The organism is Microbacterium sp. USHLN272 (assembly GCF_037149655.1).
Classification (GTDB): domain Bacteria; phylum Actinomycetota; class Actinomycetes; order Actinomycetales; family Microbacteriaceae; genus Microbacterium; species Microbacterium galbinum.
In genome coordinates this window covers 1,412,630-1,468,307 of sequence record NZ_JBBCRA010000001.1, presented here as the reverse complement: position 1 = coordinate 1,468,307, position 55,678 = coordinate 1,412,630, and the positions used below count along the sequence as shown (strand labels likewise).

Annotated in this window: 54 protein-coding genes (2 of these 54 cut by a window edge); 27 read left to right on the top strand and 27 right to left on the bottom strand. The window is 69.3% G+C overall.

Features of this window, described 5'->3' with window-relative positions; translation table 11 throughout:
* The 5 genes from WFJ97_RS07135 to WFJ97_RS07115 all read left to right on the top strand — a co-directional run.
* Positions 1 to 48, top strand: the 3' portion of a protein-coding gene (locus WFJ97_RS07135; protein ID WP_336640961.1) for a DUF4279 domain-containing protein. Its footprint begins 384 nt before the window's first position; only the last 48 of its 432 coding nucleotides appear in the window; its start codon lies beyond the left edge, outside the window; it ends in the stop codon at positions 46 to 48.
* A gap of 2 nt (positions 49 to 50) precedes the next feature.
* Entirely contained in the window at positions 51 to 605 is a 555-nt protein-coding gene (locus WFJ97_RS07130; RefSeq protein WP_336640960.1) for a hypothetical protein, read from the top strand.
* Positions 606 to 772: 167 nt separating this feature from the next.
* Entirely contained in the window at positions 773 to 1,408 is a 636-nt protein-coding gene (locus WFJ97_RS07125; RefSeq protein WP_336640959.1) for a hypothetical protein, read from the top strand.
* Positions 1,401 to 3,044 (top strand): hypothetical protein, encoded by a 1,644-nt coding sequence (locus WFJ97_RS07120; protein WP_336640958.1) that lies wholly within the window; start codon positions 1,401 to 1,403, stop codon positions 3,042 to 3,044. Before WFJ97_RS07125 ends, WFJ97_RS07120 begins: the two co-directional genes overlap by 8 nt.
* Before the next feature lie 48 nt (positions 3,045 to 3,092).
* Positions 3,093 to 3,614 (top strand): DUF2247 family protein, encoded by a 522-nt coding sequence (locus WFJ97_RS07115; protein ID WP_336640957.1) that lies wholly within the window; start codon positions 3,093 to 3,095, stop codon positions 3,612 to 3,614.
* Positions 3,615 to 3,618: 4 nt separating this feature from the next.
* Here WFJ97_RS07115 and WFJ97_RS07110 read toward each other — a convergent pair whose 3' ends face one another.
* Complete coding sequence (locus WFJ97_RS07110) at positions 3,619 to 4,554, bottom strand: LysR family transcriptional regulator (protein WP_336640956.1); 936 nt, start codon at positions 4,552 to 4,554, stop codon at positions 3,619 to 3,621.
* A gap of 77 nt (positions 4,555 to 4,631) precedes the next feature.
* On the opposite strand from WFJ97_RS07110, the gene WFJ97_RS07105 reads away from it, so the two are divergent.
* On the top strand, positions 4,632 to 6,362 hold the full coding sequence (locus WFJ97_RS07105) for an L-aspartate oxidase (RefSeq protein ID WP_336640955.1): 1,731 nt from the start codon (positions 4,632 to 4,634) through the stop codon (positions 6,360 to 6,362).
* 84 nt (positions 6,363 to 6,446) lie between these two features.
* Here WFJ97_RS07105 and WFJ97_RS07100 read toward each other — a convergent pair whose 3' ends face one another.
* Both WFJ97_RS07100 and WFJ97_RS07095 read right to left on the bottom strand, forming a co-directional pair.
* Positions 6,447 to 6,722 carry a hypothetical protein gene (locus tag WFJ97_RS07100; RefSeq protein WP_336640954.1) on the bottom strand — a complete coding sequence of 92 codons (276 nt, stop codon included), beginning with the start codon at positions 6,720 to 6,722 and terminating at the stop codon, positions 6,447 to 6,449.
* Positions 6,723 to 6,796: 74 nt separating this feature from the next.
* Entirely contained in the window at positions 6,797 to 7,423 is a 627-nt protein-coding gene (locus tag WFJ97_RS07095) for a hypothetical protein (RefSeq protein ID WP_336640953.1), read from the bottom strand.
* 71 nt (positions 7,424 to 7,494) lie between these two features.
* Between WFJ97_RS07095 and WFJ97_RS07090 the strand changes: the two genes are divergently transcribed.
* Genes WFJ97_RS07090 through WFJ97_RS07080 form a run of 3 tightly spaced genes read left to right on the top strand, consistent with a single transcriptional unit; the run spans position 7,495 to position 10,577 of the window.
* The gene (locus tag WFJ97_RS07090; RefSeq protein WP_336640952.1) at positions 7,495 to 8,991 is read left to right on the top strand and encodes an L-serine ammonia-lyase, iron-sulfur-dependent, subunit alpha; all 1,497 of its coding nucleotides are present in this window, start codon (positions 7,495 to 7,497) and stop codon (positions 8,989 to 8,991) included.
* 39 nt (positions 8,992 to 9,030) lie between these two features.
* Positions 9,031 to 9,846, top strand: coding sequence for an ABC transporter ATP-binding protein (locus WFJ97_RS07085; protein ID WP_336640951.1), 816 nt, complete (start codon positions 9,031 to 9,033; stop codon positions 9,844 to 9,846).
* Positions 9,847 to 9,857: 11 nt separating this feature from the next.
* On the top strand, positions 9,858 to 10,577 hold the full coding sequence (locus tag WFJ97_RS07080) for an ABC transporter permease (protein WP_442928392.1): 720 nt from the start codon (positions 9,858 to 9,860) through the stop codon (positions 10,575 to 10,577).
* Positions 10,578 to 10,592: 15 nt separating this feature from the next.
* Here WFJ97_RS07080 and hrpB read toward each other — a convergent pair whose 3' ends face one another.
* From hrpB to WFJ97_RS07065, 3 genes are all read right to left on the bottom strand, one after another.
* On the bottom strand, positions 10,593 to 13,145 hold the full coding sequence (gene hrpB, locus WFJ97_RS07075; protein WP_336640949.1) for an ATP-dependent helicase HrpB: 2,553 nt from the start codon (positions 13,143 to 13,145) through the stop codon (positions 10,593 to 10,595).
* Between the two features lie 204 nt (positions 13,146 to 13,349).
* On the bottom strand, positions 13,350 to 14,957 hold the full coding sequence (locus tag WFJ97_RS07070) for an SPFH domain-containing protein (protein WP_336640948.1): 1,608 nt from the start codon (positions 14,955 to 14,957) through the stop codon (positions 13,350 to 13,352).
* A gap of 112 nt (positions 14,958 to 15,069) precedes the next feature.
* A complete protein-coding gene (locus WFJ97_RS07065; RefSeq protein ID WP_247623366.1) occupies positions 15,070 to 15,498 on the bottom strand; it encodes a MarR family winged helix-turn-helix transcriptional regulator in 429 nt (142 codons plus the stop codon).
* 251 nt (positions 15,499 to 15,749) lie between these two features.
* On the opposite strand from WFJ97_RS07065, the gene WFJ97_RS07060 reads away from it, so the two are divergent.
* The 3 genes from WFJ97_RS07060 to WFJ97_RS07050 all read left to right on the top strand — a co-directional run bounded on the left by WFJ97_RS07060 (position 15,750) and on the right by WFJ97_RS07050 (position 19,767).
* The gene (locus tag WFJ97_RS07060) at positions 15,750 to 16,334 is read left to right on the top strand and encodes a VanZ family protein (protein WP_336640947.1); all 585 of its coding nucleotides are present in this window, start codon (positions 15,750 to 15,752) and stop codon (positions 16,332 to 16,334) included.
* 166 nt (positions 16,335 to 16,500) lie between these two features.
* Positions 16,501 to 19,077, top strand: a complete 2,577-nt coding sequence (locus WFJ97_RS07055; RefSeq protein ID WP_336640946.1) for a fibronectin type III domain-containing protein — start codon at positions 16,501 to 16,503, stop codon at positions 19,075 to 19,077.
* Positions 19,078 to 19,137: 60 nt separating this feature from the next.
* On the top strand, positions 19,138 to 19,767 hold the full coding sequence (locus WFJ97_RS07050) for a hypothetical protein (RefSeq protein ID WP_336640945.1): 630 nt from the start codon (positions 19,138 to 19,140) through the stop codon (positions 19,765 to 19,767).
* Positions 19,768 to 19,787: 20 nt separating this feature from the next.
* Here the strand turns inward: WFJ97_RS07050 and WFJ97_RS07045 are convergent, their stop codons facing one another.
* From WFJ97_RS07045 to WFJ97_RS07025, 5 genes are all read right to left on the bottom strand, one after another.
* Positions 19,788 to 21,287, bottom strand: a complete 1,500-nt coding sequence (locus WFJ97_RS07045) for an MFS transporter (protein ID WP_336640944.1) — start codon at positions 21,285 to 21,287, stop codon at positions 19,788 to 19,790.
* 139 nt (positions 21,288 to 21,426) lie between these two features.
* A complete protein-coding gene (locus WFJ97_RS07040) occupies positions 21,427 to 22,242 on the bottom strand; it encodes a suppressor of fused domain protein (protein ID WP_336640943.1) in 816 nt (271 codons plus the stop codon).
* A 50-nt stretch (positions 22,243 to 22,292) separates the two neighbouring features.
* Positions 22,293 to 23,387 (bottom strand): fatty acid desaturase family protein, encoded by a 1,095-nt coding sequence (locus WFJ97_RS07035; protein ID WP_336640942.1) that lies wholly within the window; start codon positions 23,385 to 23,387, stop codon positions 22,293 to 22,295.
* A gap of 26 nt (positions 23,388 to 23,413) precedes the next feature.
* The gene (locus tag WFJ97_RS07030; protein ID WP_336640941.1) at positions 23,414 to 23,935 is read right to left on the bottom strand and encodes a hypothetical protein; all 522 of its coding nucleotides are present in this window, start codon (positions 23,933 to 23,935) and stop codon (positions 23,414 to 23,416) included.
* Positions 23,936 to 24,020: 85 nt separating this feature from the next.
* A complete protein-coding gene (locus tag WFJ97_RS07025; RefSeq protein WP_336640940.1) occupies positions 24,021 to 24,527 on the bottom strand; it encodes a hypothetical protein in 507 nt (168 codons plus the stop codon).
* A gap of 96 nt (positions 24,528 to 24,623) precedes the next feature.
* Here WFJ97_RS07025 and WFJ97_RS07020 point away from each other — a divergent pair, with 96 nt between their 5' ends.
* The 4 genes from WFJ97_RS07020 to WFJ97_RS07005 all read left to right on the top strand — a co-directional run bounded on the left by WFJ97_RS07020 (position 24,624) and on the right by WFJ97_RS07005 (position 28,735).
* Complete coding sequence (locus WFJ97_RS07020; RefSeq protein ID WP_336640939.1) at positions 24,624 to 24,932, top strand: hypothetical protein; 309 nt, start codon at positions 24,624 to 24,626, stop codon at positions 24,930 to 24,932.
* Positions 24,933 to 25,098: 166 nt separating this feature from the next.
* The gene (locus WFJ97_RS07015) at positions 25,099 to 26,073 is read left to right on the top strand and encodes an ABC transporter permease (RefSeq protein WP_336640938.1); all 975 of its coding nucleotides are present in this window, start codon (positions 25,099 to 25,101) and stop codon (positions 26,071 to 26,073) included.
* Positions 26,070 to 27,047, top strand: coding sequence for a carbohydrate ABC transporter permease (locus tag WFJ97_RS07010; protein WP_247632850.1), 978 nt, complete (start codon positions 26,070 to 26,072; stop codon positions 27,045 to 27,047). The genes WFJ97_RS07015 and WFJ97_RS07010 overlap by 4 nt, the downstream gene beginning before the upstream one ends.
* Positions 27,048 to 27,106: 59 nt before the next feature.
* On the top strand, positions 27,107 to 28,735 hold the full coding sequence (locus WFJ97_RS07005) for an extracellular solute-binding protein (RefSeq protein ID WP_336640937.1): 1,629 nt from the start codon (positions 27,107 to 27,109) through the stop codon (positions 28,733 to 28,735).
* 267 nt (positions 28,736 to 29,002) lie between these two features.
* On the opposite strand, the gene WFJ97_RS07000 is transcribed toward WFJ97_RS07005, so the two are convergent.
* Genes WFJ97_RS07000 through WFJ97_RS06990 form a run of 3 tightly spaced genes read right to left on the bottom strand, consistent with a single transcriptional unit; the run spans position 29,003 to position 33,585 of the window.
* Entirely contained in the window at positions 29,003 to 30,169 is a 1,167-nt protein-coding gene (locus WFJ97_RS07000; RefSeq protein ID WP_336640936.1) for an ROK family transcriptional regulator, read from the bottom strand.
* 34 nt (positions 30,170 to 30,203) lie between these two features.
* Positions 30,204 to 31,151 (bottom strand): acetylxylan esterase, encoded by a 948-nt coding sequence (locus WFJ97_RS06995; protein WP_247623308.1) that lies wholly within the window; start codon positions 31,149 to 31,151, stop codon positions 30,204 to 30,206.
* The gene (locus tag WFJ97_RS06990; RefSeq protein WP_336640935.1) at positions 31,141 to 33,585 is read right to left on the bottom strand and encodes a glycosyl hydrolase family 95 catalytic domain-containing protein; all 2,445 of its coding nucleotides are present in this window, start codon (positions 33,583 to 33,585) and stop codon (positions 31,141 to 31,143) included. Before WFJ97_RS06990 ends, WFJ97_RS06995 begins: the two co-directional genes overlap by 11 nt.
* Positions 33,586 to 33,748: 163 nt before the next feature.
* Here WFJ97_RS06990 and WFJ97_RS06985 point away from each other — a divergent pair, with 163 nt between their 5' ends.
* A complete protein-coding gene (locus tag WFJ97_RS06985) occupies positions 33,749 to 36,220 on the top strand; it encodes a X2-like carbohydrate binding domain-containing protein (protein ID WP_336640934.1) in 2,472 nt (823 codons plus the stop codon).
* 68 nt (positions 36,221 to 36,288) lie between these two features.
* Here the strand turns inward: WFJ97_RS06985 and WFJ97_RS06980 are convergent, their stop codons facing one another.
* Complete coding sequence (locus WFJ97_RS06980; protein ID WP_336640933.1) at positions 36,289 to 37,194, bottom strand: VOC family protein; 906 nt, start codon at positions 37,192 to 37,194, stop codon at positions 36,289 to 36,291.
* A gap of 246 nt (positions 37,195 to 37,440) precedes the next feature.
* Between WFJ97_RS06980 and WFJ97_RS06975 the strand changes: the two genes are divergently transcribed.
* From WFJ97_RS06975 to WFJ97_RS06965, 3 genes are all read left to right on the top strand, one after another.
* Complete coding sequence (locus WFJ97_RS06975) at positions 37,441 to 38,442, top strand: TerC family protein (RefSeq protein ID WP_336640932.1); 1,002 nt, start codon at positions 37,441 to 37,443, stop codon at positions 38,440 to 38,442.
* Between the two features lie 105 nt (positions 38,443 to 38,547).
* Positions 38,548 to 39,837, top strand: coding sequence for a hemolysin family protein (locus WFJ97_RS06970; protein WP_336640931.1), 1,290 nt, complete (start codon positions 38,548 to 38,550; stop codon positions 39,835 to 39,837).
* A gap of 211 nt (positions 39,838 to 40,048) precedes the next feature.
* Positions 40,049 to 40,660, top strand: a complete 612-nt coding sequence (locus WFJ97_RS06965; protein ID WP_336640930.1) for a DUF4333 domain-containing protein — start codon at positions 40,049 to 40,051, stop codon at positions 40,658 to 40,660.
* Between the two features lie 21 nt (positions 40,661 to 40,681).
* On the opposite strand, the gene WFJ97_RS06960 is transcribed toward WFJ97_RS06965, so the two are convergent.
* The 7 genes from WFJ97_RS06960 to WFJ97_RS06930 all read right to left on the bottom strand — a co-directional run bounded on the left by WFJ97_RS06960 (position 40,682) and on the right by WFJ97_RS06930 (position 46,897).
* A complete protein-coding gene (locus tag WFJ97_RS06960) occupies positions 40,682 to 41,572 on the bottom strand; it encodes an SDR family NAD(P)-dependent oxidoreductase (protein WP_336640929.1) in 891 nt (296 codons plus the stop codon).
* Positions 41,573 to 41,627: 55 nt separating this feature from the next.
* The gene (locus WFJ97_RS06955) at positions 41,628 to 43,091 is read right to left on the bottom strand and encodes a PepSY-associated TM helix domain-containing protein (RefSeq protein ID WP_442928426.1); all 1,464 of its coding nucleotides are present in this window, start codon (positions 43,089 to 43,091) and stop codon (positions 41,628 to 41,630) included.
* A complete protein-coding gene (locus tag WFJ97_RS06950) occupies positions 43,040 to 44,278 on the bottom strand; it encodes a Dyp-type peroxidase (protein WP_336640928.1) in 1,239 nt (412 codons plus the stop codon). The genes WFJ97_RS06955 and WFJ97_RS06950 overlap by 52 nt, the downstream gene beginning before the upstream one ends.
* Positions 44,278 to 44,814, bottom strand: a complete 537-nt coding sequence (locus tag WFJ97_RS06945) for a copper chaperone PCu(A)C (protein WP_336640927.1) — start codon at positions 44,812 to 44,814, stop codon at positions 44,278 to 44,280. Before WFJ97_RS06945 ends, WFJ97_RS06950 begins: the two co-directional genes overlap by 1 nt.
* Positions 44,815 to 44,825: 11 nt before the next feature.
* Entirely contained in the window at positions 44,826 to 45,449 is a 624-nt protein-coding gene (locus WFJ97_RS06940) for a copper resistance CopC family protein (protein WP_336640926.1), read from the bottom strand.
* Positions 45,450 to 45,569: 120 nt separating this feature from the next.
* Complete coding sequence (locus WFJ97_RS06935) at positions 45,570 to 46,175, bottom strand: hypothetical protein (protein ID WP_336640925.1); 606 nt, start codon at positions 46,173 to 46,175, stop codon at positions 45,570 to 45,572.
* Between the two features lie 194 nt (positions 46,176 to 46,369).
* Positions 46,370 to 46,897 (bottom strand): small multidrug efflux protein, encoded by a 528-nt coding sequence (locus WFJ97_RS06930; RefSeq protein WP_247623295.1) that lies wholly within the window; start codon positions 46,895 to 46,897, stop codon positions 46,370 to 46,372.
* A 153-nt stretch (positions 46,898 to 47,050) separates the two neighbouring features.
* Between WFJ97_RS06930 and WFJ97_RS06925 the strand changes: the two genes are divergently transcribed.
* From WFJ97_RS06925 to thrC, 5 genes are all read left to right on the top strand, one after another.
* The gene (locus WFJ97_RS06925) at positions 47,051 to 48,214 is read left to right on the top strand and encodes a sensor histidine kinase (protein ID WP_336640924.1); all 1,164 of its coding nucleotides are present in this window, start codon (positions 47,051 to 47,053) and stop codon (positions 48,212 to 48,214) included.
* Positions 48,211 to 48,813, top strand: coding sequence for a response regulator transcription factor (locus WFJ97_RS06920; protein WP_336640923.1), 603 nt, complete (start codon positions 48,211 to 48,213; stop codon positions 48,811 to 48,813). Before WFJ97_RS06925 ends, WFJ97_RS06920 begins: the two co-directional genes overlap by 4 nt.
* Before the next feature lie 18 nt (positions 48,814 to 48,831).
* Entirely contained in the window at positions 48,832 to 49,239 is a 408-nt protein-coding gene (locus tag WFJ97_RS06915) for an arsenate reductase ArsC (RefSeq protein WP_336640922.1), read from the top strand.
* Positions 49,240 to 49,275: 36 nt separating this feature from the next.
* Positions 49,276 to 49,770, top strand: a complete 495-nt coding sequence (locus WFJ97_RS06910; RefSeq protein WP_336640921.1) for a methylated-DNA--[protein]-cysteine S-methyltransferase — start codon at positions 49,276 to 49,278, stop codon at positions 49,768 to 49,770.
* A gap of 105 nt (positions 49,771 to 49,875) precedes the next feature.
* Positions 49,876 to 51,279 (top strand): threonine synthase, encoded by a 1,404-nt coding sequence (gene thrC / locus WFJ97_RS06905; protein WP_336640920.1) that lies wholly within the window; start codon positions 49,876 to 49,878, stop codon positions 51,277 to 51,279.
* A gap of 6 nt (positions 51,280 to 51,285) precedes the next feature.
* Here thrC and WFJ97_RS06900 read toward each other — a convergent pair whose 3' ends face one another.
* The 5 genes from WFJ97_RS06900 to WFJ97_RS06880 form a co-directional block, all read right to left on the bottom strand.
* Complete coding sequence (locus tag WFJ97_RS06900) at positions 51,286 to 51,699, bottom strand: VOC family protein (RefSeq protein ID WP_247632828.1); 414 nt, start codon at positions 51,697 to 51,699, stop codon at positions 51,286 to 51,288.
* Positions 51,700 to 51,797: 98 nt separating this feature from the next.
* Positions 51,798 to 52,064, bottom strand: a complete 267-nt coding sequence (locus tag WFJ97_RS06895; RefSeq protein ID WP_336640919.1) for a glutaredoxin family protein — start codon at positions 52,062 to 52,064, stop codon at positions 51,798 to 51,800.
* Positions 52,065 to 52,155: 91 nt separating this feature from the next.
* Positions 52,156 to 52,554 carry a DUF1801 domain-containing protein gene (locus tag WFJ97_RS06890; protein WP_336640918.1) on the bottom strand — a complete coding sequence of 133 codons (399 nt, stop codon included), beginning with the start codon at positions 52,552 to 52,554 and terminating at the stop codon, positions 52,156 to 52,158.
* 5 nt (positions 52,555 to 52,559) lie between these two features.
* Positions 52,560 to 52,835, bottom strand: coding sequence for a hypothetical protein (locus WFJ97_RS06885; protein ID WP_336640917.1), 276 nt, complete (start codon positions 52,833 to 52,835; stop codon positions 52,560 to 52,562).
* Between the two features lie 118 nt (positions 52,836 to 52,953).
* Entirely contained in the window at positions 52,954 to 53,964 is a 1,011-nt protein-coding gene (locus tag WFJ97_RS06880; protein WP_336640916.1) for an FUSC family protein, read from the bottom strand.
* Between the two features lie 48 nt (positions 53,965 to 54,012).
* Here WFJ97_RS06880 and WFJ97_RS06875 point away from each other — a divergent pair, with 48 nt between their 5' ends.
* On the top strand, positions 54,013 to 55,359 hold the full coding sequence (locus WFJ97_RS06875) for a M20/M25/M40 family metallo-hydrolase (protein WP_336640915.1): 1,347 nt from the start codon (positions 54,013 to 54,015) through the stop codon (positions 55,357 to 55,359).
* A 52-nt stretch (positions 55,360 to 55,411) separates the two neighbouring features.
* Positions 55,412 to 55,678: the start of an MFS transporter gene (locus WFJ97_RS06870; protein WP_336640914.1), read on the top strand. 1,197 nt of this gene lie beyond the right edge of the window; only the first 267 of its 1,464 coding nucleotides appear in the window; its start codon is at positions 55,412 to 55,414; the stop codon falls past the right edge of the window.

The following is a 55,678-nucleotide window of genomic DNA, read 5'->3' as shown; positions in this document are numbered from 1 at the left end:
GTGAACCTCGATGACCGAACGGATGCCGAACGCGAGGCTGGCGCATGATCGTGTCTCCTGCGCAGAGCCTTCCGCCGGCAAGTTCGCGCACCGTCTGGAACTGGCTCATCGTCGCCCTGCCGATCTTGACGTCGATTCTGGCGTTCGGCTACCTCGCTGATTGGCAGCGGATCTTCCCGCAAATCGTCCAACTGATGGTCGATGATGTCGCGCGCGTAGACCGGCCGACATACGACTCCGCGGAAAGCATGAGGGAGTTCATGTCACTGTTCTTCGAACCCTTCTTCAGCCCGTGGCTGTGGACGTCGTTCATTCTGGGATGGGGCGCGTACGCGGCATCCGTTCGATTCGCCGTGCTCGATGTGCGCGCGCTGACGGGTCGCGGGTTCTTCCAGCCGTTTCCCTGGGCATGGACGTTCCTGTCGCCCCTGGTCTATGTGATCGGGCGACACGTCGTCGTCCGGCGGCAGGGCAGCGCCGAGCGTGCGCCGCTGATGGTGTCGGTGATCTCGCAGTCGCTGGCCTTCGTGGCGATGACGTACTGGACGGTCGTTCTCACCATGCAGGCGCTGGAGCTGATGCTCCCGATGGTGTTCGCACGCTGAAGCACTCGAGGCTTCTCGTCTCGTTCGCGTAACAGGTGGCGTAGCGCCGTCATGTTAGGTGCCATGGGTCGTCTTATTCATGAGGGGGTGGTTCTGGTGCGACCAGAAGCAGGGACGGATGCTGCTGCGGGGGGCGGCGGCTACGCCGTCGCCGTGGAGATGAAGCCATGACACATTTCGGGTTGTTGGCCCTCTACTGGATGGCGGTCATCATCGTCCTGATGGTCGCTGCGGCGAGTACGAGCGTTCTGTCGGGCGGAACGTTGCCGACTGAGGCCAATTACTTCTTCGGCCCTGCGTTCCTCGTCTCTCCCTTTGTCGCGCGGGTCGCCTACAAGTACAGCGAACCGCGGGCCGCGCGAAAAGCGCTCCACGGGGCGATGGCTGCCACCGGCGCCGATCACGGCGTCATCCTGCGCCCGTCCCTCAGACAGATGCTCGGCGTGGCCAAGCTGTGGGAGCACTCGGCGCATGCGCGAGCGCTTCAGAAGGACTTCGTCAACGCGCCGACGTTGGCCAGTGCCCGGCTGGTAGCGGTCCGTACCGCGAACGGGCTCGAGCTCCGCATGGGCTTCTCCGGCGAGCAACTGCTCCTCGACCTCCCAGACGGGAGGTTCCGGTTGGGCAACCCACCGGGCATCGGACGGTTGGAACTACTCCACCCGAACGGTGACCCGGCCGCCGAGTTCCCCATCATGCGCATCCGAAAAGGGTTGCTCAAGCCGGCGACGATCGCCGAGGCGATGGAGGTTCTCGATCCTCGCGGCGCGGCCCCGCACAGGGAGGAGTCCCTCAATGACTGAAACCCCCGAACTCCGGTTCTTCGACGCGATCGTCCGCGCGGTGCACGCAAGGGGTGAGGATTGGAGCCTCCGCGTCGTCGATGCCGCGGTGGCCGCACTCGTCGACGACCTCGACAGCCCGAGCCTCCGGATTCTCGCCGGGCAGCCGGCCAACGACGAGATCGCCACCGAGCGGCTTCTCCTCGCTACGTGCGAAGAGCTCGGCATCCCCCACCCGCCCAGAGGAGAACGATGGGTGCCGCGCGTGATCGACGGGCGTGGTTGGGAGCGCATCGCGAGTGACAGCATCCGCTTCGCGATCGAGCCGTCGGAGGCGAGCAGCACGGGCGTGGAGCTGTCCATCTACATCAACGACGTCTCTGTCGCCGCCAGCCTCTCCTCCGGCCTCCACCCCGTCGACATCGACCACTTCACGGTAGAGGTCGACGAGCGGCGCGCGCTGATCTCATCGTGCCCGGCATGTGGGGATTCCGAGTGCGACTGGGTCGACGTCGACATCTCGCCCGACGGCGAGGCCGTTCACTGGGATTGGGTGAGCGGCGTGCCGAACGGCGTCGACGCGGGTGTCTCCTTCCCGGTCGGCGCATACGAAAAGGAGGTCGAGCGCGTCCGGGCGGATCGTTCGTGGGAGACCCCGATGGATGCCGCACGGCGTCTGGTGTTCGGTCGGGTGGATCACGAGCTCCTCAGCGAGCGCGGGGTGAAGCTCGACTGGGTCGGTCCCGACCACGACGATCCTGCGCGGATCAGAGTGTGGCTCTCATCTCTCCTCGACCGGGACCCGGAGCATCCGTTCCAGGTCTTCCTGCGATTCCCCGGGGACGGGTCACCTGCCGAAGCCAACGCTGCCGAGATCGTTAGAACACTGGCGCGATGCCCTGAAGAGTGGCGCGCGACCTACCTCATGAACAACTCGCGAGACGAACACCTGGCGCCGTCGATCGCGGGTCCGCTCTGGCGGCGCCGGTCGAACCCGGGTGAGCCGCCCGCTGTGGAGGCGCGCGAACTCGGGCCGATCGCCAGCGAACCCCGCTGGTCGGAATGGCTCGCCACCTACGTCTTCGACCCGCGCACGCGCGACAAGACCCTCCGCGAGATCGAGAACATCGACACTCGTGCGGATAACGCCAAGATCGTCACGCGCGGGATCGCCGCGGGGTTGATCGTGTTGCTCGGCGCGGGCGTACTCGTCGGCACGACCGTTCTGGCGGACGGCATGCACGATCCGCCCTTGTGGATGCGACTTCTGCTCCTCGCGTTCGGCCTCCTCACGGTCCTCGGGCTCGGCCTCTCGATTTGGCGCATCGGCGGCGGGAGCGTTGCGCGCACGGAGGCCGCGCGGACGCGCGCGATCGAGGCGCTGGGGAACGACAGCCGACGGATGCTCCCGCGCACAGTTCTCCGCGACTTCTACGTCTCCGATCGCGTGAGCGACAGCGATGTGTGGGATGCAGCGCAGCAGCTGCACGCGCTCGACGCCGCGTGGGCCGGCTACGCCGAGTTACGCGAGCGCCGCAACCTCACTCTGGGTCAGGAACTGGAGATACTGGAGGCCGAGGCGTCTGCCCGCATCGTGCTGGATGCTGTCGGCGAGCTGCTGAACCCCGGGTCCGCGCCGGCGGAGGAACAGTGGTGAGTGGGCGGTTCGTGCCGATCCCGAAGGACGTGAACGGGTGGTGAGTCGATGAGGCTTGAACTCGACATTCGGTTTCTCAGTCGCTCCGGAGTTGATCTCACGGTTGACGACCTGCGACTCGGGCTATCGCTTGGCATCGTGAAGCCGACGACTGTCGTCGCTCTGGCGAAGCGCGCTGATCTCGAATCGCCTGTCGACCCGATCATCCAGGAGCTCTCGGAGCTCGATGGCAGCGCGATCGCGGATATTCGGGAGATCCTCGGTGTGGGAGAACAGGCGACGCTTCAGCCGGAGCTGTCTGTCCGAAAGTGGCTCTATCTCGAGCTGCTCGCGACGTACGAACTCAGGGAGAATCTGAAGGATCCTTTCGAGTTCGTCGAACTGATCTACGCCGACTTCGGCTACCCGGAGTCGGTGGCACCGTTCGTGAGATACATGCCGCTGGAGGAAGGCGCCCCTTCTGGCTTGGCGGCCATGACGGAGAGCTGGCGACAGTACTTGACGAGTGAAGCGGAGGCTCTCGTGCGCTCGCGTGAAGATCGGCCGGGCGACCCGTTTGAGGAGCGCTAGACCCCTACCCCTCCACCAGGCTCGTGATCGCCGGGTCCCGCCGCGCGACCTCCACCGCGGTCGCGACGATCACTTTCCGCATGGCCGACACCGCGATCGCCGGCCGCACGTCCGAGCGGTGCGCGAGGCTGACCGTTCGGGTCATCATGGGGTGCGACAGGCGCATCGACCGCAAGCCGGGCTGGTCGAGCAGCACCATCGCGGGCACGACGGCGACGCCCAGGCCGCGTTCGACGAAGCGCAGCACGGCGTCCATCTCGGCGCCGGCGAGGACGGGCACGGGTTCGAGGCCCTCGCTGCGGAACGCGGCATCCGTCGTCGCGCGCAGTTCGTACGTCTCGTCGAAGACGATGAGCGGCAAGGTGGCGAGCTCGTCGAGGCCGATGGCGGATGCCGTCGACACCGGCGGCTGAGACGCCGACGACACGACGACGAGCTCTTCGGTGAGCAGGGGCATCCGCGTCAGGCTCACGCCCGCGGGTGGCGGGCCGGCCGATTCGGTGATGAGCGCCATGTCGACCGCGCCGACGGCGACCTGCTCGACCAGCGCGCGCGATCCGGCCTCGGCGAGCTGCAGCTCGACACTGGGGTGCGCGACGTGGAAGGCCGCGAGCGCCTCGGCGACGAGGCTCATGCACAGGGTGGGCGGGGCGCCGAGGCGCACGCGTCCACGACGGATGCCGGCGAGCTCGCCCATCTCCTCCTTGATCGCCTCGGCCTCGGCGAGCATGCGCTGGGCGCGGGGGAGCAGCGTCTCGCCGGCGGAGGTGAGGGCGATGTGGCCGCGCGCGCGATGGAAGAGTTCGGCACCGAGTTCGCGTTCGAGCGTCGAGATCTGCCGACTGAGCGACGGCTGCGCGAGGTGCAGCGATTCGGACGCCCGCGTGAAGTGCCCGAGGCGGGCGACCTCGACGAATCCGCGCAACTGCTCGAGGTTCATGTCCATAGGCTACCAACATGGTTCGAAGAGGAACTATGCATTGGAGTTATTAGGGTGACCTAACTAGCGTCGAGAGCATGAGTACTCGCGAACGTCAGATCTCCACCACGATCCTCGTCATCGGCACCGGCGGATCCGGGCTGCGCGCGGCGATCGAGGTCGCCGAACACGGCATCGACGTCCTCGCCGTCGGCAAACGCCCCCGACAGGATGCCCACACCTCCCTCGCCGCCGGCGGCATCAACGCCGCCCTCGGCACCATGGACGCCGACGACAGCTGGCAGCAGCACGCCGCCGACACCATCAAGGAGAGCTACCTGCTCGCCAACCCCCACACCGTCGAGATCGTCACGCAGGGCGCCGAACGCGGCATCCGCGACCTCGAACGCTGGGGCATGGACTTCGCCCGCGAAGACGACGGACGCATCTCGCAGCGCTTCTTCGGCGCGCACACCTTCCGCCGCACCGCCTTCTCGGGCGACTACACCGGCCTCGAGATCCAGCGCACCCTCGTGCGCAAGGCCGAGCAGCTCGAGGTCCCTATCCTCGACAACGTCTACATCACCCGCCTGCTCGTGCGCGACAACGTCGTCTTCGGCGCCTATGGCTTCGACCAGGCCGACGGCACCCGCTACCTGATCCACGCGGATGCCGTCATCCTCGCCGCCGGTGGACACAACCGCATCTGGCGCCGCACCTCCTCGCGCCGCGACGAGAACACCGGCGACTCCTTCCGCCTCGCGGTCGATGCCGGAGCCCGCCTCCGCGATCCCGAGCTCGTGCAGTTCCACCCGTCCGGCATCATCGAGCCCGAGAACGCCGCCGGCACCCTCATCTCCGAGGCGGCACGCGGCGACGGCGGCATCCTGCGCAACGCCCTCGGCGAGCGCTTCATGTCGAAGTACGATCCCGAGCGCATGGAGCTGTCGACCCGCGACCGCGTCGCGCTCGCTGCGTACACCGAGATCAAAGAGGGGCGCGGCACCGAGAACGGCGGCGTCTGGCTCGACGTCTCGCACCTGCCGCGCGAGACGATCATGACCCGCCTGCCCCGCGTCTACCAGACGATGATGGAGCTGCAGATGCTCGACATCACCACCGACCCGATCGAGATCGCGCCGACCGCGCACTACTCGATGGGCGGCGTGTGGGTGCGGCCCGAAGACCACCAGACCGACGTCGACGGCCTCTACGCCATCGGCGAGGCCTCGAGCGGGCTCCACGGCGCCAACCGCCTCGGCGGCAACTCGCTCATCGAACTGCTCGTCTACGGACGCATCGTCGGCCAGGCCGCGATGGAGCACGCGGCCTCCCTCGAGGCTCAGAAGCGGTCAGCGGATGCCGTCGCCGGCGCACGAGCCGAGATCGACGAGCTCCTCGCCGCCGACGGACGCGAGAACGTGCGCGCCCTGCAGCGCGCGATCCGCAACACCATGACCGAGCACGCCGGCGTCGTGCGCTCGGAGGAGGGGCTGCGTCAGGGCCTCGCCGAACTCGACCTCATCGAGGGGCGCATGGAAGACATCGGCATCCACCCCGACATCGCCGGGTTCCAGGACCTCGCGCACGCCTTCGACCTCAAGGCGTCGGCGCTCGCCGCGCGGGCGACGATGGAGGCGGCGCTCGAGCGTCGTGAGACCCGCGGATGCCACAACCGCAGCGACTTCCCCGACACCGACCCGACGCTGCAGGTGAACCTCGTCTGGTCGCCGCGCGACGGCGTGACGCGCGAGGCGGTCCCCGAGATCCCCGAGGAGATCGCCGAGCTCATGCGCGAGGTCGACACGGCGGGCAAGCTCGTCGAATAGGCCCCCACCCTCCGTGAGGGGTCAAGACACGCCGCGTGACCGGTGAGCGGTGCGGCGAGTCTTGACCCCTCAGCGCGGGAGGATTCAGTCCTCGGTGTCGACGACCCCGATCCCGACCGCCTCGTGGTCGGGTTCGGGCTCGTCGCGCTTCGGGGCCTTGGGCTCTTCGCCCGGGTCCTTCTCGGTGCTCGGCTCCTGCAGGTCTTCGGTGCTCGGCACCTCGCTCGGATCGGCGTCTTCGGGTGACTCGGCCGCATCCGGCGTGGTCACTTCGCCCTCGGTATCCGATGCCGGAGTCGGCGTGGGCGTCTGCGCCTCGGCGGAGAGGTCGTCGGTGGGTTCGGGGGTGCTGTTCGTCATGATCGCTCCCTTCGCGATGTCTGACGTTCAGGATGCCGTCGCAGCTGCCCCGCTTGAAGGGGCTTGACGCGCGCTCAGAAGTGCATCTGCTGGAGCGTGCCGTACTTGATGACGATCTCCTCGACCTCAGGCTGGGCATCCGCCGGCTGCAGGCGCACGGTCTTGCCGGCGCCGTCGAGCAGCACCAGGTCGGGTCCGTTCGAGAACCGCAGCGCCGGCCACGGCGAGGTCCAGACGATCGAACTGTTCGCATCGAGGGCCGTCACGCCCGCGGCATCCATCGTCACCGCCGTGGTGCCGTGGTCGCCGCGCACGGGGAAGCGCGCGGGGAACTCGCTGTTCTCCCACTCGCGGAAGTACGCCGACAGGCCGATCTTCGCCTGCGGGAATCCGGCGCGCAGGCTGCGGCCGATCCGCGAGATGTGCACGGTGCGGTCGTCGGGCTCGTCGTCCGAGGGGATCTGCAGCGAGCCGTCGATCTCGTAGGTGAGGCGGAAGAGCTCCTCCTGGCGCGTGTCGTCGAGGGCGAGGTCGCTGCTCTCGAGGAACGGCTGCGTACCGATGCGGCCGGAGCGCACGCTGAACGTGCGGGTGGTGGCGTTCTTCTTGCGGCGCGAGCTCAGCACGCCGAAGACGACGATGCCGATCACGACGAGAACGCCGACGGCGAGGAAGATCAGGATTCCGGTGTCATCACTCACACGCCCACAGTAGTGAGTCAGCGGGTTAACGAAGGTGAACCGACATCGACGATCCGGCGTAGCCTGGAGGGGTGACAGCGTACGTCTCGGCCTTCGACCTCTTCTCCATCGGAGTGGGGCCCTCGAGCTCCCACACGGTCGGACCGATGCGGGCGGCTCTCGACTTCGCGCAGCGGCTCGCCGCCGCAGGCTCACTCGATCGCGTCTCGCGTGTGGGGTGCACGCTCTTCGGTTCGCTGGGAGCGACCGGCATCGGCCACGGAACCCCGGACGCCGTCGTCGCCGGCCTCCGCGGACTCTCGCCCGAGACCTGCGACCCCGCGGCCGTGCGATCGGCCTGGAGCGACTATCCCGCGGGCGCGTCCCTCGCGATCGCCGGGGCGCATGAGGTCTCCTTCGCGAAGGAAGATATCGTCTTCGCCCCGCGCACGCGCTTGCCCGGGCATCCGAACGCCATGACGCTCACGGCGTGGGCGAGCGACGGCGAGGCGGTGGCGGAGGAGACCTACTACTCCGTCGGCGGTGGGTTCATCCGACGCGAGGGCGAGGAGGCCGCGCTCGCGACCTCCGGGTTCCCCTATTCCTACGCGGATGCCGCATCGCTGCTCGCGCTCTGCGACGAGCACGGCCTCTCGATCGCCGAGGTCGCGCGCCTCAACGAGACCTCCCTGCGCAGCGAAGAAGAGGTCGCCGCGGGGCTCGACGCGATCTGGGACGCGATGGCCGGATGCGTCGACGCCGGCCTGCACTCCGACGGTGTACTGCCCGGGATACTCAAGGTGAAGCGACGTGCCGGTGTCATCCGCGGGCAGCTCGACGCCTCGGAGGCTGACGGCCACCGCGAGCTCCCGGGCGAGTGGCTCGGTGCCTTCGCGCTCGCCGTCAACGAGGAGAACGCCGCGGGCGGACGCGTCGTCACCGCCCCGACGAACGGTGCCGCCGGCATCCTGCCCGCCGTCGCCATGTACTGGTGGCGGTTCCTCGCCGACTCCGGCCTCGGGGCGGGCAACGCCGTCACCCCCTACGGCGAGCTGGTCGGCAGCGCGCTGCTGGGATTCGAATCGGATGCTCGGGCGCTCGCCGCCTCCGACGCGTTGGACGAGGAGCAGACCGCCGAGGCGAACCGCCGCCGCGGCATCCGTCGTTTCCTGCTGACGGCCACGGCTCTCGGGTCGCTCTTCAAGGCCAACGCCTCGATCTCGGGGGCTGAGGGCGGGTGCCAGGCCGAGGTCGGATCGGCCTGCGCGATGGCCGCCGGCGGACTCACCGCCGTGATGGGTGGCACCAACCGACAGATCGAGAACGCCGCCGAGATCGCGATGGAGCACCACCTCGGACTCACATGCGACCCGATCGGGGGCCTCGTGCAGATCCCCTGCATCGAGCGCAACGCGATCGCCGCCTCGACCGCCGTCACCGCCGCCCGCCTCGCCCTGCGCGGCGACGGCAGCCACTACGTCTCGCTCGACGCGGTCGTCGAGACCATGCGCCAGACCGGACTCGACATGTCGACCAAGTACAAGGAGACGAGCGAGGGCGGCCTCGCGGTCAACGTCATCGAGTGCTGAGGGGTGGCTCGGGCATTCCTGCCGGAGCATAATCGCACCATGAGCGGTTCGGTGGGCGGCGAGGGAGCCGCGGTCGAGATCACGGGGCTCCGGGTGCGGAGGGGGCCCGCACAGGTCTTCGATGGCATCGATCTGCGCATTCCTCGTGGACAGATCACCGGGCTGATCGGACCCTCGGGCTGCGGCAAGACCACCCTCATGCGGGCGATCGTCGGCGTGCAGCGCATCGACGCGGGTCGGGTCACGGTGCTCGGGGAACCGGGCGGATCGCCGCAGCTGCGTCACCGCGTCGCCTACGGCACCCAGGGCGCCGCGGTCTACGCCGACCTCACGGTGCGACAGAACCTCGCGTACTTCGCCGGTCTGCTGAAGGCGCCGAAGGGCGATGTCGATCGCGTGCTCGCCGAGGTCGGGCTGCGCGCGCAGGCCGGCCAGCTCGTCGAGTCGCTCAGCGGCGGGCAGCTGAATCGGGTGTCGCTCGCGATCGCCCTCATCGGATCGCCCGAGGTCGTCGTGCTCGATGAGCCGACGGTCGGGCTCGATCCGGTGCTGCGCGCCGAACTGTGGACGCTGTTCCGTGGCCTCGCCGACCGCGGCGTGACCCTCATCGTCTCGAGCCACGTGATGGACGAAGCCTCCCGCTGCGACCGCCTCCTGCTCCTGCACGACGGCCGGATCATCGCCGACACCACCCCGCAGGGGCTCCTCAACGAGACCGGCGCCGCCGACGCCGAGGCCGCGTTCCTCACGCTGATCGAACGCGATCAGGCTGCGGCATCCGTCTCTCCTGCCGGTCCTGGTGCCGGCGAGACGCGCCGATCGCGCCGCGCCCGCGGGACGGAGGCCCCGCGTTGAACGGCGCACGGATGCTCGCGACCGCCGGGCGCGTGCTCGCGCAGCTGCGTCACGACCCCCGGTCGATCGCGCTCATGCTCATCGCCCCGAGCCTGCTCGTCGGGCTCTTCGCCTGGCTGTTCAGCGACCAGGACGGGGTGTTCGATCAGTTCGGCGGGGCGATCCTGGCGCTGTTCCCGTTCATCGTGATGTTCCTGATCACCTCGATCACCACACTGCGCGAGCGCCGATCGGGCACGCTCGAACGGCTCATGACGACGCCGCTCGGCAAAGCCGACTTCATCCTCGGGTACGCACTCGCCTTCGGAGTCATGGCCCTGCTGCAGGCGGTGATCACCGTGGCGTTCGCGGTGGGGGTGTGCGGGCTCGACGTCGAGGGGCCGCTCTGGCAGCTCGGGCTCGTCGCGATCGTCGACGCCCTGCTCGGTACCGCGCTCGGACTGCTCGCGAGTGCGTTCGCGCAGACCGAGTTCCAGGCCGTGCAGTTCATGCCGCTGCTCGTCTTCCCGCAGATCATCCTCGGCGGCCTGTTCATGCCCCGCGACCAGATGCCCGACGTGCTGTTCGCGATCTCGGACTGGCTGCCGCTCAGCCACGCGATCGACACGATCAACGCCGTCGCCGCGGGAGACGAGGGGTGGGACGTGTTCGGGCCGCTGCTCATCGTGGTGGCGTTCGCGATCGGCGCGCTCGTGCTCGCCTCGCTGACTCTGCGCCGGCGTACGCGCTGACCGCGGCGGCCGGCCTCAGCGAGCGGCGCGGTTCTTCGTGTGTCGGGTCGGGGCAGCCGCCCAGGGATCCTCGGGCCACGGATGCTTCGGATAGCGGCCGCGCATCTCGGCGCGCACCTGCGCATAGGGCCCCGACCAGAACGAGGTCAGGTCGTCGGTGACGGCGAGCGGGCGCCCGGCGGGGGAGAGCAGGTGGAAGAGCACCGGCACGCGGCCGTCGACCAACCGGGGAGTCTCGGCCCAGCCGAAGCACTCCTGCAGCTTCACGGCGACGACCGGTCGGGCATCCGGATCGTCGAGGGTCGGATACGCGATGCGGACGCGGGAGCCGCTCGGCACCTCGAGCCGCTCCGGTACGAGCTCGTCGAGGCGCCCGGCCTCGGGCCACGGCAGCAGGCGCCGCAGCGCCGAGGTCAGGTCGAGCCGAGCTGCGGGGGTGCCGCTGGCCAGAGCGTCGAGCTCGGATGCGAGCCAGGAGTCGAGGGCGGAGAGGAGCCCGGCATCCGAGACGTCCGGCCACGGCGCCCCCAGCTCGCGGTGCAGCAGCGCAAGGCGGCTCCGCAGCTCGACGGCGGATGCCGACCAGGCGAACATGCTCAGCCCCTCGCGCTGCAGCGTGCGGCGCACGGCATCCCGCCCCTCGTCGGCAGACGCGCGCACCGGAGCCGAAGAGCGCAAGATGGCGCCCACCCGGCGCTCGCGACGCGCCTGGATGCGACCGCCGACGAACTCCGCCTCGACACGGTCGGTGAGCAGGTGGCTCGCCGCCCGCTCCATCTGCTCCTCGGTGAGCATCGCAGCCGATCGCACGACCGCCCCCGAACCGGCTGCCGCGCGCCCGGACGCCCGCGTGACGTCGGCGATGGCCAGCCACTCGACGGCCGCGAGCGAGCCGCTCACTCCCGCGCGGGTACCGGAGGCCAGCAGGAACGTCGCCCCGTTCACCGTGCGGTCGACGCGGCGGGCGATCCGCTCGGGGAACGCCAGCGCGATCACCAGGCCGACGCCGTCGAGATCGGAGCGCACACCCGGCGCAGATGCGCTCATGCGCTCGAGGCGATCCGCGTCGCTGCGCCACCGGCGGGACTCTGGAGTTCGTCCGCCTCGCAGGGCGACGAGCGCCTGCGCGACGTCGGAGTCCGCCGTGCGCACGTCGCCGCCCAGCAGCGCGACGACCTCGGCGGCGAGGCGAGAGCCCACGACCGGGCTGCCGTCACGCAGAGCGCGGGCGAGCCGCGGATCGGTCGGGATGCGTGCCAGGGCTCGGCCCTCCGGCGTCGCGCGACCGTCGTCGTCGATCGCGCCCAGGCCGTGTAGCACCGTGAGGGCATCGGCGAGGCTCTCGGAGGGGAGCGGGTCGATCAGTCGCAGACCCTTGCCTTCCGGTGCGCCCCAGCAGGCGAGCAGCAGAGCGGCATCGGCGAGATCGGTCGAGGCGATCTCGGGAGTCGGACGCGCGGGCGCCGTGGCATAGGCGCGTTCGTCGACGCAGCGCACGACCGTGCCCGCTCCCTGGCGGGTCGCGCGGCCGGCGCGTTGCACGCTCGACGAACGCGAGGCCACGGTGGTGACGAGGCCCGTCATCCCGCGCCCGGCGTCGCGCTGCGGAGTGCGGGCCAGGCAGGTGTCGACCACCAGTCGCACGCCCGGCACGGTCAGCGAGGACTCCGCGAGTGATGTCGTGACGATGATGCGGGGTTCTTCGGCGGGGCGGCGGCCGCGGATCACGGCATCCTGTTCGGCCGCCGGCATCCGACCGTGCAGCTCCCGCACGTCGAACACATCGGTCGTGTCGCGGATGCGGCGAGCGATCTCCGACACCTCGCGCGCGCCCGGTGCGAAGACCAGCGCGTCGGCAGCGGGATCGTCGCGGTGCAGATCGAGAGCAGCGGATGCCGCGGTGCGCGCGACGTGATCGAGGAACGCCCAGGTTACCCCGCGTTCGTCGAGGCGCGGAGCAGGGCTCGGCGCCCACCGTTCGGTGAGGGGGAAGGCGGGAACCCGGTGGTCGACGATCGGCGCGGGCTCGTCATCGGTGCCGATCACGGCGGCGATGCGCTCGGCATCCAGCGTTGCCGACATGGCGATGAGTACGAGGTCGTCGCGCAGTTCGCGCACCTCCGAGAGCAGGCCGATCAACAGGTCGGTCTCGAGGGCGCGCTCGTGGACCTCGTCGATGATCACGGCATCCACACCCGCGAGGTCCGGATCGTCGAGAAGGCGGCGCAGCAGCACCCCGGCCGTGACGAACTCGACCCGTGTCTCGGGTCCGACCGCGCGCTCGCCGCGGACGGTGAACCCGACGCGCGTGCCGAGCGGCGATCCGTCGAGCTGTGCGAGCCGGCGCGCGGCGGCCCGGGCGGCCACGCGGCGCGGCTGGGTGACGATCACGCGGCCCGGCGATCGCGTTGCGAGCAGCGGCGGCACGAGTGTGGTCTTACCCGTGCCGGGAGGGGCGCTCACGACCACCGACGCACTCGTGTCGAGCGCCGCCTGAAGCTCGTCGATCGCGGAGGCGAACGAGAGCCCTGCGCCGATCGTGGCGAGGTCGAAGGCGGCGGAGGTCATGGGTCCAGTCTGCCTGTGTCGAGAAGGGCGAGTAGACGGGGTGCGGCCCGCGGCGGGTGTACTTAACTCAGGAAAACCGGCCGGGATCGGCCTGGATCGGGGTGGAAACAGACTGTGCGGCCCAGTTCTTCCTGAGTTGGGTACGGCGGAAACGACGGATGCCGCGACCGAATCGGCCGCGGCATCCGCTGGGTCCTGCTGTGACTACTCCGCGTCGTCGGCGGGCGGCGGGGGAGTCGTCGGGTTCGGCTCCCGCTGCGTCGGCGCGGCGGGAGCGGGAGCGGCGGCGGATGCTTCGGCCACACCGGCACCGAAACCGCGGCCGACCGCCTGGCCCTGGATGATGCCGGCGAGGTCGAGACCGGTCGCCGACTGCACGCTGTCGAACACCGAGCGCAGTGCCTTCGCGTTGTCGGCCCCGACGACGTGCGAGGCGCCGTCCTCGCCCGAGCCGCCGATGATCGACACGTTGCCGATGGCGGAGTAGCCCTTCGCGAACTCGGCCATGATCGACGGCAGTACGTCGAGCACGCGCTGCGAGAGGAAGGCGTCCTGGTTGGAAGCGATGGCCTTCGCCTCGGCCTCGACGGCCGCGGCCCGGGCTTCACCCTCGGCGCGGATCGCGTCGGCTTCGGCGATGGCGCGCAGGCGACGGGCCTCGGCCTCGGCCTCCGCCTTCGAGCGCAGCGCCTCGGCCTCACCGTTCGCACTGGCGACCGCGGCTGCGGCCTCACCGTCGGCGCGGGCCTTGTCGGCCTGCGCCTGCTGCTCGGCGATGCGGGTGCGGGCCTCGGCCTGCTTGACCTGCTCGATCGCGGCGGCCTCGGCGGCACGCTCACGCGTGTAGAGCTCGGCCTGGGCACGGGTCTCGGCCTCGTACCGCTGCGCGTCGGCGACGCGCTTGACGTCGGCGTCGAGCTGGGCCTGCTTGTTCTCGGCCTGCTGCTGCAGAACGGCCTGCTGGGCCTGCTCGCGGGCGAGGTTCTCGGCCTGCTCCGCTTCGGCGCGCGCACGGCCGATGCCGGCGTTCGCGTTGGCGGTATTGGTGTCGAGGGCGGTCTGCTCGACCAGGTTGGCTTCCTGGTTGGCGATGAACTTCTGGTTGATCGCACGGTCGGCGTTCGTCTGCGAGATCTCGGCCGACTGGCGCTTCGCCTGGATCTCGGGCGCACCCAGCGACTGGATGTAGCCGACCTTGTCGGTGATGCCCTTGATCTGGAACGAGTCGAGGATCAGGCCCTGCTCGGCGAGCTCCTGCGAGACGTCGGCGGCGATCTGGTCGGAGAACTTCTTGCGCTCGCGCATGAGCTCGACGACAGAGAGCGTCGCGACGATGCCACGCAGCGCACCCTCGAGCTGCTCGGTGGTGAACTGCTCGATGGCCTTGTCCTGCGAGGCGAAACGCTCGGCGGCGCGGCGCACGAGGATGGGGTCGGAGCCGATCTTGACGATCGCGACGCCGTCGACGTTGAGCGTGACGCTGTCGAGCGACTGCGCCTCGGCGTTGAGCGACACCTGGCGCGAGCGCAGAGAGATGATCTCGTGGCGCTGCGTGATCGGGTTGACGAGCGACTTGCCGTTCACGATGACCGTGACCGGCGACTCCGACATCTCGGGGCGGCTGGTGCCGTCGGCGCCGACGACGGCGCGTTGCACCTTCTGCTTGCGTCCCGAGATGACCAGCGCCTCATCGGCGCGGGCGACCTTGATCCAGCTGCGTGCGAACAGCAGCAGGATGAGCAGGACGACGACGACGATGACGACGGCGATGCCGACGATGACGAGGATGCCGACGATTCCGGCGAGCTCCATGGGTGACCTCCCTGATCCCCCGAAGGGGAAGTCTGCGTTCCCGCGGCGTGCGGGACTCAGCTCCCACCCTGCCAGATCACAGGAACGGATGCCGAGGGGAGAACTCCCCGTGTCAGGAGCGGCGCAGCTTGTCGGAGAGCGCGCGGAGGGTGCGCAGCTCGTCATCGTCGAGGGCCGACATGCGTTCGGCGATTGATCGCCCGTGCACGGTGGCGACCGCGCGGAACGCGCGCGCACCGGCATCCGTCGCTGTGATGAGCGATCCGCGACCGTCGTCGGGGTCGGCGCACTTGGTGACCAGGCCGTTCGTGACCATGCGGTCGACGAGGCGCGAGACGCTCGGCTGACTGATCAGCATGTTGGCCGTGATGTCGCGCAGACGGGCGGTCATGTCGGGGGAGCGGGTCACCGTGAGCATGACGTCGTACTCGGCCTGGCTGATGTCGGTGCCATCGAAGTCGGCGAGCATGTCGTGGAAGACCTCGTGCTGCGCGCGGAACAGGCTCTCCCAGGCGGCGAGGGCGAGCTTGCGATCGGTCATCCCTACAGGATACCGGCCTCGGGGGCAGCAGTAAGGGCCGATCGGAGAGGCTCCCGACCGGCCCTTGTCCCTTGCACCAAGAGTGTCCTGCAATCACATTCGGTGAGTGCCACAGCAAACATTCACCGTGTGATCACTGTATAACGGCGAGATAACGAATGCAACGGTTTGATCACGGAATCTCGTTCGGGAATCCCAGTACGATCAATCGGGTGCCACCGCACCGCCCCTGTCACCATCGGAAGCAGTGAATGAAGTTCGTCGAAGTCCCCATGCTCCCGATCGTGATCCCCCTCGGCATCGTGATCTTCCTCGTGCTGATCCAGGTGCTCCGATCCCGCGGGCGGGTGACGCTTGCGCGGGCGAGCGTCGCCGCGGTGCTCGCGATCTACGCGGGCGGAGTGGTCGCCAACACCATCTTCCCGATCTTCCTGCGCATCGGCACCGGGTTCTACGACGGGCCGCGCCCGCTGCCGCTCTACCTCGTGCCCTTCGCCGACTACGGGCTCGAGGACGCTCTCATCAACGTCGCGGTGTTCGTGCCCCTTGGCATCCTCATCCCCCTGCTCGTCTCGCGACCGAGCTGGTGGAAGGTGGTGGCGATCGTGGCCGGAGCGAGTCTGGCTATCGAACTGACGCAGATGGCCGTTGCACGCCTCGCCTCGAGCGGGCATCTCGCAGACATCAATGACTGGATGACGAACGTCCTGGGCGGGGTCATCGGCTACGGCCTGTTCCTCCTCGCGACGCGCTCCCGAACGATCGCGCGATTCGTCGAACACTTCCGGTGGCCGGCGAAGGCCGACCGACGCGCGTCATCGCACTCGGCCCCCTGACTCGGCTTTCTTCTCGGCACGGGCTCCGGGGATTCGGCGCACGCGGGAACCTTCCGTCCGTGCGCTGTTCACCGAACGGATGCCGGCGGTAAAGGAAGACGGACGGTGGCGTCTCTAGCGTGGGCGAATCCCCCCTCTCGAGACTCGTCAAGGAGTGCCCTTCCGCATGTCTGTTTCGTCCCCCACTCGCCGGCGCGTCTGCGCCGCGATCCTCGCCGCGACGATGGCCTCCGGTGCCGTCGTCGCGCTCGGAGGCTCCGCCGCCACCGCGGCAGAGCTGCCCGAGACGTTCCTGAGCACGGCCGCGACCACGTGGTCGTACTCCGACGACAACACCGACCCCGCAGCCGGTGCCGCTGATCGCCTGGTCTGGACACAGGCCGCCTTCGACGACTCCACGTGGAAGACCGCCACGGGCGCGTTCGGCGCGAAGAACGGTCAGCCGACCGGGATCGGCTCGGGCTTCCCCGTCAACACCCTGCTGAACCAGTACATCGCGGGCACGACCGACGACGTCCCCACCTTCCACTTCCGTACCGCGGTCGACATCGACGCCGAGCAGTTGGAGGCGATCGACGGCCTCTCCGCCACGCTCACCTACGATGACGCCGTGCAGGTCTTCGTCAACGGCGAGAAGGTCGCCGGGTTCGTCGACGAGAAGGTCGAAGCGGCCCCCGAGGCGCAGCGCAACCTCATGTATGCGGGCAACAGCGGGGGCGACCCCGTCACCTCGACCTTCACGATCCATGCCGACGACCTCGTCGCCGGTGAGAACACGATCGCGGTCGCGCTCTATCAGGACCGCATCACCAGCTCCGACGTCTACTTCGACTTCCAGAGCCTCGCCCCGATGATCGCGGGCGTCGAGCCCGTGGCATCGTACGACGACGTGGTCCTCACGATCGGCGCCGACGAGTCGGCCCGCAACGTGACCTGGTACACCAACGTCGACACGGCGCAGGAGCTGCAGTACGCCGTCGGCACCGACACCTCGTCGTTCCCGGCATCCGGCGTCACCACCATCGCCGCCTCCGGTGGCCTCACGAGCAGCAACGAGTACAACCGCCGCGCCGCGCTGCAGGGCCTCGCCGAGAACACCACGTACCTGTACCGTGTGGGCTCCGAGGCCGGCGGCTGGTCGGACGTACGGTCGTTCTCGACCGCCGCGTTCTCGGGCGACTACGGCTTCCTCTTCTTCGGCGACCCGCAGATCGGTGCCTCCGGCAACGCGGAGCGCGACGGACAGGGGTGGGCCGACACGCTCGACATCGCCGAGCAGACCTACCCCGACAGTGAGCTGCTGTTCTCGGCCGGCGACCAGGTCAATACCGCCTCCAGCGAGACGGAGTACGGCTACTACCTCGCGCCCGAGCAGCTCTCGAGCATCCCCACCGTGCCGGTCAACGGCAACCACGACGTGGGCTCGAAGGCGTACGCGCAGCACTACACGGTGCCCAACCTCGATGAGACCGCGGGCTCCGCGAGCAGCGGCACCTCGTCGGGCGGCGACTACTGGTTCATCTACAAGGACGTGCTCTACGTCGTCCTCAACACGAACAGCAACGACGACCAGAGCCACATCGACTTCATGGAGAAGGTCGTCGCCGAGCACGGCGCCGACGCGAAGTGGAAGGTCCTCGCCTTCCACCACTCGATCTACTCGGTCGCCTCGCACGTGTACGACACCCAGATCGAGCGTTTGCGCAACGCCCTGCCGACCGCGATCTCGGACCTCGGCTTCGACCTCGTGCTGCAGGGTCACGACCACAGCTACACGCGCACGCACCTCATCAAGGACGGCGAGCTCGCCGATGCGACCGAGGTGCCCGGTCAGTCCGTGGTCTCGGCCGCCGAGGGCGAGGTGCTTTACGTCACCGCGAACTCCGCCAGCGGATCGAAGTACTACGACGTCAAGGCTCCGGATGCCTGGTACGCCTCGGTCATCAACCAGGAGAAGGTGCGCAACTACTCGCACATCGAGGTCACCGACGACTCCATCACCGTCACGACCCTGCGCAGCCAGGCCAACGGCACGGCATCGCCGGTGAACAGCGTCGTCGACGAGGTCACGCTCGTGCGCGACGACGTCACCGCCCCGGAGATCGCCTTCCCGGCGAAGTCCGAGGTCGTGCAGGGCGAGGAGTTCGACGCCCTCGCCGGAGTCACCGCCACCGACGAGCGCGACGGTGACGTCACGGCGTCGCTCGAGGTCGAGGGCGCCGTCGACACCGACGTGCTCGGCTCGTACGACCTCGTCTACACAGCGACGGATGCCGCGGGCAACATCGCCACCGCCGACCGCACGGTGATCGTCGTAGAGGCCCCCGTGGTCGCTCCCGCGAAGCCTCGCGTGACGGTCTCGGGCGAGGCCGTGCAGGGGGGGAAGATCACGATCGAGGGCACCGGGTTCACCCCCGGCGACACCGTGTCGGTCGTCGTGCACTCCGAGCCGGTCGACCTCGGCTCGTTCACGGTCGCGGCCGACGGCACGCTGGCCGCGAGCTGGACGATCCCGGCCGCGTTCGAGACCGGCGCGCACACGATCGTGGTGACGCTCGGGGACGGTTCGACCGTGGAGACCTCGTTCACGATCGCCGCCGCGGCTTCCGGCGCGGCCGGTTCCGACGCCCTCGCCACGACCGGTGCGGAACTGCCCCTCGCGATCGGCGGCCTCGCTCTGCTGCTGCTCGTGGTCGGCGGTGTGCTCGTCGCCCGCCGTCGCCTGGTCGCGAACCGCGACTGACGATCACGGATGCCCCGGGCTCTCTGGCCCGGGGCATCCCCGTACTCTCCGAGGAGACCCATGAAGTGGTCACTGCCCGCCGCCGTGCTCGTGCTGTCGATCGCGCTCGTCGGCTGCACGCTCGCGGTCGAGGCGTCGGATCAGCCGGCGCCGACGTCGGTACCGACCCCGAGCGCCTCGGCTTCGACCCCGGTCGAGCTCGTGCCGGGCTCGACCCTCGACCGATCAGTCGTCACTGCGGCGGTGCCGGACGGCGCCACCCTCTCGGTGGTCGTGCCATCGGATGCCGGCGAGGAGGAGCTCGCGGCGCTCGCCGCCGTGCAGAAGGCAGCCGCCCGCCACGGAGCCACCGTGCAGGTGCACGCGGACGCCGACCCCGTCGCGGCCGTGACAGCCGCTCTCGCCGATCGCCCGGATGCGGTCGTCGGCATCGGCCCCGCGCTCGTGGGTGTACTCGACCGGGCCTCCGCCGCCAACCTGGACGTGTCGTTCCTCTTGCTCGGCACGCAGCTCGCCGAGCCGACCGGCAACGTCATCGCCGTCACCTGGCCCGGGGCCGAGGAGCGCGCCGTGTTCGCCGAGGATCCTGCCTCCTTCTCCGGGGGCGCGGCCTACGCCGGCGCGGCGCTGGAAATCGGGCTCGCCGCCTTCGCGTCGGGGCTCGATGGCCACGTCATCGCGCTCGACTGACCCACCCGTTCTCACTCCGGTCACTCACGTCGGCTCCCGGAGGCCGAGGCATCCGGGGTCACGCCCTTCTCCGCCTGCTCGACGAGCGATAACGGATCGGCGATGTCCTCGAGCGACTTGCCGGCCGCGCTCACGCCGAACACGCCGCAGATCACGCCGCCGAAGATCATGATCGCCGAGCCGAGCACGTACCCCCAGAACAGTGGGCCGCGGTCGCCGGTCTCGGCGCTCTGCCCGATCAGCGAGCCGTAGAGCACCGGGGCGATGGCGCCGACGAGCTGACCGATCGAGAACACGTACGAGATGACCTGGCTGCGCAGCTCGAGCGGGAAGATCTCGCTCACCGTGAGGTAGGCGGCGGATGCCCCGGCCGAGGCGAAGAAGAACGACGCGCACCAGAACGCGGTGTGGGTGCCGGCGTTCAGCACGCCGGCGTTGAAGAGGAATGCGCTCACGAGCAGGATCGTTCCCGCGAGCACGTATGTGGCGAACAGCATCCGCCGCCGACCCCAGGTATCGAAGAAGTGGCCGAGGATCAGCGCTCCGGCGAGGTTTCCGACCGCGAAGATGATGAAGTACTGCGACGCGGAGGCCGGCGGGGTGTCGTAGAAGTTCTCGAGCACGAGCGCGTAGGTGAAGAAGATCGCGTTGTAGAGGAACGACTGCGTCACCATCATCGTGATGCCCACCAGGGTGCGGCGCGGATAGGTGCGGAAGAGCACCTTCGCGATCGTGACGAACGGCACCCGTCCGTACTCCTTGACGGTGATCGCCTTCGACTCGTCGACCTCGGGGATCGTCTTGCCCTCCTTGCGGATACGCTCTTCGATCTCGTCGACGTTGCGCTCGGCCTCCTCTTCGCGCCCGTGCGTCATCTGCCAGCGCGGGCTCTCAGGGATGTGGCGGCGCAACCAGATGATGAGGATGCCGAGCACCGGGCCGACGAAGAAGCTGAGTCGCCAGCCGAGGTCCTCGGGGAGGATGTCGGTGTTGAGGAAGAAGAGGTTCGCCACGGCGCCCAGCGCCGCGCCGCCCCAGTAGGTGCCGTTGATGGCGATGTCGACGCGGCCCCGGTACCTCGCCGGGATGATCTCATCGATCGCGGAGTTGATAGCGGCGTACTCGCCGCCGATGCCTGCGCCGGCGACGAAGCGCCAGATGTAGAAGAACCACGGCGCGAAGGCGAGGCCGGCGACCGCCGACCCCACGAGGTAGACGGCGAGCGAGACGAGGAAGAGGTTCTTGCGACCGAGGCGGTCGGTGAGGCGTCCGAAGACCAGGGCTCCGAAGACCTGCCCGAGCAGGTAGCAGGTGCCCGCGAGACCAACCTCGGCGGGACCCATGCCGAGGGTCGCGGCATAGCCGTTCGCGGCCACGATCTGCACTTCGAGCCCGTCGAGGATCCACGAGAACCCGAGTCCGACGACGATCATCCAGTGGAAGCGCGACCACGGCAGGCGGTCCATGCGTGCGGGGACGAGCGACCGCACCTTCCTCACGCCGGTATCGGATGCAGACACGGGACCCTCCTTCTCGCGGGCACCCGCGCCCGCAGCCTCATCCGGTTTACTCCTGCTCGCGGGGACCGCGCGACCGCTTGACCTGCGCCTCTCGCGGGTTCTAGAGTCCGCGCTGTCGTCACATCAGCAAGCGCGACGCTCAGTCGTCTTCGAGTGCGTACGCGCCGGAGGCATCCGTGAACAGGGCTGTCTGGCCGGGCAGGGCCTGCTTCGCGAAGTCCGCGACCCACGGGAACCGGGCGAGGTACGAGTCGACCGACCAGACCTCGTGGTTCGCGGAGTCCTTCATGTAGGCATCCGATTCGAGTCCGGTGACCGACTGCAGGTGCGCGCCCGTGAACGTGACCCAGCGGGGCGGATGCTCGGCGTGCAGCTTCGAGAGGAACACGGGACGGTTGCCGGCGATGCCTGCGGGGGCCGCCACGGCATCGTCACGGGTCACGTCGAGCAGCGCGTCGAGCGAGCCCGCTTCGGCGACCAGCGCCTCCCATCCGCGTGCCGCGGCGTACGCCGCCTCGGTATCGGTGAGCAGGCGCAGCGTGCGCACATGGCCGACGAGGGCACCCTCGTGCCGCACCTCGTCGAACGAGCTTCCCCACCGAGAGCCCGTCGCCATGATCGCCGTGATGCGCGTGCCCGAGAGGAAGGGCTCGGTGTTGCGCCAGGGAGCGCCGACCGGAGGTACCCGGCGGTTGCGGGCGATGTCGTCGCAGACGATCTCGAGCGCGGCGAAAGCGGCCCCCTGTTGTCCGTCGATCACCTCGACCGCCAGCTCTACCTGTTCACCGGTGTCGGTCGGCAGGCGTGAGGCGCCCAGAGTCATCACGGTCACCGGTCCGTCGGTCGGGCGCTTCTCGACGATGCGGACCGACCCACCGATCAAGTCGGGGAAAGGCGCCGGCGCGACCCCCAGCGAATCGAAGACGTGTTCGGGGAAGCCGTGATCCGAGGTCATCGCCCGAGTCTTCCAGTCGCCGAGAGGCGAGGCAACGGGCGGGCGGCGGCTCAGGAGCCGATGAGGCTCCGCTGCTCGATGAGCGGGCAGCTGAAGACGTCGCGCTCGCCGAGCCCGACCCGATTGATGTAGCGCACGACGATGGCGTACGAGGTGAGCAGGCCGACGGAGGTGTACGGCACGTCATGCGCGCGGCAGTACTCCGCGATCATCGGCGCCGCACGGCGGAGGTGAGGGCGGGGCATCGACGGGAAGAGGTGATGCTCGATCTGATAGTTCAGCCCGCCCATCGCGACGTCGAGCAGGCGAGTGCCCCGAACGTTCCGGCTCATCATGACCTGACGCCGCAGGAAGTCGAGCGTCATGTCGCGCGGCACGACCGGCATCCCCTTGTGGTTCGGAGCGAAGGCGATCCCCATGTAGAAGCCGAACAGGCCCAACTGCACGGCCAGGAAGACGAACGCGATGCCCGGCGACAGCACGAGGAAGACGAGCGTCAGAAAGCCTCCGAGGCGGATGCCGAGGAACGCGATCTCGACCCATCGCCGTTCGAGACGACCGCGCGCGAACACCCGGCGCACGCCCGAGGCGTGCAGCGACAGCCCCTCGAGGAGCAGGATCGGGAAGAAGAACACGCCCTGGTGGCCGCGCATCCAGGTGAGCACCGGACCGCGGTGCCGCGCCGCCGTCTCGGCCGTCACGGCGATGACGGGCAACTCGATGTCGGGGTCGGATCCCAGCTTGTTCGGGTTGGCGTGGTGGCGGGTGTGCTTGTGCTGCCACCAGCCGTAGCTCATGCCGACGAGCAGGTCGCCGAGGATCAGGCTGATCCAGTCGTTCCAGCGCCCCGAGACGAAGATCTGCCGATGGGCGGCGTCATGGCCGAGGAAGGCGATCTGCGTGAAGACGATCGCGAGCGCGGCGGCCGTGAAGAGCTGCCACCACGTCTCACCGATCCAGACGAACGCCGCGAGGCACACGGCGACGACCAGTGGTGCGGCGATGAGCTTCGTCCAGTAGTACCCGTATCGGCGGCGCAGCAGGCCCTGGTGGCGGACCTGCTGCGCCAGCTCGGTGAACGCGCTCGTCGCGCGCACGGTGCCCTCGCGCGGACGGGTGCGGATGGTCTGCCGGATGTCGTCCATGACGACCTCCTTCTCCGGCGTCGCCGCTAGCTGCGGACGGCGCCTCCTTCTTCGACCCAGTCCTCGATGCGGGAGTCGTCGTCGGACGACCGATCGCTTCCGGAGGGAGGGGTGAACACGACCGCGTCGGCGAGCGCGGCGACCAGCGCCGCGCGCTCCTGCTCGCGGTCGGAGGCGATCTGGAATCGGTCGGCCGCCTGCGCACGGGCCGCGTGCAGGGCGGTCGTGATCTCGGCGAGCCGCTGCGCGAGCACGGAGGCGAGGCCATCGCGAAGCTCTTCCAGATTGGTGTTCGCGATCTCGAGGCGACGGTCCGCCACATGCAGCTCGACCGTGGGGTACCCGTTCGCGGACAGGTGGTCGCGCATCTCGCTGCTCTGGATCGCATCGACCTCATCGCGATCGGCTTTGCGCGTGAACACCGCTTCGACGGTGTAGTGGTCGGGAGCGTCATCGGTCATCAGTGCGGCGGGAAGCGAACCGACGAGGACGGACCCCAGGCCCAGCAGTTCAGGGTTCTGCCCTGCGATCTTCAGTTGTGCGTTCATACCGCGACGATAGGTGCGCGGCCGCCATCACGGCAGGGCGTTGACTCCCCGGAACATGCGTGTGTGCGAATATGTCGCGCCAGGATCACCCGTGCGCGAGCACCTGCAAGCCGATGACGGCCAGGCCGAGCGCCGCCTCGGCTCCGAGTGCGACGAGGCGCTGGAACCACGTCAACGGCATCCGTCGAACCGCGATCCAGCCGATGACGATGAGCGAGGCGAGCAGGGCGATCGCGCTGGCGCGCAACGCGGCATCCGTCGACCAGGCATCGAGCCCCGCGAATCCCAGGAACACGAAGGGCAGCACGACGGTCCCGAGGGCCCCGAAGCTGGACGCGAGAGCGTGCCGCAGCTCGGGCGGCGTGAAGAGCCGCTCGTGTACGACGAGGTGCGAGATCAGGTCGGCGGTGAAGACGGCGAGCAGGGTGCCCATCACCGTGACGATGAGCGTCGTCGCCGCCTCGCCGGCGCTCACGTGGCCGTGGGCCGAGAGCGTGATGACGACGGCGAGTGCGGCGAACGAGAGGTAGATCCGCTCCTTGAGGTGGGCGGCGCGGGCGGCGCGCTCGGCCTCGTCGATCTCTGCGGCCATGACTGCTCCTCGTTCGCTCTGCGGGTGTGCAGACCAGGCTACGGCCCGGCGGGCACCGTGGTTGTCGGTCGCGCACGACGTTGTTACGGTCGTCGGATGCTGTTCGCCGGAGTTCTCTTCTTCCTCATCGGCGTGGGTCTCTTCATGGGATCGATCGTGCGCGTCGTCCGCGCCAACCCCGGACGGCGGGTGCCGTACTGGCGCGAGGCCGAGGTCACGCCGAAGTGGTCGGTCGCGATGCGCGCAGGCGGAGGAGCGTGCGTGGCCTTCGGTGTCGGCATGCTCGGCGGCGCCTGGGTCGAGCAGGGCGACTCGGCATGGTGGTGGGTGCCGCCCACCCTCGTGCTGTGGGTCGCGCTGCCGGCCGCAGTGATCGCGATGCACAACGCTCGCGCTCGCAGCTGACGGCATCCGTTCCGGTCGCACGAGAGGTCGGTGTCCGCCGCGATGCCGACCTCTCATGCGCCCGGATCATCTCAGCGCCCGGGGGAGACGTCGGATGTTCGGGTTGCGCATCGGCCTCGGCGGTGTTTATATTACGACGTAAAGTAATTCTCCCAAGAAGGCAGACATGACGCTCAGTGTCGAGCAAGACCTCCCCACCGCGACAGCGGCGGCACCCGTGGAACGACGGAAACGGCAGTCCCGGTTCCGTCGCAGCCTGCGCCGCTACTGGCAGCTGTACCTCCTGCTGCTGATCCCCATCATCTGGTTCATCGTGTTCCGCTACATCCCGATGGCCAACGCGGTCATCGCGTTCAAGAACTACAACCCGATCGACGGCGTCTGGGGCAGCCCCTGGGTGGGCTTCGACAACTTCGCGAACCTCTTCCGCAACCCCGTCTTCCCGCGCCTGGTCGGCAACACGTTCATCCTCGCCGCGTACACCCTGCTCGCCAGCTTCCCGCTGCCGATCATCCTCGCCCTCGCGCTCAACGAGGTGCGACTGCGCTTCTTCAAGCGCACCGTGCAGATGGTCACCTACGCGCCGTACTTCATCTCGACGGTGGTCGTGGTGTCGATGACGATCCTGCTGCTCTCGCCGCGCGTCGGACTCCTCGGGCGCACGTTCAGCTTCTTCGGCGCGGGGCAGGTCGATCTGCTCGCCAGCGCCGACTTCTTCCGGCACATCTACGTCGCCACCGACATCTGGACCACGACCGGATACTCGGCCGTCATCTACCTCGCCGCCCTCGCGTCGGTCGACACCTCGCTCTACGAGGCCGCCAAGATCGACGGCGCGAGCAGGCTCCAGAAGATCTGGAACGTCGACATCCCGGCGCTGCTGCCCACGGCATCCATCATCCTCATCCTCGGCGTCGGCAACATCATGGCGATCGGGTTCGAGAAGGCGTTCCTGCTGCAGAACGCCCTCAACCTCTCGACATCCGAGATCATCCCGACCTATGTGTACAAAACGGGCATCCTCAACGCGAACTTCAGTCTCGGGGCGACGATCGGGCTCTTCAACGCCGTGATCAGCCTCGTGCTGCTGCTCGTGGTGAACACGGTGTCGAAGCGAGTGACGGGAAACGGACTGTGGTGACCACGATCAACACCGAGGCGCTCCTGACCGAAGAGGTCGTCGTCGCGAAGAACAAGAAGCGCCGGCCGAAGCGCGACCCGCTCACCCGCGGCGTCAAGGTCAAGGAGACCAAGACCGACCGCGTGTTCATCGCCGCGGCCTACATCCTGCTCACGGTCTTCCTGCTCGTCGTGCTGCTGCCGCTGCTGAACATCCTCGCGAGCTCGGTCTCGAGCCCCCAGGCCGTCTCGGCGGGACGCGTGCTGTTCTGGCCCGTCGACTTCACGCTCCGCGGCTACGAAGAGGCGCTCGGCAACCCCGCGATCCTCCGCGGATTCGGCAACTCGATCTTCTACACCGTCGTCGGCACGCTCATCAGCGTGCTCGGCACGGTCGCCGTCGCCTACCCGCTCTCGCGGACCCAGCTCTTCGGACGCAAGGTCATCACCGGTGGCGTCGTGTTCACGATGCTCTTCAGCGGTGGCGTCATCCCGATGTACCTCGTCGTGCAGTCCCTCGGCCTCCTCGACACCCGTTGGTCGATGCTGCTGCCCAACGCGATCGGCGTCTGGCAGGTGATCATCGCGATCGTGTACTTCCGCTCGGCCGTGCCCGACGAGGTGTACGAGGCGGCACAGCTCGACGGGGCATCCGAACTGCGCATCCTCTGGACCATCGTCGTGCCGCTCGCGAAGCCCCTGCTCGCCGTCATCGCCCTGATGTACGCGATCATGCAGTGGAACTCGTACTTCGACGCCCTGCTCTACCTGCGCAACGCCGACCTGCAACCCCTGCAGCTCGTGCTGAGAGGACTCCTGATCCTCAACGACTCGGGCGGGGGCGGAGACGTCGCCGAGCAGCTGCGGCGCCGCGAACTCGCCGACCTCATGCGGTATTCGACCGTCGTCATCGCGACCATCCCGATGCTCGTTGCCTACCCGTTCGTCGCGAAGTACTTCAACAAGGGGATCATGGTCGGCGCCGTCAAGGGCTGACCCCTCTCACAGACCCACCACCACACACCCCCATTACCCGGGCAAAGGAGATTCCGGCAATGAGACACAGCATCATCCGAGGAGCGGCGGCCGTAGGCGCCCTCGCTCTCGCCGCAGGAGCGCTGGCGGCATGCACGTCGCCCAGCGACGACAACGGCAAGCTCGTCGCGTTCGGCCCGCAGGGCGACAACGGCTCGCTCAAGGACAACGCGTTCACGAAGCTGCTCGAGGAGAAGTTCGACATCGACTTCGACTGGCAGACCACCACCTACGACGGCAGCGTCGCCGGAGAGAAGCGCCAGGTGTCGCTCGCCAGCGGCGACTACCCCGACGCGTACTTCCTCGTGCCGTGGGTCGACGCCTTCTCTCGCAGCGAGGTGCTCAAGTACGGGCAGCAGGGCGTGCTCGTGCCCCTCGAAGACCTCATCGACGAGTACGCGCCGAACCTCAAGGAGCGCTTCGAGGAGAAGCCCGACTGGAAGCAGTCGGTCACCGCGCCCGACGGGCACATCTACGCGATCACCCAGTGGACCGAGTGCTTCCACTGCAGCTACCCGTCGAAGCTGTGGGTCAACTCCACCTGGCTCGACAAGCTGGGTCTCGACCAGCCGACCGACACCGAGGAACTGCGCGAGATGCTGCGCGCGTTCAAGAACGACGACCCGAACGGCAACGGCAAGGCCGACGAGGTCGCGCTCAGCGCATCGTCGGGCGAACCGGTCATCAACTACTTCATGAACGCCTTCACCTACGCCCCGTACGGCTCGCCCACGAGCCCGCCGCCGATGGTGCTCGACGGCGACCAGGTGACGCTCTCGGCGACCACCGACGGATGGCGCGAGGGCCTGAAGTACATCTCGTCGCTCGCGGACGAGGGGCTCATCGACACGGCGTCGTTCACGCAGAACGGCGAGTCGCTGCGCGCACTGGGTGACAACGCCGAGGCCGAGATCCTCGGTGCCGCGGCGGTGCTGCACCCGTACGAGATCGTCACGCAGGATTCGCCCGACGGGCGCGACAAGCACTACGACGCGGTGCCGCCGGTGAAGGGCCCGGACGGCACGCAGTACGCGACGTACCGCTCGCCGATCAGCTCGCTGGGAATGTTCGCGCTCACGAACAAGTCGAGCGAAGAGGAGCGCATCCAGGCGATCAAGGCGATCGACTACCTCGTGACCGATGAGGGTGACAAGCTCGGCGCCATGGGCCCCGAGGGCGAGGCCTGGGTTCCGGCCGAGGCGGGCGACGTCGCTCTCGACCCCGAGCTCGAGCCGACCTTCAAGCCGCTCACGTACGACGAGACCTCGAACTCCGCCTGGCGCTCGATGGCTCAGTACTGGGACTCGCTCGAGTTCCGCAACTCGCAGGTCGTGCCGGAGGACATCTACGCACCCGACGGGTACGAGCGTCGTCTGCTCGAGGCCACGAACCTCTACGAGCCGTTCGCTCCCGACGAGAGCCTCGTCTTCCCGTCGGAGAAGCTGTGGCCGAACCCCGACACCTCGGCGGAGATCGCCGAGCTGCAGACGAACATCGCGACCTACATCACGCAGGCGCAGGCGGAGTTCGTCACGGGGCAGCGCGACATCAACGACGACGGCGCATGGCAGTCGTACATCGACGACCTGAACGGCTTGGGCGTCGACCGCTACCTCGAACTGCAGCAGGAGCTCTACGACGCACTGTGAGCGAGTGAGGTGAAGGACTGCCCGGCGGATGCTTCCGCCGGGCAGTTCTGCGTGGGGTGACTGGTTGCGGCGCTTCGACAGGCTCAACGACCCAGCCGACTGCCGGGGCGGGGTCGGCTGAGGGGTCAAGACACGCCCTACGAGCGGGCCGCGGCGCGGCGCGTCTTGACCCCTCAGCGAGAGAACCGGGTCCCTGAGCCCGTCGGGGCCCGCGAGAGACTGGGTCCCTGAGCCTGTCGAAGGGTCCCGCCCCGCGGAAACCCCGCCTCAGCGCACGAGTGACTGGATCGCGGCCGCGGCGGCGCCACGGGCCCAGTCCTCGAAGGTGTGCGGGCGTGCGACGATGCGGCAACGCGCCGCGGCGCCGAAGGCGTGTGCCTCGAAGGCGCTGCGCAGCGTCTCGTCGAAGAGGTCGAAGTTCGACACGCCCTCGCCCCCGATGATGACGAGTTCGGGGCCGGTGAGGTTCACGAGCGTGGCGATGGCGGTGCCGACGATCTCGGCCGCCTCCCGGAACGCCGCCTCGGCAGCGGGGTCTCCGTCGTGGGCGAGGCGCACGGCCTCGTCGATGCCGATGATCCGACCGTGTGCGGCCGAGACGGCCGCTTCGATGGCGGGGGTCGCGGCCACGGCCTCGACGCAGCCGTTGCGCCCGCACGGGCATATGCGTCGGGGATCGGCGAGGGGCAGGTGCCCGATCTCGCCGGCGACCCCGTAGGCGCCGCTGACGACCTGGCCGTTCACGTGCAGTCCGCTTCCGATGCCGCGGCCGATCGTGACGATCGCGAACGAGGCCGTGCCCAGGCCGATGCCGAACCAGTGCTCGCCGACGGTGAGCGCGTGCACGTCGTTCTCGAGGGTCACCGGCCGGCCGATCCGGTCGCGCAGCCGCGCGGCGAAGTCCTCGTCGGTCCAGCCCATGATGGCCGACTCGCGCACGATGCCGTGGCGGCTGTCGACGTCGCCCGAGATCGAGACGCCGAGCCCGGCGATCGCGGCGGACCGCGGCCCGAGCTCGCTCTCGAGAGAGGCGGTGACCTCGACGATGGCCTCGAGCACGGCATCCGGGTCGTGGGCCGCGAGCGCACGGTGCTCGGAGGCGAGCACCGTGGTCGTGAGGTCGGTGGCGACCGCGATGACCTCGTCGACGTTCACCTTCACACCCAGCATGATCATCGCTCCGGGCACGATCGACACCGGGGCGACGGGCCGCCCGGGATTGCCGTCGCGGTGCTCGGCGGGCGGTGCATCGACGAGCCCCGCTGCGACCAGCGGCGACACGGCCTTCGTGACCGCGGCCTGCGAGAGTCCGGTGTGCCGGGCGATCTCGATACGGCTGATCGGGCTGCGCGTGAGGATGGTCGCGAACACCTTCGATCCGGCATCCGATGCGGATCGGATGAGGGTGGTGCGCGTCGACGTGTCGTGGTCCATCAATTCCTCGTTCGTTATCGGCAACCGTAGCGAATCACGGACGCAGACGGGCGGCGGCGAACTCGAGGGCGTTCTCCTCGTCGAGGTCGCCGCCGGCCTCGTGGCCGTTGTCGGGCCAGAGAACGACGTGCTTCTCGCCCCCGTAAGCCGTGAAGGCGGGGAGCACGGATGCCGGGGGCGTGACCCCGTCGCGCAGCCCGGTGCTCAGGATCGCCGGAGCGTTCGCGCGCTTCGCGTGGTTCACCGCGTCGAAGTAGCGGAGGGTGTCGAGGGCCGCCGCCCGATCGAGCCGGCGGTCGGCGAAGTACTGGGTCAGCAGGGCGTACGGAGCCTCGTTGCTCAGGTCGGCGGCGCGATTCAGTTCGCTGAGGAAGGGAGCCTGGATGATCGCGACGGCGAGGTCGGGCACGAGCCCGGCCATGGCGAGCGCGATCCCGCCACCCTGACTGGCGCCGACGACGCCCACGCGCGATGCGTCGACCAGGTCGAGCGAGCGGAGGGCCTCGACCGCCCGCACCGCGTCGGCGTAGACACGACGGTAGTAGTACTCGTGCGGCGAGCGCAGGCCGCGGGTGAGGAACCCGCCGGCCGAGGGGCCGCCGTCGGGGTGGTCGTCGTCGGTGTCGCCGTGGCCCTGCCCGCGGGCGTCGACCACGAGGTGCGCGTAGCCCGCGGCGGCCCAGCGCAGGTCGCGCAGGGCATGGCCGCGGCCGTTGCCGTATCCGAAGAACTGCACGAGCCCGGGGAGCGGGGCGGTGGCGCCGTGCGGCGCGCGCAGCCAGGCGCGGATCTGCGTGCCGCCGAATCCGGCGAACGTCACCTCGAACACGTCGATCGCGGTCAAGCGGGTCGGATGCGGTTCGATCGTCACGCCGAGCGGATGCTGTCGCGTCTCGTCGAGCGTCTCGGCCCAGAAGGCGTCGAAGTCGGCGGGCTCGGTCTGCGTGGTCGGGGTGTCGACCGTCACGAACTCACCGCGCATCGACAGCTCCGCTCAGAGCATCGGCGCCGACCGGCACCGAGAGAGTGCCGCCCGCGGGCACGGTCAGCGTCACGCGGTGCCCGTCGTGCTCGACGTCGACCGTGCGGTCCTCGGCGAGGCGGTTGTGCAGGATCGCCTCGGTGAGGTGCCCCTCCGACCACGCGACGTCGGCGACGAGGCCGGTGCGCACGCCGATGCCCTGCACCTCGCCCGTCGTCCACGCGGCCGGCAGCGCGGGCAGCAGGCGCACGACGCCGCCGTGGCTCTGCACGAACATCTCGGCGATCGCGGCCGGGAAGCCGAGGTTCGCGTCGATCTGGAACGGCGGATGCGTGCTGAAGAGGTTCGGCAGCAGGCCACCCCACTCCGAGCCGTCGACCGGACCGTGCCGCGTGGCATCGCCGTCGAACGGCGTGAGCGCCTCGTCGAGCAGCGAAGCGGCGGTCTCGCCGTCGCCGATGCGGGCGCGGAGCGCGATCTTCCACGCCCACGACCACCCCATCGCTCCGGGGCCGCGCGCGTCGAGCAGGCGGATGCCGGCATCGAACAACTCGGGGGTGCGTTCGCGCGTCGTCACCTCGAGCGGATACATGCCGAGCACGGGGGTGAGGTGGCGGTGCAGCGGCTCGACCTCGACCACGTCGGCCGACCACTCGCTGATGCGCCCGTCGGCACGGATGCCGACCGGGGCGAGGGCACCGAGCGCGCTCGTGATCTCGGCCGCGAGCGTCGGGTCGTCGAGGTCGAGGGCGTCGATCGCCTGGAGGGCGCGTTCGAGCAGGCCCTGCACGAGCAGCAGATCGGATGCCGACGTCAGGCCGATCGCGGTGCCCTCGCCGTCCGAGGCGAAGAACGAGTTCTCCGGGGAGGTGGAGGGGGACGTGCGCAGGCGTCCGTCGGCGTCGGGCACGAGCCAGTCGAGAGTGAACTCGACGGCGCCGCGCAGCACGGGCCAGATGCGGGCGCGCAGAAGGTCGCGGTCGCCACCGAACTCGTAGGCGTCCCAGAGGTTATGGGTCAGCCAGACGCCGCCCATCATCCAGATCGCCCAGCTCGGGGCGCCGTGACCGTCGCCGACCGGCAGCGCCCAGCCCCACACGTCGCTGTTGTGGTGGGCGACCCAGCCACGCGCGCCGTAGAGTTCGCGGGCGACGTCGGCGCCGTTCTCGGCGAGCTTCTCGACGAGCGCGAGCAGCGGCTCGAAGGAGTCGTCGAGGCCGAGCACGGGAGCCGCCCAGTAGTTCATCTCGGTGTTGATGTTGATCGTGTAGTTCGACGACCAGGCCGGGCGCAGCTCGGCGTTCCAGATCCCCTGCAGGTTCGCGGCCGGGCTGCCCGCGCGCGAGCAGGAGGCGAGCAGATACGCGCCGAACTCGGCGATCACGGTCGTCTTGAGGGCGAGGTCGTCGCCGCGCAGCAGGTCGCGCTCGACGTCCCAGGTGCCCTCGCGCCGCCCGCCGATCGCGAACCGCGCGCGCGTCAGCTTTCGCCGGTCGGCGACGTGCTCGTCGAACAGTGCGGATGCCTCGCGGCGAGCGGCGGCATCCGCCTGTTCCGCCGCGCGGTTCCGGATCGTCTCACGCGAGACGTTCCGCCACTCCTCCTCGCTCGCGCCGGCCCACCACGACGCGGCGCGAGACGAGGAGGAGAGGAAGATCAGCAGGCGCCGGGCGCCGTGGACGGCGACACCGTCGGCGGTCACTTCGACACGGCCGTCGGTGCGCCACGCGACGGATGCCGCGGCGAAGGCGTCGTAGCCCTCGTCGTCGGCGTACCGCAGCGGCGTCTGCAGCGGTCCTTCGTGCAGAGGCGCTCCATCGATGGGGGCCACGACGCCGAGCGTCATCCCGCCGTCGCGGACGACGAGGCCATCGGTGTGCAGGGGAGTGGTCAGCGCGACGGATGCCGTGAACTCGGCGTCGGCCTCGATCTCGATCACGAGCACCTGCGCGGGCGCCGAGACCCACGACCGGCGGCGCAGCGTGCCGCCGGGAATGCGCAGCGTCTCGAGGAGCACGGCGTCGTCGAGGTCGAGGATGCGCGCGGGGTCGTCCGGCTGTGCATCCGTGATCCGTACGTGCAGGTCGCCGAGCGGCAGGTACTCCTGCGAGTAGGGTCCCTCGAACGCCATGAGGAGGTCTTCGGCGCGGCGCACGTCGTCGGCGTCGAGCGCCGCGCGCACCTCGGCCAGGCGTGCGGGGCCCGCGCCCGCGGCGATCACGTCGCGCAGCGCGCGGGCGGGTCCGTCGGGCGTCCCCGACCACAGAGTGGAGTCGTTGAGGGCGTAGCGCGCGTCGGCGCCGCCGAAGGCCATCGCGCCGATCCGCCCGTTGCCGAGCGGGGCCGCTTCCTCCCATCGGGTCGCCGGGGCAGCCCACGAGAGCCGGAGATTTCCGGCGGCGGACGAGGGGTTTTCTGCTGCGGAGAGCGACATCGATCTTCCTGTCAAAACCTCGGATGTTTGCTTGCGGTCTCAGCGTATTCATGATTAATTACCGGTGTCAAGTAATTGGCCGGGCCGTCGGGTCCGGTTCTTTCCTGGGGACAACGCGACGGAGCGCCTGGGGTTTCACCGTCGAAACCACCGAGAGGAAATCATGTTCGACACCATCCGTTCGACAACACGGTTGCGATGGGCGGCGTGCTTCGCCGTCGGCGCACTCGTGCTCGGAGCAGGTGCCGCCACGGCATCCGCAGCATCCGCCACCGAGGTCTCCGCGACCCCGGTCACGGCGGCACTCGCGACGAGCGTCGTCGCCGCGACGAACACCGACGAGGAGTCCCTCGCGGACAAGCCCTACATGGGCTGGAGCAGCTACAGCATGCAGGTCTACGCGGGCAACGGGCAGGCCTGGATCAGCGCCGACCAGATCATCGCGCAGTCCGACGCCATGCACGAGAAGCTGCAGAGCCACGGCTACGAGTACATCAACATCGACGCCGGCTGGAACGGCAGCAACGACGAGTACGGCCGCCCGATCCCGAGCGAGACGCTGTACCCGAACGGCCTGCAGGCCGTGATCGATCACGTGCACGGCAACGGCCAGAAGATCGGCCTCTACTTCATCCCCGGCATCTCCGAATCCGTCTACGAAGCCGCGTACCCCGTCTACGGCGCCCCCGAGTGCACGACCGCCGACGTCGTCAAGCGGCCGCTGCAGCAGGCCGACTACTGGGGCATCGGCCACCGCATCGACTTCTCCACCCCCTGCGGTCAGGCCTACATCGATTCGATCGCCGACATGCTCGGCGAGTGGGGCATCGACTTCGTCAAGTTCGACAGCGTGACCCCCGGCTCCGGCGTCGGCGACCTCTCGCTCGACGCCCGTGACGACGTCGCCGCATGGTCGCAGGCGCTGAAGCGCAACGACATCTGGTTCGAGCTCTCCTGGGCCCTCGACATCCGCTACGCCGACTACTGGAAGGAGCACGCCGACGGCTGGCGCATCGACTGGGACGTCGAGTGCTACTGCGAGAACGAAGCTCTCACCACGTGGGACAACATCGCCCGGCTCTTCCCGAAGGCCGCCGAGTGGTGGCGGCACGCGGGGCCGAACTCGGGCTGGAACGACTTCGACTCGCTGAACGTCGGCAACGGCAAGATGGACGGCCTCACCAAGGACGAGCGCCGCACCGCGGCCACGTTCTGGGCCGTGTCGTCGGTGCCGATGTACCTCGGCAACGACATGACGAACCTCGACGCCTACGGTCTCGAGCTGCTCACCAACGACGAGGTCATCGCGGTCAACCAGGCCGGGCGCCCCGCGCACCCCGTCTCGACCGGCTCGTCGCGCCAGACGTGGTTCTCGACCAACCCCGACGGCTCCGTCACGGTCGCGGTCTTCAACCTCGGACGCACGGACGCCGACATCACGGTCTCGCTCGCCGACCTCGGCGTCGAGGGCGAGGTCAAGGTGCGCGACCTCTGGAAGAAGAAGAACCTGGGCAAGGCGACCGGCGAGTTCGTCGCGACCGACGTGCCCGTGCACGGCACCCGCCTGTTCACTTTCACGCCGGCGAAGAACAGCACGCTCACCCTCAACGACGACGACGCACGGCTCACCTACGAGGGCGCATGGACGCGCAACGGCGGCGCCGAGGTGCCTGCCCGCGCCCAGGCCCTGACGGTCTCGTCGTTCGACTCGTCGCAGGGCGGCACGGCTCCCGAGCCCGGCCCGTCGAACGTGCGCACGATCAACAACAACGACCCCGGCATCGTCTACAGCGGTACGTGGAGTCAGAGCGGCGGTCGCGGCATGGGCGACTACCAGGACGACGTGCACTACAGCGAGGCCAACGGGTCGGCGTTCGAGTACTCGTTCGTCGGCACCGGGATCGACTGGTTCACCGAGACGCACTCCTCGCAGGGGGAGGCCGAGGTCTACCTCGACGGCGTGCTCGTCGACACGGTCGACACCTTCCAGGCCGAGGGCCGCGGGGTGCAGCAGCAGGTCTACAGCGTGCGCGATCTTCCGAACGGTTCGCACACTCTGCGCGTCGTGAAGAAGTCGGGCCAGTTCATGCTGAACGACCGCCTCGACATCGTGCAGGAGGGCGTGATCGACGTCGACCACCTCGCCTTCGACCGGGCGGCCCCGGCGGATGCCGTCGTCACGCTGCTGCGCGACCCGAGCGAGCTGCAGAGCATCTCGCGCGACGGCACGCCGCTCACCGACGGCACGGACTACACGATCGCGGGTGACGAGATCACCTTCGCGAGCGGGTTCCTCGCGGCGCTGCCGGATGGCGACACCGGGCTCGAGCTGCGGTTCCGCGGCGACCACCGCGACGACGTGCACGCCACGGCCGACGACGGAGCGGCGGTCTCGTTCACGTTCAGCGGCAAGAAGCTGACGCTGACCGGCGCGACCGGACCCGACCAGGGCACCGCCGAGATCTACCTCGACGGCAACCTCGTCGACACGGTCGACCTGCACAGCGACACCCGCCTCACGCAGCAGGTGCTCTTCACGCTCGACGACGTGAAGAAGGGGGATCACACGATCAAGATCGTGAAGACCTCGGGCGACCTGCTCCGCTTCGACAGCCTGTCGTACGTGACGCGGTAGCCCGATGAGACCAGGGGCGCGGGTGGAGTGTGTGCCGCCCGCGCCCCTTCTTCTTTGTGTGGATGCCGTCAGGCGGCGTCAGGCGTGATGACCAGGCGCGTGCCCCACGGGTCGGCGAGGCGTAGCGCGTGTCCATCGTCGGCGCCGTCGACGCCGTGCGAGCGGATGCGGTCGGCGAGCGCCTCGACGTCGTCGCGGGTGGGCACCACGATGCGCACATCGCCGAGGCCGAGCGAGGCGGCCCGCGGGCCGGCGCCGGCACTCTGCCAGGTGTTCATGCCGATGTGGTGGTGGTAGCCGCCCGCCGAGACGAACAGGGCGCTGCCGAGATCGGCCGTCACATCGAACCCCAGCACTCCGGCGTAGAACGCCTTCGCCGAGGGGATGTCTCCCACCTGCAGGTGCACGTGACCGATCGCAGCCGTGTCTCCCGACGTCGAGGCATCCGTCGTCAGCCACTGCTGCAGGAACGCGTTCGGGTCGAGGGCGAGCGAGGCCATCTGCACCCCGCCGTCGGGCAGGATCGTCCACTCGTCGCGCGGACGGTCGTGGTAGAGCTCGAGGCCGTTGCCCTCGGGGTCGGTGAAGTAGAACGCCTCGCTGACGAGGTGGTCGGCCGAGCCGGTGAACGTCTGCGGAACGCGCTCGGCCATCGACAGGAGGGATGCCGCGAGCTGGTGCTGATCCTGGAACAGGATCGCCGTGTGATAGAGCCCTGCGCCGCGCGGGTTCGCGTTCGGCAGGTCATTCTCCTGGCGGAGTCTCATGATCTTCTGCGTGCCTCGGCCGAGGGTGGCCGTGGCTCCGGACTGGTCGAGCACGTCGAGCGTGACGGCCTGCTGGTAGTACGCGGTCATGGCGTCGAGATCGCGCACGAGCAGTTCGACGGTGTCCATGCGCGTGTCATCGGGTGCCGCGCCGGCGGTCGAGACGGATGCCGCGCGCCACGCGCCGGCCGCAGGTGCACTGCTCATCGGATGCCTCTTCCCTCGCTGATCGTTGACATTTCAACTAACGCTGCGCCCGCTCCGGGCATTCCTCGAAGCACCTGTCAGGAAGCATCCGCTCGCATGCTTTATAGTGGGATCTACCAAGGGGAGTACTCCGCCACGGTGGTTTCGTCATTACGGATGCGTTCGCATCCCGGGCCGCCGGTTCCTGATCGAAGGAATGGAGAAGACTTTGGCGCTGCTGCCGCATACGCCGAGTCTGGAGTCCTCATGGATGTCACCCCCCTGATCTGGATCATCACGATCGCCGTGACGATCGCGTTCTTCGTGTACGAGTTCTTCGCGCACGTGCGCACACCTCACGAACCGTCGATCGGCGAGTCCGCCCGCTGGTCGATCTTCTACATCAGCCTCGCGCTGCTCTTCGGCGTCGGCATCGGCGTCGTATCGGGATGGACCTACGGTGGTGAGTACTTCGCCGGGTACCTGACCGAGAAGGCGTTGTCGATCGACAACCTGTTCGTCTTCCTCATCGTGATGACCGGATTCGCCGTGCCGAAGAAGTACCAGCAGAAGGTGCTGATGATCGGCATCGTGATCGCCCTGATCCTGCGCGGCATCTTCATCGCCGTCGGCGCGACGCTCATCGAGAACTTCTCGTGGATCTTCTACCTCTTCGGTGCGCTGCTGCTCGTGCTCGCCTACCGCCAGGCGTTCAGCAACCATGAGAGCAACCCCGCAAACGGCCGGTTCATGACGTTCGTGCGCCGCCACCTGCCGGTCAGCGACGAGTACAACGGCGACAGGCTCACCGTCGTCAAGAACGGCAAGCGCTTCGTCACCCCGATGCTGCTCACGATCATCGCGATCGGCTTCATCGACCTCGTGTTCGCCGTCGACTCGATCCCCGCGATCTATGGGCTCACCGACCAGGCCTACATCGTCTTCACCGCCAACGCCTTCGCGCTCATGGGTCTGCGTCAGCTGTACTTCCTCATCGGCGGCCTGCTCGAGCGTCTCGTCTACCTGGCGCAGGGCCTCGCGGTCATCCTCGCCTTCATCGGCGTGAAGCTCGTCTTCCACGCCCTGCACGTCAACGAGCTGCCCTTCATCAACGGCGGCGAGCCCGTGCTCTGGGCGCCCGAGATCCCGATCTGGTTCTCGCTGCTCTTCATCGGTGCGACCATCGCAGTCGCCACCGTCGCCAGTCTCCTCAAGACGCGCCGCGATCCCGCGGCCGTCGCCTCCGCCACCGAGAACACCGACAAATAAGGAGATCTCCTTGAACGCCCACTGTTCTGACTCTTCGGACTCTGACAGTACGAGCGCCCGGTTCACCCCGGGCGCGCACCCCCGCACCGAGCAGGTGACCCGCTGATGGGCGACCTGCTCTGGAATATCGCCCTGGTCTTCGCGTTCGTCCTGATCGGCGGTGTCTTCGCAGCGACGGAGATGGCGCTCGTCACGCTGCGCGAGAGCCAGATCAACGCGATTGGCCTGCGCGGCAAGCGCGGGGCGAAGGTCGCGGCTCTGGCCCGCAACCCCAACACCTTCCTCTCGGCGGTGCAGATCGGCGTGACGGTGGCCGGCTTCGCGTCGGCGGCTTACGGTGCGACCTCGATCGCCCCGTCCGTCGCGCCGCTGTTCGAATCGTGGGGCATGGATCCGGCGATCTCGCTCACGATCGCGACGATCGTGCTGACACTCGTGATCGCCTACCTGTCGCTCGTGCTCGGCGAGCTCGTGCCCAAGCGCCTTGCGATCCAGCGCAACGCGCAGTTCGCGTACGCCGTGGCGCCCGCGCTCAATGGTTTCGCGATCGTCATGCGGCCGGTGATCTGGCTGCTCTCGATGTCGACCAACGCACTCGTGCGACTGCTGGGCGGAGACCCGAACAAGACGGGTGAAGAGCTCAGCGACGAGGAAGTGCGCGACATCGTCGCCTCGCATCAGGGCCTTCCCGATGACGAGCGCCGCATCCTCGACGACGTGCTCTCGCTGCGCGGGCGTCAGATCAGCGAGGTCATGCGGCCCCGCCCCGAAGTGGTCGCGCTCGATGAGACCGCGACGGCCGCCGAGGCGATGGCCCAGGTGCGCGATCTGCCGTTCTCGCGGTACCCCGTCGCCGACAAGTCGATCGACGACATCATCGGCTTCGTGCACGTGCGCGACCTGTTCGAGGCGGCGGGCGACGATCCGTCGCGTCCCGTGCAGACGCTGCTGCGTGACATCCCGTATATCCCGTCGACCGCCCGCGTGCTGCCGACCCTCACGCGAATGCGCGCAGACGGGCACCACATCGCGGTCGTCGTCGACGAGTACGGCGGCACCGACGGGCTCGTCACGCTCGAAGACCTGGTCGAGGAGGTCGTCGGCGAGATCTTCGACGAGTACGACACCGCCGAGATGGATCTCCCGGGCGGAGCGATCGACGGCCGTCTGAACCTGCAGGACTTCGAGGAGGCGACCGGTCTCGAGCTGCCCCGCGGATCGTCCGACACGATCGCCGGGTTCATCACCGAACAGCTCGGACGCCTCGCCGTCGTCGGCGACACGATCGAGGTGCCGGGCGCGACGATCCAGGTCGCCGAGCTCGACCGCCGCCGCATCGCCCGCGTGCGGGTGACCCCGCGCGCGGAGGAGGAGGAGCCGGCCCCGGCCGTCTGACCCTCGCCGCGCCGTCGCCGAGCCACCTCTCGCTGAGCCACCCCTTTCTGCGCGAGCCACCCCTCTGCGGGCGGTGCGGAAAGGGGTGGCTCGGTCGTTGAGGGGTGGCTCGGCGAGTATCGAACGGATGCCGCGGCGCCGAGCGCGGGAACGCGACGTCCACCTGGCGTGCCGATACTCTGGCCGGGACATCGATACGGGGGACACTTCCATGCGCACTTCTCGACTGGCCATTCTCGCCGCCGCTGCCGGCCTTCTCGCCACGGCGCTCACGGGCTGCACCTTCTCGGCATCCGCCACCGCGTCGCCCGACGACATCGCGACGCTCGCGGAGGACGCGCTCGAGGCCGAGATCGGCCAGCGCCCCGAGATCGACTGCGGCGACGACAGCATTCCCCTGAAGGAGGACTCGGTCGTGCCGTGCCTTCTCACAGATCCGGCCAGCGGTGCCGAGTTCGACGCCGACGTCACCCTCACGAAGGTCGACGGCACGAACGTCACGGTTTCGGTGCAGGTCGCGGATGCCCCGAACAACGCTCCCGCACCCGAACCGAGCGAGAGCCCCGCGACCGACACCGGTGGAACCCTGACGCTGACCGCCGAGGAGATCGGCGTCACCGCTGCGCGGGCGCTGACCGACGCGGGCGTGCTCCCGAGCCCGAGCGTGCTCTGCCCGGGCGGATCGCACGAGGTGTCCAACGGCTACAGCCTCGAGTGCACCGCGATCCAGGGCGGCGATCAGTACGCCGCGACCGTCACGATCTCCGAGGTCGAAGGGTCGTCGTACTCCGTCAACGTCGTCATCCCGGAGCTCGCCGGCTGATCCCGCCCGCCGGCTGATCGTTCAGGCCGGGAAGACGACCCCGGTCGCCGCCTCGGCGGCCGACCACAGCGCCGCCCCCGTCTCGGGTGAGCGCACGGCATCCGAGGCGGCGACTCGCTTCGGCGCTCCCCGGAACTCGAGCAGCCCACCCGGTCCCCAGTAGTCGCCGCCCGCGGCATCCGTCGCCGTCGACGCGTGCACGATCGGCAGAGCGCCGGCGTCCTTCCCCTGCACGAGCGCGCGCGTCGGACGAGCCAGCGCCCGCACGAGGCGGGAGCCGGCGGCGAGACCGGGCCGTTCGGGCGTGAGCGGGTCCACCGCGTAGCCCGGATGCGCGCAGAGCGCCGAGCGCCCGGATCCCGACCACCGGCGGTCGAGTTCGAACGCGAACGCCATGAGCGCCGCTTTCGAGCGGCCGTACTGACGCAGTGACGATCCGCGCCAGGAAGCGGTGATGCGCGCGGGATCGAGTTGCGCGAAACGGTGCGCGAGTGAGCCGACCGCCACGACCCGGGCGTCGGGCGCGAGTGCTCGGCCAAGCTGTGCGATCAGGGCGAAATGACCGAGGAAGTTCGTGCCGACCATGAGGTCGAGCCCGTCGGCGGTGCGGGCATCGGGTGTCGCCGCCTTCACGCCGGCGTTGCAGATCACGGCGTCGAGCGTTTCGCCGATGCCGGATGCCGCCTGCGCGACGCTCTCGAGCGATCCGAGGTCGAGGGGCAGCACACGCAGATCGGCGTCCGCCACCCGGGTGCGAACGGCGTCGACCGCCGTCGCCGCTCGCTCGGCGGAGCGGCATCCGAGCAGTACCCGCGCCCCGCGGGTCGCGAGCTGCTCGACGCACCAGTAGCCGATGCCGGCGTTCGCTCCGGTGACGAGGATCGTGCGGCCGCGCAGATCGGAAGCATCCATTCCCCCAACCTACGCGGCCGCCGTTCCCCGGGATCCCGAAGCGCGGATGCCGAGGCTACGCCGAACGTCGCGAGAGGAGCCCCGCGACGACGTCGATCAGCACGAACCCCACGAGGGTCCAGCCGACCAACGGGAGCAACAATCCGATGACCGCGCCGACCGCCGCGACGGCCGCCAGCCCCCACCACGGGGCGTCGCGCAGCACCCCGCGCGGCGGTGGCGAGCCCCCGAACCTCCGTGCCGACCGCGGCGGTCGCCGCTTCCACCACATCACGTACCCGAGCACGACCATCCCGGCGATCGCGAGGGCGATCACGAACAGCACGATCTGGTTCGCGAGACCGAACATCACTCCCATGTGCAGGTCGATGCCCCACCGCGCGAGCTTCGCCGGCAGCGAGAACTCGGCGAAGTCGACCCGGTCGACGACCTGCATCGTCGTGCCGTCGATCGCGACCGAGTCGACCTCGGTCGGGTAGCTCGTCTTGATCCCGCGCACGACCCATGCCGAGCCCGGCGCGGCGGGAGGGGTGATCTCCACGAGCCCGGTGTCGACGTTGGTGCGCTGCGCGATCGCGAGCACCGCATCGAAGGTGGCGGGATTCGCCGCACCGGTCGGAGCGGACACCGCCCCGTGGTGCCCGGCATGCTCGTCGACCGGGGCATCCGCTCCGTCGAGCGCGGTCGTGAGCTGCGGCGTGCCCCAGTCGAGCGAGGCGCGCAGGCTCGAGACGTTCGCGCCGGCGAATTGCGACCAGGTGATGCCGGTGGCCGAGAGGAACAGCGCCCCGAGCACGACCCAGACCCCGAGAGACGCGTGCCAGCCGAAGACCCGCCGGTACCCGGTGTGCGTCGGGTTCGGCCGCAGCAGATCGCGCTTCGCGCGCGCCTTGCGGATGCGGATGATCCACAGTGCGAGGCCCGCCACGACGACGATCCCCAGCCACGATGCCGCGAGCTCGCTGTAGTATCGGCCGATCTCGCCGAGTTGCAGGTTGCGATGCAGGTTGTCGATCCAGGTGCGCAGCGGCAGCGCCCCGCTCGTGCCGTAAACGGTGAGGTCTCCGCGGATCTCGCCCGTACCGGGGTCGATGAACACGGCGCGGGACTCGCTCGCGGCGAGCCCGTCCTGCGCGAACAGGATGCGCGAGGTGTCACCCGGCTCGGGCGCAGGGCGCACCGCCGACAGCGTCGCCTCCTCACCGACGTGCTCCTCGGCGATCCCGATCTGCTCGGCGAGGGTGAGCGACGTCGACGATTCCGGCGCGTGCAGCTCGTGCGCGTAGACGACCTGCTCGAGCGTCGGCGTGAGCGCGTAGAGTGCACCGCTCAGCGCCGCCACCAGGATGAACGGCCCCACCAGGATGCCGGCGAAGAAGTGCAACCGCAGCATCAGGGCTCCGAACCACCGGGGCTTCTTCGCGCGGCCCGGTCGGGAGGCGGCCGGCGGCGCGGCCTCCGTGACCGTCACGACGAGCCGCCCAGCAGCGTCTCGCCGATGAAGCCGCCCTCGCGGCATCCGGGCGGGATCGCGAACACGGCCGAGCCGATCGGCGTCGTCCACTCGTTGAGCAGATCGAGGTCGGCGAGCCGTTGCTGCATCGGCGTGAACTGCCGATCGATATCGGCCTGGAACGACACGAAGATCAGGCCGGACTCCGACACGCTCGCGCCTGCCGGACGCTCGTCGTAGTTGTAGGCGCGACGGAAGATCTTCTCGCCGTCGTCGCCGCGGGCGCGGCGCATGTGCGCGAACGGGGGGATCACGGGAAAACCGACCGCCGTGGTCGCGTCGAAGTCCGGTTCGTCGAACTCCTGCGTGCCGGTGAGCGGTGCGCCGTTCGCCAGTGTGCGACCGACGGATGCCTCGCGCCCGCTGCGATCCAGACGATCCCATTTGTCGAGGTCCATCCGCGTACGGCGCACGACCATACCGGTGCCGCCGGCCATCCATCCGTCCTCGACCCACACGACGGAGTCGAACTCGGTCGTTCCCGGTTCGGGGTTGGCGGTGCCGTCGACCTGGCCGAACAGATTGCGCATCGTCGTGCCCGGGCGCTCGGTGCCGTACGCGCGGCGGAAGCCCTGCTGGCTCCAGCGCAGCGACGCGAAGCTGCGGGCGTCCTTCAACAGCATCCGCGCCGCGTGCGCGACCGTGAGCGGATCGTCGGCGGCGATCTGCAGCAGCAGGTCGCCGTCGGAGAACTCCGGCTGCAGGCGATCGATCGAGAACGCCGGCAGGGGAGCGAGCCACTCCGGCGCCACGCCCGCCGCGCGTGCGACGAGTCCCGGGCCGAACCCGAACGTGACGGTCAGGCGTGCGGGGGCCGCAGCGAGCTCCGGTTCGGAGTCCGCGAGCGCCGCCTTCCCCTGCGTGAGGCGGGCGGCATCATCGGTGAGGATGCGCAGCAGCCGGGTGAGGCCGTCGCGATCCGTCGTGTCGAGCAGGTCGAGCGCGAGGAACAGCCCGTGCGCTTGCGCGGCGGTGTCGATCCCGGCCTGATGCGTGCCGTGGAACGGCACGGTCTCCTCGCCGTTCATCGGCGTCGAAGCGGGGGCTGCGGTGCCGGCGTCCTGCCGGTTCAGGGCGTAGTCGACCCCGATCGCCGCGACCGCGCCGACACCGGCGACAGCCCCTCCGAGGAGGAACTGCCGCCGGGTCGACCCGGAGCGATCGGAGCGCGCACCCTCGGTGCGCGGGGGCATCAGTGGTCCATGCCCTCGTGGTCGTCGCCCTCGTCGCCCTCGTAGTTCTCGTTGGCGCCCGAGTAGTCCTTCACCGGAGCGGTGAAGGCGTACGTCGAGTCGTCCGAGAATGTGAGGGTGACGGTGACCTCGTCGCCCGCGCTGAGGGCGCCCGTGAGCCCCATCAGCATGATGTGGTCGGCACCGGGCACGAGCTCCAGCGAACCGCCGGCGGGGATCGAGAAACCGCCCTCGATCTCGCGCATGACCATCTCGCCGGCCTCGTTCTCGACGGTCTCGTGCAGCTCGACCATGCCGGCGGCGTCGGTCTCGGCCGACACGATCGTGACGGCATCCGTGCCGCTGTTGGTCAGCGTGCCGAAGGCCGCCGACATGTCCTCGTCGGTGGCCTTGACCCAGGCGTCCTCGATGGTGACGGTCTCGCCCGCGGGGGCCGCCTCGGTGGGCGTCTCGGCAGCGGCGCATCCCGTGAGGGCGAGCAGCGACACGGCGACGAGCGCGGTCAGACGGGACAGGTTCTTCGTGGGGGTGTTCATGGAAATGCCTTTCACTTCTCTTCCGCGGCGTCGCCCTCGGCGGACGCGGCGGGTGCCGTCTCCGGACGGCGGAGGATTCGATACAGGACGAGGGCGACGACGGCGATCGCCGCGCCCGCGCCGCCGACGAGCAGCAACCGCAGGCCGCCGTCGGTCTCATCAGTGGACTGATCCGTGGGATCCGAGGCGTCCGGAACGTACGAGGGAGCATCGGCATCCGTCGGTGCCTGCGTCGCCGTCATCGGTTCGGCGTCGCCGATCGTGAACGGGACGATGCCCGAGATCGGATGCCCGTCCTCCGAGACCACCTGCCAGCGCACCTGGTACCCGGCGTCGGGCATTCCGGGCTCGACCGCGGCGGTGACGGTGCTAGCCGAGACCTCCACATCGCCGGTCGCCCAATCGCGACCGCTCTCGTCGATCACGAGCACGACCGCGCCCTGGGTGGAATCGCCCAGCACGAGCAGCTCGCCCGAGTACGTCAGGGTGATGCTCTCGGGCGCCGTGGCCAGACTCTCGTCGGCTTCGGGCGTGCTGTGGACGAGCGAATCATGGGCGGATGCCGGCACGGCCGTCGCGAACACCGCGACAGCCGCCACCGCCATCCCGACCGCGAATCTGCGGGCAGGGGACATGGATGACAGACCTCTCAACGGGCGCCGGGAAGCCGACGCCGCATGTGCGTTCGGATGCCCGCGCGACAGCGTGCCGGCGCAGGCGTGATCACCTGACGGCGCAGAGGCCGCAGGCGCGGATCAGATCGCGGGGGAGAGAGGTGGTGCTCGACCGCGCAGGGTCGACAGCAGCAGTCCATCGCGCAGGGCGACGGGGGAGGAGAAGACGGACGGGGCCGCGAGCGGGCGCGCGGGTTGCACGAAGGTCGCCGAGTCGACCCGGCGCTGCACCCAGCGGATGCTCTGCTGCGCGAGATCGCGCAGACCGAGGAGCAGCCTTTCACCGCGGTGCAGAGCAGCGATCGTGAGGGCGGCGGCGACCACGTGTCCGATCCACATGGTGCCGTCGGCGACGACGGCATCCGGGATCGCGCCCGCGGCCGGGAGCACCAGCGGGGCACCGTGCACGTGCGGGGCGACGACGCCCGACGGCGTGATCGTGCCGAGCACGAAGAGCGTGTGGAAGAGGAACTGGCTGACCGCCACCGAGATGCTCAACCGGATGACCGAGAGCCGGCGGCCGGCGAGGAGCACGCACACCATGAACGAGAGCACCCACGGCACGAGAATTCCGAGCGGCCCCGGCATCGCCCCGCCGGCGGTGACGTGCCCGGCCAGTGCGACGAAGATCGCCACGGCGGATGCCGCGAACCCGCGCAGGACGGCGGGTCTTCTGGACGGGTGCACGCGTCCATTCTGTCAGGTCGCCGAAACGCCGCGAACGAGGGGCGTCAGATTCTCCGACGCCCCTCGTTGTACTCGACGGGCCCTTCCCCAGGACCCTCAAGTGATCTCCCCGATCACGTCGGTGCTTCGGGCACCACACCCGAGGGGCGGCGGTCCCCACATGCCGCCCCTCATCCCCCTCCGGAGATCTCGCGTCAGGCGATCACGTGCACGGCGCCGCCGACGATGATCGTCAGGAGCGTGGTCCAGGCGACGATCGCGAGTCCCTGCCAGAAGAGGATCCGCGTCTTGCTCACGCCGGTCGCGGCGAGCATCGTCGCCGTGAACTGCGTCGGCAGCAGCAGCGGGCCGAGCAGGCTCACCCCGGGAACGCCGTAGCGCTCGAGAGCGTTCTGGAACTTCTGCTTGCGCGGGCTCGCCGCCTCCGGCGTCTCGATCGCCGCTGCGTCGCCGCCGGCCGCGACGAGCTGACGGGAGCGGTTGCGCTGCACGATCGCCTGCCGTGCGCCGGAACTGGCGAGCACGAGCACCAGCACGCAGAGGAAGTTGCCGACGATGCCCGCGATGGCGGCGACGACGGGATGGATGCCGCCGATGATGCCGATCGAGGCGGCGCCCTCTCCCTCGATGAACGGGACGGCGCCCGCGAGGGCGACGATGAGCGGCTGAACGAGCTCGGGCACCTGGGCGACCAGGTTCTGGAAGGTCTCGATGAGGTTCATGGTGTCCTCCGGTCTGTGCGGCAACGGTCTCTCCGTTGCGATGCATCCAGTTCACCCGCTGGGGTCCGATCCCGGCAGTGCCGCGGTGTCACCGGAATCCACGCGCTCCGCACGACCGAGGGGTGACAACTGTCACGGCTCTAGGGTGGTGGGGTGAGCACCCCCTCGACACCCGGAGCCCGCCAACTCGCGCGCGGCATCATCGCCACCTGGTGGTACACGGTGTCGGGTGTGCTGTTCCTCGAACTCATGCTGGTGTTCTTCTGGACGGTGCTCGCGTTCGCCGAGCCCGAGAGCATCGTGCCCGGCATGATCGTGGCCATAGGCGGCCTGATCTGGTGGGCGTCCACCGCGCTCCTGCTGCGCGACTACCGGCACCGCGTCGATGCCGAGCCCGGCGTAGCATGGCGGAGCATCCTCCTGCCGATGACCGTCGCGGTGGCGTTCGGCGTCGTCGCGGGCATCGCGCTCGGCAGTTGGCAGCTCGCGCTCATGCCGATCATCCAGTCGCTCGCGCTGCTCAACTGGCCCGCCGGTGTGCGGTACCGCGTGACCATCGCGGCGGTGCTGGTCATGGGGGCGCTCGGATTCATCGATGCCCACGACGAGGCGGCAGCCGTGTGGTGGATGCCGATCTTCTACACCGCGCTCCTGCCGATCATGACGGTGAGCACGCTGTGGTGGTGGGATGTGCTGAACACGCTCGACCGCGCCAGAGCCTCCGAGGTCAGGCTCGCGGCCACCCAGGAGCGTCTGCGCGTCGCCACCGACGTGCACGATCTGCAGGGGCACCATCTGCAGGTGATCGCGTTGCAGCTCGAACTCGCCGAGCGGCTCATGCCCGTCGACGCGGATGCCGGTATGGAGCAGCTCCGCGCGGCGCGCTCCAGCGTCGACGACGCACGGCAGGGCACGCGCGACCTCGCGACCCGCTTCCGCTCGGTGCCGCTGGGCGACGAACTCGCCAACGCCCGCGACCTGCTCACCGCCGCCGGCCTCGAGGTCGAAGCTCGCATCGCCCCGGACGCGGCATCCGCGCCGGCATCCGCCCTCGGGCCGGTGATCCGCGAGACGACCACGAACGCCCTGCGCCACGGCGGCGGCGCGCGGGCACGGCTCACCCTGGCTCGAGACGGCTCGCACTGGCGCTACACGATCGCGAACGACCGTGCGGAGGGTGAGGAATCGGATGCCGATGGCTCGGGCCTCGACGGTATCCGCCGCCGTCTCGCCGAGGTCGGCGGAGCGCTCGACGTGCGTGACGACGGCGACGAGTTCGTCGTCACCGCGACCGTCCCCGCGGAGGACGCGCGATGATCCGCGTGCTGCTGGCCGACGACGAGGGCATGATCCGGTCGGCGCTCGCCGCGTTGCTGCGGCTCGAAGACGACATCGATGTGGTGGCGGAGTGCGGTGACGGCGACGAAGCGGTGGCCGAGGCGCTGCGCCTCGAGCCCGACGTGTGCCTGCTCGACCTCGAGATGCCGGGCCTGGACGGCGTGCAGGTCGCGGAGCGGTTGAACCGCGCCATCGCGACCCGCTGCGTCGTCGTCACCCGCCACGCGCGGCCGGGTGTGCTGCGTCGTGCGCTGGCATCGGGGGTGTCGGGCTTCCTCCCCAAGTCCCGCGGAGCGAACGAGGTCGCCGCGGTCATCCGCAAGGTCGCGGCCGGCGGCAAGTACGTCGATCCGGAGATCGCCGCCGATGCCCTCAGCGACGAGCGCTCGCCGCTGACCGATCGCGAGCTCGACGTGCTGCGTGCGGGGCGGCGCGGCGAGACGACCGGGCAGATCGCCCGCATCCTCTCGCTCGCCCCGGGAACCGTGCGCAATCACGTCTCGGCGATCCTCGGCAAGCTCTCGGTCGCGACCCGCCAGCAGGCGGTTCTCCTCGCGGAGGAGCGCGGGTGGATCTGAGCCGCCTATCCTGGCATCATGACCTCCGTCGCCGCTAAGCCCTCGGTCCTGTTCGTGTGCGTGCACAACGCCGGCCGCTCGCAGATGGCCGCAGGATTCCTGCGGGAGATCGCGGGAGACCGCATCGAGGTGCGCTCGGCCGGATCGATGCCCGCCGACGCGATCAACCCGGTCGCGGTCGAGGCGATGAGCGAACTCGGCATCGACATCACCGCCGAGCAGCCGAAGGTGCTCACGACCGAGGCCGTCCAGGCATCGGATGTCGTCATCACCATGGGATGCGGCGACGCCTGCCCGTTCTTCCCCGGCAAGCGCTACGAGGACTGGACGCTCGACGACCCGGCCGGGCAGGGGATCGACGCGGTGCGCCCGATCCGGGATGAGATCCGCGCGCGGATCGAGACCCTCGTCTCCGAACTCGTCTGATCCTCTGCGGGGCTGCGGCCGGAGGGAGCCCGGGGCATGTCGTGGTTCGGAACGCTGCCGACGCCGGTGGGAGTCATCGGAGTGGTCAGTGACGGCACGGCGGTCACGCGCGTGACGTGGATCACCGAGGCCCCGGCCGGGGCCGAGCTCGGCCCGGATCCGCTGCTGAGCGAAGCCCTCGGGCAGGTGGCCGCGTACTTCGCCGGTCGGCTGACGCGGTTCGACCTGCCGATCGAGCTCGGCGAGCAGACCGTCGCGACCCGTGCCGTCCTGACGGCGCTGTACGAGACCGTCGGCCACGGCGAGACCCTCACCTACGGCGGCCTCGCGGCCCGGAGCGGCACCGAGGTCCCCGCCCGGGGGATCGGATCGATCATGGGCGCCAATCCGGTGCCCCTCATCGTCCCGTGCCATCGCGTCGTCGCGGGCGACGGTCTCGGCGGGTACTCGGGCGGCGTCCCCGGCCACGGTCTCGAGACCAAGCGCTGGCTGCTCGAGCACGAGGGTGCGCTGCCCGCGTCGCTGTTCTGACGGATCGTTCCGGAGGCGCCGGCGGCGGCATCCGTCATCGCGTCATCGACGCGCCCGACGTCCTGCGAGAATGGACGTGCCGAAGTCCCGAACCGAGGAGCCAACGTGCAGTTCATCTCCACCCGCGGCGGCATGCAGCCGCAGCCGTTCAGCGAGACGCTGTTGGAGGGCCTCGCGCCCGACGGAGGGCTCGCCGTCCCGGCCGAGATGCCGACCGTCGACGCCGAGACGCTCGAGCGCTGGCGGGCACTGACCTACCCGCAGCTCGCGACCGAGGTGCTCGGCCTCTTCGCCACCGACATCCCGCGCGAGGACCTGGCCCGGATGACCGAGGCGGCCTATGCGCCGTTCCCGGGCAACGTGGTGCCGCTGCGCTCGATCGGCGACGGTCTCACGCTCGTCGGGCTTTCGGAGGGGCCCACGCTCGCCTTCAAGGACATGGCGATGCAGTTCCTCGGGCAGGTGCTCGAGTACGCGCTGGAGCGCAAGGGATCCGTGCTCAACATCCTCGGAGCGACCTCGGGCGACACCGGATCCGCCGCCGAGCACGCGCTGCGCGGCAAGGAGCGCGTCTCGGTCTTCATGCTCTCACCGCAGGGCCGCATGAGCGCCTTCCAGCGGGCGCAGATGTTCTCGCTCGACGACGACAACGTGCACAACATCGCCGTCGAGGGCGTGTTCGACGACTGCCAGAACCTCGTCAAGCACCTCGCCGGAGACCTCGACTTCAAGCGGGCGCAGAACCTCGGCGCCGTGAACTCGATCAACCTCGCGCGCATCACCGCACAGGTCGTCTACTACTTCTGGGCGTGGCTGCGGGCGACGGATGCCGACGGCCCGACCGAGGTGTCGTTCACCGTTCCGTCGGGCAACTTCGGCAACATCCTCTCCGGTTTCTTCGCGAAGCAGATGGGGCTGCCGATCCGCCGCCTCGTGCTCGCCGCCAACGAGAACAACGTGCTCGACGAGTTCTTCCGCACGGGTGTCTACCGGCCGCGCAACGCGGCGCAGACGCTCGCGACGTCGAGCCCGTCGATGGACATCTCGAAGGCATCGAACCTCGAGCGCTTCATCTTCGAGCTCGTGGGCCGTGACCCCGAGCGCGTCGTCGGCGCTTGGCGCGACCTCGATGAGCAGGGCTACTTCGACTTCGCCGGTGACCAGCCGCGCTTCGCGCTCGAGTACGGGATCGTCAGTGGCACGTCGACGCACGCCGACCGGCTCGAGACCATCCGTTCGGTGTACGCCTCGACCGAGGAGATCATCGACCCGCATACGGCCGACGGAGTGAAGGTTGCGCGTCAGTACGTGGAGGAGGGCGTGCCCATGCTCGTTCTCGAGACCGCGAAGCCGCACAAGTTCGCCGAGACGATCAACGAGGCCATCGGTGTCGAGCTCGATTACTCGAAGGAACTCCGCGAGATGCTCGGCGCCCCCCAGCACGTCACCGAGATGGCCGACGACGAGCACGCGCTGCGCGCGTTCATCGAGGCGCACGCCCTGCGTTGACGCGCGTCACTCCTCGGGGTCGCCGTGCAGCATCCAGTCGATGCCGAACCGGTCGACGAGCATCCCGAACGTTCCGCCCCACGGCGGAACGTCGAGCGGCATGGTGATGGTCGCGCCTTCGGCGAGCTTGTCCCAGACCTCCTGGGTGCGCGCCTGCGTGTTGCCGCTGAGTGAGACCGAGATCCCGGCGGGCTTCTCGTAGGGCATCCCGTCGGGGGTGTCGGACGCCATGAGCACCAGGCCGTCGGGCGTGGTGAGCTGCGCGTGCATGACCAGGTCCTTCTGGCTGGGATCCTGCACCATGTCGGGGAAGTCCCCGAACACGCTGATGTCGAGGTCTCCGCCGAGCACGCTCTGATAGAACTCCATCGCCTGGCGGGCGTCGGTGCGGAACGACAGGTACGGGTTGAGATTCGCCATGACTGCTCCTGGTGAGAGGGATGCCCCGGGTTCGAGGCACGATCAGTCTGCGTCGGTCCGTCACCGCGCACAAGAGAGGTCGGCGAGCGCGTCCCGGTTCAGGCCGGGAGAGCGCGAACCGCGGCGGTGAGCACCTGCGGGACGGTCGGCACGCCCTCCGCGCGGAAGACCGTCTCGCCGTTCGCCGCACGGATGATGACCGTCGGGGTGAAGCGGATGTCGAGGGACTCCGCCGCGTCGGGATCGCGTGCCACGTCGATCTCGGTCACGGTCGCATCCGGCAGGAACCGTACGGCGTCGGTGAGGACGGCGCGAGTGCGCGCGCACGCACCGCAGAACGCCGATGTCACGAGCGTCAGCTCCATGTGCGTCTCCTCTCGGCGGATGCCTCCACCGATGCAACCGCCGAGCGCAGGTTCGTGTTCCCGCCGCCAGGACTCGGTCGCGAGGCGCCGCTCAGAACGCGGTGCGTTTGACGAGGCCGCGATTCCTGCGGATGTTCTCGTAGTCCCACTGGATCGCGCGCGACTCGGCGAGCCAGGCGGCGACCGCGTCGGTGTCGACGTCGTCGGCCTCGACGAAGAGCACATCGGCGGCCTGGAACGACCCGGATGCCTCAAGACCCGGTGCCGCGAACGACTGCCCGCTCCAGAACATCAGCCGCATCCCGTCCTTCAGCCTGCTGTAGCCGACGATCGGATTGCCGTCGAGGAACCAGACGGGATGCGCGTGCCAGACCTTGCCGGTCGCCGCGGGAAGACCGCGCTCGATCTCCGCGGCGAGCCGGTCGGCGATCTCGCGGTCGGCCGGAGCGAGGCGTGCGTGGTACTCGTCGATCGCGCCGTCCCGCGTCACGTCGGTCACTCGCTGTCCAGGCCGAAGTTGCGCTTCACGAGCGCCTGCACGTCGCGGTCGAGTCCGTCGATGCGAGTCGACACCGCGTCGAATCGAGCTTCTACGGCGACGAATCGAGCGTCGACTGTTTCGAACCGCGAGATCATCTCGGCGCGCAGTCCACCGATCTCGGCGCGCATGACCCGAGTGATGTGCGTCGACATGATCGTCATGATGCCGAACATCAGAGCGATGAACGCGCCGATCATCGTCCACGTCTGTGCTTCGGTCAAAGCGATCATCCTCCTATTGTGAGTGGCGGTCCCCATCCTGCCAAGGTCCGGATCACCTCGCGGCTCGCTACTCACGATCGGTGGAAAACTCGCTCAGGTCGTCATCGGTGGAGGGGGAAGCGCGCCCTCACGCATCCCTCGCCTCCGCCCGCGGATGCAGCACACCCGAGGCGGCGCCGAGCACCGCACCGACGATCGTGTCGACGATCCGCTCGCCCGCGACGTCGAGCGACCCGATGCTTCCGGTCGCCGCGCCCGTCAGCAGCAGCACGAGCGGGGTGATGAATACGAGGGCGAGGGCGTAGTGGCGCACCACGACGAGCTCGATCGAGAACTGCAGCAGCCCCAGCAGCAGGGCCAGCCAGATGCCGGCCGGATGCAGCAGGGCGAGCAGGACGTAGAGGCCGGCGCCGACCACGGTGCCGAGCATCCGATGCAGCCCGCGCTGGAAGGCGGCGCGTCGTGCGGCGGCCACACCGATCACGGCGACGGCCGAACCGACGATCCAGTAGGTGCGATCGGGATCGATCACGAGGCCGAGCAGCACGCCCACGATCGCGACGATCACGACGCGGAGCAGGAGCATCCGGGAATCCGCGTTCCAGGCCGGCCCGGGGAGGAGCTCTCGCATCGGGCGCGCCCGGATCCGCCGGATGCGGGGGAGCGCGAGCGGCGCGAGGGCGACGAGGTACGAGAACAGGCAACCGCCGGTGAGGGCTGCGAGATAGACGAACGGGTCGATCGTCCCGGAGGCGACGACGTGGGCGGACAGGCCGTAGACCAGCACGAAGAACAGCGGTCCGGGAGGGCCGAGCCGGAAACCGAACGCGAGAGCCGCACTCACGGTCGCGACCACCACGACACCGATGCTCACGACGAGAGTGTTCCCCGCGACGAGGATGCCGAGGGCGGCGCTCAGGAGCAACGAGACGGCGATGATCGGCAGCACGCGCGCACGATCGACAACCGGGGCGGAGCCCGCGTAGAGCACCGTGAAGGCACCGGAGGCGGCGATGTAGCCGAGCGGTGCCTGGCCGAGGACGGTCGACACGGCGATCGGTGCCGCGATGCCGATCGCGGCCTGGAGGGCGAGGGGCCAACGCGGTCCACGGGAGGGGGCGAAGGCGAAGAGGCTCACCCCTCCATTCTCCTCCTCGCTCCTGCGGAGGCGGACACGGTCGATACGATGGCGAACGTGACCCCCACCGTGCGCCCCGGCATCGACGAACGCCTCTCGCGGATGATCCAGCTGCCGACCGTCTCGGCCGAGCTCGAAGAGCGGGGACGGGAGCCGTTCGACGCCTTCGTCGCCCTGATCGCCGAGTTGTACCCGTTGACGCACGAGAGTCTCGCGCTCGAGCGCCACACCGATTTCGGGCTCCTCTTCCACTGGCGCGGGAGGGCGGAGGCATCCGAGGGGCCGGTCGTGCTGATGGCTCACTACGACGTCGTCCCGGTCGACGAGAGCGATGCCTGGACGCATCCTCCCTTCGCCGGTGTGATCGCCGATGGCATCGTCTATGGGCGGGGCGCGCTCGACGACAAGGGGCCGTTGATCGTCGTGCTCGAAGCCGTCGAGAACCTGCTCGCCGACGGCTTCGTCCCTGCGCGCGATGTCTACCTGTCGTTCGGTGGCAACGAGGAGACCTACGGGTACGCGGCGCAGGAGATCGCCGCGGTGCTTCGCGACCGCGGCATCGTTCCCTGGCTCGTCGTCGACGAGGGAGGAGCGGTGGTCGATGCACCCCTGCCGTTCGTACCCGGGCGTGCGGCGATGATCGGCGTCGGCGAGAAGGGCGTGATGACCGTGCGGCTCTCGGCCCGCGGGGACGGCGGTCATGCCTCCGCCCCGCCGACCCTCACGGCGGTGCGGCGCATCGCGCGCGCGGTCGATCGGCTGGGCCCCACGACGTTCCGGCCGCGGGCGTCGACGGCGATCCTCCGGATGCTGTCGCGCCTCGCCGATCAGACGCCCGGATCGGCGCGGCACCTGCTCCGGGTGCTCGCCTCCGCGCCGCTGCTCACGGCGCGGGTCTTCGCCGCGCTCGGAGGAGAGCCGGCGGCGCTCGTGCGCACGACCGTCGCGCCCACGATGCAGTCGGGCGGGACCGCGGCGAACGTGCTCCCGTCGCAGGCATCCGCCACCGTCAATCTGCGCATCGCTCTGGGAGAGACGACGCAGCAGGCGGTTCTGCGCGTGCGTCGGCGCGTGCGCGACCCGCTCGTGAAGGTCGAGGTCGTCGAGGCGAGCGAACCGTCGCCCGAATCGTCGACCGAGAACGCGCAGTTCGCGCTGCTCGCCGAGGCGCTCGAGATCTCGCATCCGGGCGTGCCGGCCGTGCCGTACGTGATGATGGCGGCGACGGATTCGCGGCACTTCCATCGCTTCGCCCCGGCGGTGTATCGCTTCGCTCCCCTCGAGATGTCGAACGCGCAGCGGGCATCGATCCACGGCGTCGACGAGAACGTCGAGATCGCCGCCCTCGCGCGGGGAGAGCGGTTCCATCGCGCTCTCCTCGAACGGCTAGTGTGATCTCAGTCGCCCCTCGATGGGTCCGGGGGCCCCACGAGAAGCAGGAGTCGCGATGACGCGCACGCGCACACTGGGCACCCTGGCCGCCGTCGTCGGCTACCTCGCGTTCGTCGAGTTCACCAGCGGCGTGCTGCAGGGGTATTACACCCCGATGCTCACCGACATCGCCCGGCACCTCGGCATCCACGACGCCGACGTGAACTGGCTCGAGGGCACGCAGCTCATGCTGTCGGCCCTGGTGGTGCCCGCCTTCGCGAAGCTCGGCGACATGGTCGGCCACAAGCGGATGCTGTTGATCTCGACGGCCCTCACCGCCGCG

What these genes read in the sequence shown, in the direction of transcription:
- WFJ97_RS07125 (WP_336640959.1), top strand. Translation starts at nt 773, where the DNA reads ATGACACATTTCGGGTTGTTGGCCCTCTACTGGATGGCGGTCATCATC.
- WFJ97_RS07120 (WP_336640958.1), top strand. Translation starts at nt 1,401, where the DNA reads ATGACTGAAACCCCCGAACTCCGGTTCTTCGACGCGATCGTCCGCGCG.
- WFJ97_RS07115 (WP_336640957.1), top strand. Translation starts at nt 3,093, where the DNA reads ATGAGGCTTGAACTCGACATTCGGTTTCTCAGTCGCTCCGGAGTTGAT.
- WFJ97_RS07110 (WP_336640956.1), bottom strand. Translation starts at nt 4,554, where the DNA reads ATGAACCTCGAGCAGTTGCGCGGATTCGTCGAGGTCGCCCGCCTCGGG.
- WFJ97_RS07105 (WP_336640955.1), top strand. Translation starts at nt 4,632, where the DNA reads ATGAGTACTCGCGAACGTCAGATCTCCACCACGATCCTCGTCATCGGC.
- WFJ97_RS07100 (WP_336640954.1), bottom strand. Translation starts at nt 6,722, where the DNA reads ATGACGAACAGCACCCCCGAACCCACCGACGACCTCTCCGCCGAGGCG.
- WFJ97_RS07085 (WP_336640951.1), top strand. Translation starts at nt 9,031, where the DNA reads ATGAGCGGTTCGGTGGGCGGCGAGGGAGCCGCGGTCGAGATCACGGGG.
- WFJ97_RS07080 (WP_442928392.1), top strand. Translation starts at nt 9,858, where the DNA reads ATGCTCGCGACCGCCGGGCGCGTGCTCGCGCAGCTGCGTCACGACCCC.
- hrpB (WP_336640949.1), bottom strand. Translation starts at nt 13,145, where the DNA reads ATGACCTCCGCCGCCTTCGACCTCGCCACGATCGGCGCAGGGCTCTCG.
- WFJ97_RS07070 (WP_336640948.1), bottom strand. Translation starts at nt 14,957, where the DNA reads ATGGAGCTCGCCGGAATCGTCGGCATCCTCGTCATCGTCGGCATCGCC.
- WFJ97_RS07065 (WP_247623366.1), bottom strand. Translation starts at nt 15,498, where the DNA reads ATGACCGATCGCAAGCTCGCCCTCGCCGCCTGGGAGAGCCTGTTCCGC.
- WFJ97_RS07060 (WP_336640947.1), top strand. Translation starts at nt 15,750, where the DNA reads ATGAAGTTCGTCGAAGTCCCCATGCTCCCGATCGTGATCCCCCTCGGC.
- WFJ97_RS07055 (WP_336640946.1), top strand. Translation starts at nt 16,501, where the DNA reads ATGTCTGTTTCGTCCCCCACTCGCCGGCGCGTCTGCGCCGCGATCCTC.
- WFJ97_RS07050 (WP_336640945.1), top strand. Translation starts at nt 19,138, where the DNA reads ATGAAGTGGTCACTGCCCGCCGCCGTGCTCGTGCTGTCGATCGCGCTC.
- WFJ97_RS07040 (WP_336640943.1), bottom strand. Translation starts at nt 22,242, where the DNA reads ATGACCTCGGATCACGGCTTCCCCGAACACGTCTTCGATTCGCTGGGG.
- WFJ97_RS07035 (WP_336640942.1), bottom strand. Translation starts at nt 23,387, where the DNA reads ATGGACGACATCCGGCAGACCATCCGCACCCGTCCGCGCGAGGGCACC.
- WFJ97_RS07030 (WP_336640941.1), bottom strand. Translation starts at nt 23,935, where the DNA reads ATGAACGCACAACTGAAGATCGCAGGGCAGAACCCTGAACTGCTGGGC.
- WFJ97_RS07025 (WP_336640940.1), bottom strand. Translation starts at nt 24,527, where the DNA reads ATGGCCGCAGAGATCGACGAGGCCGAGCGCGCCGCCCGCGCCGCCCAC.
- WFJ97_RS07020 (WP_336640939.1), top strand. Translation starts at nt 24,624, where the DNA reads ATGCTGTTCGCCGGAGTTCTCTTCTTCCTCATCGGCGTGGGTCTCTTC.
- WFJ97_RS07015 (WP_336640938.1), top strand. Translation starts at nt 25,099, where the DNA reads ATGACGCTCAGTGTCGAGCAAGACCTCCCCACCGCGACAGCGGCGGCA.
- WFJ97_RS07005 (WP_336640937.1), top strand. Translation starts at nt 27,107, where the DNA reads ATGAGACACAGCATCATCCGAGGAGCGGCGGCCGTAGGCGCCCTCGCT.
- WFJ97_RS07000 (WP_336640936.1), bottom strand. Translation starts at nt 30,169, where the DNA reads ATGGACCACGACACGTCGACGCGCACCACCCTCATCCGATCCGCATCG.
- WFJ97_RS06995 (WP_247623308.1), bottom strand. Translation starts at nt 31,151, where the DNA reads ATGCGCGGTGAGTTCGTGACGGTCGACACCCCGACCACGCAGACCGAG.
- WFJ97_RS06990 (WP_336640935.1), bottom strand. Translation starts at nt 33,585, where the DNA reads ATGTCGCTCTCCGCAGCAGAAAACCCCTCGTCCGCCGCCGGAAATCTC.
- WFJ97_RS06985 (WP_336640934.1), top strand. Translation starts at nt 33,749, where the DNA reads ATGTTCGACACCATCCGTTCGACAACACGGTTGCGATGGGCGGCGTGC.
- WFJ97_RS06980 (WP_336640933.1), bottom strand. Translation starts at nt 37,194, where the DNA reads ATGAGCAGTGCACCTGCGGCCGGCGCGTGGCGCGCGGCATCCGTCTCG.
- WFJ97_RS06975 (WP_336640932.1), top strand. Translation starts at nt 37,441, where the DNA reads ATGGATGTCACCCCCCTGATCTGGATCATCACGATCGCCGTGACGATC.
- WFJ97_RS06970 (WP_336640931.1), top strand. Translation starts at nt 38,548, where the DNA reads ATGGGCGACCTGCTCTGGAATATCGCCCTGGTCTTCGCGTTCGTCCTG.
- WFJ97_RS06965 (WP_336640930.1), top strand. Translation starts at nt 40,049, where the DNA reads ATGCGCACTTCTCGACTGGCCATTCTCGCCGCCGCTGCCGGCCTTCTC.
- WFJ97_RS06960 (WP_336640929.1), bottom strand. Translation starts at nt 41,572, where the DNA reads ATGGATGCTTCCGATCTGCGCGGCCGCACGATCCTCGTCACCGGAGCG.
- WFJ97_RS06955 (WP_442928426.1), bottom strand. Translation starts at nt 43,091, where the DNA reads ATGCCGCGAGGGCGGCTTCATCGGCGAGACGCTGCTGGGCGGCTCGTC.
- WFJ97_RS06950 (WP_336640928.1), bottom strand. Translation starts at nt 44,278, where the DNA reads ATGCCCCCGCGCACCGAGGGTGCGCGCTCCGATCGCTCCGGGTCGACC.
- WFJ97_RS06945 (WP_336640927.1), bottom strand. Translation starts at nt 44,814, where the DNA reads ATGAACACCCCCACGAAGAACCTGTCCCGTCTGACCGCGCTCGTCGCC.
- WFJ97_RS06940 (WP_336640926.1), bottom strand. Translation starts at nt 45,449, where the DNA reads ATGTCCCCTGCCCGCAGATTCGCGGTCGGGATGGCGGTGGCGGCTGTC.
- WFJ97_RS06930 (WP_247623295.1), bottom strand. Translation starts at nt 46,897, where the DNA reads ATGAACCTCATCGAGACCTTCCAGAACCTGGTCGCCCAGGTGCCCGAG.
- WFJ97_RS06920 (WP_336640923.1), top strand. Translation starts at nt 48,211, where the DNA reads ATGATCCGCGTGCTGCTGGCCGACGACGAGGGCATGATCCGGTCGGCG.
- WFJ97_RS06915 (WP_336640922.1), top strand. Translation starts at nt 48,832, where the DNA reads ATGACCTCCGTCGCCGCTAAGCCCTCGGTCCTGTTCGTGTGCGTGCAC.
- WFJ97_RS06910 (WP_336640921.1), top strand. Translation starts at nt 49,276, where the DNA reads ATGTCGTGGTTCGGAACGCTGCCGACGCCGGTGGGAGTCATCGGAGTG.
- WFJ97_RS06900 (WP_247632828.1), bottom strand. Translation starts at nt 51,699, where the DNA reads ATGGCGAATCTCAACCCGTACCTGTCGTTCCGCACCGACGCCCGCCAG.
- WFJ97_RS06895 (WP_336640919.1), bottom strand. Translation starts at nt 52,064, where the DNA reads ATGGAGCTGACGCTCGTGACATCGGCGTTCTGCGGTGCGTGCGCGCGC.
- WFJ97_RS06885 (WP_336640917.1), bottom strand. Translation starts at nt 52,835, where the DNA reads ATGATCGCTTTGACCGAAGCACAGACGTGGACGATGATCGGCGCGTTC.
- WFJ97_RS06875 (WP_336640915.1), top strand. Translation starts at nt 54,013, where the DNA reads ATGGCGAACGTGACCCCCACCGTGCGCCCCGGCATCGACGAACGCCTC.